We start from the raw sequence: 57,671 nt of genomic DNA, 5'->3' as shown, positions 1-57,671 counted from the left end.
CATACCTTTCACTACCTCTGGCTTTTTGCTTGAGCCATTCTTTAGCCTTTTTTAAATTTCTTGTAAGGACAATAGGATATTTATCTTTTAGTTTTAAATAGGCTTCTATAGCTTTTTCTTGATTCATATCTAGCACATGTTTAACAAATAGGGATAAATTTTCTGCTCTAAATGAACGCATTGAAACCCCAAGATGCAATTCAGAATCTAAACTTACATTAGTCCTCAGTTGTAATTCTGATATTATGTCAGAAGCAGAATATTCAGAATCAGTAAGGTTAGGTGAAATAAAAACATCCCAATATGAAAAGCGATTCTTGATTGCAGCTAACCATTCAGAAATACCAGCCTCACCTGTATTTATTTCTTGGCCTCCTCCAACTAAGCAGACTACAACTGCCCAATCTTTATGGCGATCAAGACACGATATAAGAAACTCAGGTTCTGAATACTCAAAGTTATGTTGACCCTTTTTTTGCCTCATAAATTTTACTGTTTGGTCTCTATTCCAAGCTCTTTGAGCCTCATCAAATATCGCTACATGATCATAAGGTGGATTAGGATCAACTAGATATGCATCTCGATAATGGTGAATATTTTGAACAAAAGTTTTAACGCTTGCTTTGGCCTTTCCTTTTGTCAGCTTAATCCCATTAGCCTTTTCATTTTTTATTTTATCCCTTGCTAAAGCCTCCTGAAGTATCGCCACCAAAGGCCCATTACCTGATAAGTATACACTTGCGTTTCCATTTATTTCATCAAGATGTGAAGTAGCCACTTTTAGACCAACCAATGTTTTACCAGCCCCGGGAACTCCAGTAACAAAACAAATTATTTTTCTTTTTTCCAACTTTGCTGTTGCTATTATTTTTGATATTACAGATGTAGTTTTAGTTAAATTTTTTGCTTCTGCATCGCTTCTGGTTATTTCATCCACGGTATGGCTTTGGTAAAGAGTTAATGCGGCTTCGACAATTGTTGGAGTTGGATAGTAGCGGCCCTTGGCAAAACGATCTGGATGTAAAATTTGAGCATAACCAAAAAATTCTATCGTACGACAAATAACGGCTCGAAACTCTCCTTTATTAACTTTTATTGGTAATGATAAATTATCTTTATGAGATGTTGTTAATACTTCCCCTGATGAATATTTGGCTTCAGTCGCAACCAAAACTGGCACTAAAAAAGCTTTATGACTTGGTTCGTGAAAATTTTTGAGGTCTAATGCATAATCCCATACTTGCTCCAAGTTTGAGCGGTAGTAATTTTGCTCTCCTACTTTAAATTCAATAACAAATACGACACCTTGAATTATTGCTAGAACATCAACCCTCTTTCCCATGCGTGGTATTGAGAATTCAAAAAATAAAGTTCCTTCAAAATTCCAAAAAGCTTCTCTCAAGATTGATATTTGAATCTCCCATGACTTATTCTGGGCCAATGTGGAATCAAATTGATTAGCTAAAATTATTTCTCCAATAACCTCTTCAGTAGTTTTTTCAAGGAAAGATTGAATACTGTCTTTGTAGTAATAATTTAGCATGAAAGATTACTTAATTCTTATCGTATAACCTGTATCTATAGCCATGCGCATGAAGGAACTTACGCACCAGAATTTCAGGTTTTGTATTTTTCCCTTTAATTCTGGACATGTTGTAGCTTCTGGTTTTTTTATCATGCACGTCCGCCATTTTATTTATGCCTGATATAAAATATATTGATAAAAGTAATCATTCGATCAGGAATAACAAAGAATAGTAATATGTTTTTATAATTTCTGGTTTACCAGTCTGCATGCCCTTTACACACTACCTACACATAAAAAAAGCGACCGATGCCCCGCATCAGCCGCTTTTCATTATTTTTATTTTGCCAGCACTTTTGGCGCAGTGGCTTTAGGGTGCTGTAATGTGTAGTTTTTTCAGGGTATGGTGTTCGGTTGTGTTGATTTTCAACAGGTACATGCCCGGCTTCAGGTGGCCGGTGGCAATTTGGCCCGTAGGCTGGTTCACCTTTTTAGTGGCTACTACCCGCCCCGACAGGTCGTAAATTGTAACCGATTCTATGGTTGCAGTAGCTGTGTACCGTATGTTTTGGCCCTGTGGCAGTGGATTGGGATAAACCGTCACGGTGCTGTTTTGTAATTCGTCTATACCTATTGGGTCGTAAGTTACACTAACCTCATTGGATGGCCCGGATTCGCCCGCTGCATAGGTGGCTGAAATGTAATAGGTGTAGGTTTGGCCATCTGTTAAACTTCCGGAATCGTCATAAGCCGTATCGGCAACACTTGTAATGGTGTGAATTTGTGCGTCGTCGCGATAAATGTTGTAAGCCACAAAACCGGAATCGCTTACCGGGTTCCACTCCAGGTGGATGTGATCTTCAATGGCTTCTCCGGCAAGGTTTTGAGGTATTTCGAGCACGCTGGTCTGCTCTGCTGCAATGATTTTTACATTGTCTACAGCCGAATACCATGCCCAGTTATCGTTATCGTCGTAATAAAAAGCCAGTTGTGCAGTTGCTGTAAGTGCTTCTTCCGGCAATTCTATGTTGTGGGTGGTAAATCCACTTGTGGAACTGAGTGCTTCCAGGGTTACCCATGTAGCATCGGGTGAGGTGCGGTACACCACGCTGTATTCCTCGTTGGTGTATTCGCGAAAGCCATAATCGAATTCCAGAAACGCAACAGAATAAACCGACAAATCAACTTCGGGTGAAATGGCATAATCCACCACATGTGTACCCGTGCCCACATCGTCGGAATCGGTACTCAGGTAATTGGTATTGTTGCCACTCAAATTTACCTGAACACCCCAGCGCCAGCCAGTATTGTCATCTTTAATGGTCCAGCCCTGTGTACCATCTTCAAAATCCCAGAAATGGGTTTGCATAAGTCCCATCGTAACGGAAACCGTATTGGTAGAATTGGATTCTCCGCCATTTTCGCCGGTGTATGAAGCTGTGATGTAGTAGTTGTAAGTCACACCATCTTGTACGGTATTATCTGTAAAAACAGTATCGGCAATATTGCTGATGGTGGCAATTTCCAGATCGTTACGGTACACATGGTATGCTTCAAAATCGGTTGTACCATCAATGGGTGCACCCCAGGTCAGATCAACATTACTCTCGTTCTGCACCAGGGACAGTTCCATTGGTGGGTAAAGGCCGTTGAACAGTTCTGCTGCGGTAGCCATAAATGCCACGCCGGCCTGGGTAAATTTTTGTGCCAGTGTGGGATTGTTCACAGATGGCCCGATCAAATCATTGTCGGTATGGATATGCGGGCTGTAATTATCTGAATCCTCAAACGGGAAAATACCCATATACCCATTATTGTTGAAAGAGGTATGATCGGAGTCTCCACCAGTCATAGTACCTTCGTTTACAGCAAAATCGTCTACGTACAGGCCCACCACTGTTTCATAAAGGTCAATTAGTGGCTGTGCAGATGAGGGAGCCATCATGTCGGTATGGTAGGCGCTACCTTCCTGTAGGTAACCAATCATATCGAGGTTGAGGTAACCGACAATATCCATTCCGGCATCGGCGGCATTTCCGGCCCACTCTCCACTGCCTATAAGTCCAATCTCCTCTGCCGACCAGGCACAATAGATGATGGTGTAATTGAAAAGTTCCTGACTCAGGATTCTGGCTATTTCAATCACGCCGGCTGTACCCGAAGCATTGTCGTCGGCACCAGGTGCATCGGCGTCATAACTGGTAGAATCGAAATGACCGCCCACAACGATATATTTATTTGGGTAGACAGCGCCAACCTGCGTGGCGATCACATTTTTTGCGCCATCAACACCGGCATATTGCACTTCTGTCGACAGGCCATATCTTTCAAACTGTGCCTGAATCCAATCCTGAGCATCTGCTGCTTCAGGTGAATCATACTCCCGCGTACCGTAATTTTCCATGTGCTGAATATCGGCAATAATGCTATCTGCGATTACTTGTGCTACCAAATTTGCAATAGTCGTATCTACATTTTTCGAATCATAAGTCAACTGTTGCGATTCGGGCAAGCGCACGGGGTGCTGCTGAATTTTCACCAGGCCACCATGCACGGCTACATCCAGATTTTTGATCTCTTTGGTGGTTGCCTGCACCACAGCTACATCAGCATCGTGGTAAAGCATGCTAAACTGTGTGCCAATGTCTTTCAGATAGTTTTCTGCATCTTTTTCCGGAAGCCAAACCAGGTAATAATTCCCTTCTCTATCCCACGCATCTTCTTGTATGAGGCTGCTTGAATATTTATCACTGACTTGTCCGCTCACAATGCAAAACGCATCATTGTAGTAATGAACGGCAAGATTTTTTGATTCAATGAGCGATTTGGAATCTTTTGCCTTGTTTAAATCAACCTTGTAAAGGTCTTGCGAAATTGCATTTATAAAAAATGCAATAAAAAATGAAATGAATAGTAATTTTCTCATAGTTTTGCTGTTTGGATTTTTCAAAAAAATAGTTATTGAAACCGCTTCGAACCAGCGCTCTGTAGGCGCACAACTGATTTGCATCCAGCAATTTCAGGGATTCAAGATATAAAAATCCCTTTATACCACAAAGTTTCAAGCGGTGAAAAGTCATCAGCTGCTTACGGTTTGCTTGTGAGGGAAAGGCAAAAGCCACAATTGTGTCAGGGAGGTGAGATCGATTTAAACGACAAAATAAAATTACTGAAAACCGTTCAATGAATTGTGTTTAATTTATTTAAACGCAAGTTACAATAATGATTAATATCAGGTAGTAAAAAGCGCTTGCCATCAAAGATTCATGATTATTTCGCAAGCGCTTTTTCTATTGGGTTATTTGCTTGCATCGAGGTCCAATGCATTATACTTAATTTCGAAATTCTCCTGTGCCTGCTTAATGATATCAATGGTTTCAGAAGCCGTATCCATTACTTTTTCGAGTTCTTTATCCAGATCGGGCGACTGAATATCAAACAGTTCTACCTGTACCAGCCCAAGTTTTTCTATTAAACTCTGCTGTGTGTTGTGCACATCGCTGAGTTTATTCAGCACTGATTTCATGATCTCAAGTTTTTCTTCTTTACTTTTTGCCATAATAATTGTTTTTTATCCTCATTAGTGAAAACAAGGCTTTTTATGTAATTATTTAACGTTTATGTAGAAATGATTGTTTTATTAATGTCAACTCCTTGTTAAGATTCATAATAACTCAATTAGCGCCGATTTTCCTGATTCCGGAGGAATCACATGTTTATAGCTTGACAGCAAGCTATAAAAATCACCGCGACGGGCATTTGATTAACAGATGACCTTATCAATCGGTGATTTGCAGGGGGTTCATAATTATTGGACTCCTCCAAGACTATAGATATGTAAACCCTCCGATTAAAAGCGCCGCATACATTTTCGATTGACTCAAAAAAGTGCAAGGACTAAATGGAAGAGATATATAATAATTATGGTATACGGCAATAAAAACGGAAAATATTTTCGAGACTATAATTTTTTCCAAACGGATATCGTTGCAAAGCAACCTCAAAATATCCGAAATGACGACAGCGGTATTAAACGGTTATAAAATGTGAATTTTAAAACAGAAATGATTCCAGAGTTGTCCCTCCTGTAATGATTTTAGGATTTAACTACATGCAGGTATGTTATTTTGATTAATGCCGATCAAACATTATCCTTTTGACTCTCTTTTCCCTCTAACTTTTTTCGATTTCTTATAGAATTTCTAATCAAAAAATACCACGCTAGTGTCATAATGACCGACTGACCCGTAGATGAAATAGCATGTTTTTTCAGATCACCTATAGTATATGGATCATGGGTCAGCGCAAAGTGAAAAATCAGCCAAAAATAGCCATGTGCAAAGAACATACAGATAAAAATCAACACATACCCCCAAAAACTAATTTTTTTTTTCATTCTTTTATTTATAATGCAATTACTAAAAGGCTACTCTTCTTTACTATTTCTATAAAAATCCAATCATAAGCTTTGATTTTCACTTGTAATTTAGGAAAAATTGCCTAATAAAAAAGTGAAAATTCTAAAAGCACCCCAAATCGGGGTTAACCTAACTTCCACAAAGGTTTTAGTTAAAAATGTAAAACCTTTGCGGAAATTAGAAAGATATCGTTACAATGATGCAGTTGCTCCGCCAAATGCAGAGGATAAAGCTGCTGAACCCACTAAAATGCCTAGTGCGGTCCAACCAACTGGTCCCGTAGAAATTGCAATACCGACAAAGCCAAGACCAAGATCAAAACAATCAGAAGCGCAACATAGGGCAGCAATTTGGCCTGCTGAATGCTCTTCTTTACCGTGGATTTTCGTTAAATGCCGGTACCCAATTCCTGAACCTCCATATTCTTGTGGAAACCAAAAATAGGCGGAAGCTTTAAATGTTTCAAAGTACATTTTCAAAATATTTGTCTCGGTTTTGGTGAATTGACCTATAATATCATCCAACTTACCATCAACAAAAAACTCTAATTCAGAATAACTGAAGTCACTATTGACTATTTTTTGATTTGACTGTTTAACGAATTCAATCATTTCTTCCTTATTGGGCAAATCTGTACTTCTTAATGCATTATAAAACTGCTCACTTGTGGTTGGAACAATTTCTCCATTCTCATTCTTAAAGCCTTCTACTATCGAAAGCTTATCTTCTCTTGTTAAATTAGGCAATTCTGTATTTAAAAAATTATTCGTGCAATTAATGGCTTTATCTTCATCTTGAGAATATCTATAGTTTTCTATGATTTCTGCAAGATATTCATTATGCTTATTTGCAAGCATTTTAATTGTTGAATCATTTAATGACAATACTTGTGAACTCTTTAGTGAATTGTTTAATTCTACTCTATTTTCATCTTGATTATCGAATTCCTTTTCACAAGAGGTTAATGAAACAACCCCATTAATTAATACAAATAACAATACAAATAATTTAATTTGATCTTTCATAATAATTCTTTTTTTGTGGTTAATATAAAACTGTAATCATGATTACGAAGCAAATCAAAAAAAAAAACAATTAACAAAATTTTTAATAAGTTTTTTTCAAATTTACTCAAGCTGGCGAAGATTTGCCTTCGATAAGTTTGGCTGGCCGGAATCTGGTTAAAATAGCGCAGGGATTAAGCGGTTAAATTAAGCAAACAAGCGGGATAAAATAATCGCGACTTATTTAGCTCTTTACGCTGGTGGCAGAAATATCTTAGATAAACTGATTAAAACGGATACCGCTAATGCTCTTATTCGCGAAAATCCATTTATCAACGATATCGTTTTTTCAATTTCAGATCAAAGGGCACCCTAAAACCTGAGCTCCAGGGCCAGTTCGAGCACATAATCATCATCTGTGGCACTATTGCGATATCTTATACGCTCATAATCGACCACAATTTTGCTGCCTTTATAAAAATGATACGCTACCCCTGTGATGAATCTTTGTGTGCGCTGTGTGCCTGAATTATATGCAAGTGAAAAATCATCGTAGCGGCCTATCAGGCTTATGGCAGAATTAAACAGTTTAGCTTCTCCGAAAACGGAATAACCTTTTTGGGGCACCGCACTATACGACAGCGTATCCTGAATGGCTGTACCTTTGTAATTGCCCTTACCATTGTAACCTTCGAGGGTGACCACACTATAGCGGGTTTCGAGCGACAAATAGGCCGATTGATAATGCCAATGTGGTTCGGCTTCGATGTTACCTCGCCCCAAAGCAGCATGGTAGGTAAACTGCAGCCCAGGGAACACCTGGTACAAAGGCCGTAAGGTAAGACGTGATTCCAGGGTTTTGTTATTGTTATTTTCGAGGGCATGGTAGCCACCGCCATTAAACACACCCAGCGAAAAACTCCCGTATTTGCCGGGAAAATCATCATTAATGTTTTTTTGATATTCCTCATCCAGTTCATCTCCGAGCAAAGCCATAAAAACAACGCCAAAATCGGCTGAATTAATCATATCGTTACGCTCGAGAAACATCTGACCCTCTACCCTGTAGTCGTTCACACTTTGCTCAAAATCTATCCAGGGCCGGTGCACCAGGCCAAACTCGAAATGAGGTTGATGGAAAAACAAAAACTTTTCGAGTTGATATTTCAGGTAAAGGTACTTTAGCCGAATTTCGATATCTCCTTTCCCATCTCCTTCTTCATCCACAGTAAGGTCAGTAGTGATGCGTCCGGAAAGCTTTTCACTTATACCTTTTTTGATATTCACATACCCGCGTTTGAGGGTAAACTCATTAAATTTTTCTCCATCATTTTCACCTATTTGATGGGCAAGAAACCACTGCATATCAATCGTCAAATCGGTCAGCAAAAGCGAATCCAGTGATTTCTTATCCGTTTGCCCGTGCAATAAACCAAAAAGAAAAACCATTGCGATGAGTAAAGCAAGGCGGTAGCTATTCATAACTATACAGTTTGATTATGAAAGTGTTTTTTTATCAAACCACAAGTATAATAAAAATAATGCTGATAACGTAAAGCCAATCAACGGTCTATTAAATATTTATGACTCACGTGAAAAGTTTTATGAGAAAGTGCACCCGCGTAAAGTGCCTTTAAAAAAATTAAGTTTCTCAGGAGCGTGGCAAAGAAAAGTAAACCGTTGTTCCATACCCCTCTTCTGATTCAATCCAAATTTGGCCACCCAGCATTGTTACTATTTTTTGGCTCAAAGCAAGACCTATTCCTGCACCCCGGTAGAGTTTTTTACGATCGTTTTCTAATTTTGTAAAACGCTTAAAGACCATTGCCACGCCTTCTTTACTCATTCCTTTACCGGTATCGGACACATAAAAAAGAATTCGGTCAGGGTTCTTTGAGTTTTCTTTTTTAATACCCAAAACAACTTTACCTTGCTCTGTATATTTAAGGGCATTATCGATAAGATGCATAAAAACCTGTTTCACGCGCTTCAAATCAGTGTTGATTATAATCTTTTCGGAGGTATCTTTTTCAATATCCAGCTCAATGCTTTTTCCTTTAAACTGCTCTAAATAAGTATTATAAATTGTTCTTAGTAAATGGTCGGGATCGACCTCGCTGCTATCAGGTTCAATTTGTGCCGTTTCCAGCCTGGAAAGATCAATAATATCATCAATGAGAGATAACAGGTTGTTGACATTGACCATAATCATTTCCATATAGTGCGATCTTGACTCCTGATAGTGGTCATCAGTAAGCAAGTCGGCATAACCAACAATAGCGTTTAAAGGTGTACGGATTTCATGCGACATATTGGCCAGGAAAGAACTTTTCAGGTTATCTGACTCCTCAGCTTTCTCCTTGGCTTTTTTCAAAGCAGCAGTTCGTTCCTCTACCAACTGCTCCAGGTGGTTTTTATGAACCTCTAACTCATCTTTCTGGACCCTGATTTCTTCCTTTTGCTGCTCAATTTCATCGCGTTGATTCACGACCATATCTGTTCGCTCTTTCAAAGCAGCTGTGCGCGCTGTAACCATAGCCTCCAAACGTCTATTTTGTTTTTTCAGTGCATAAGTATATAGCCTCACAAACATTATTAATACAAAAACGGCAACAAATCCGTATACCAAATAAGCCCATAGGGTTCGATACCAGGGAGGTAAAACTTTTAAGCGGTATGTGGCTTCGGAGCTTATCACACCATAAATGTTCTTTGCTCTTAACTTAAACACATAATCACCTTCGGGCATATTGGTATATATGGCTTCTGTTTTCTTTACCCATGGGCCAAAGTTTTCATCAAATCCTTCCATTTTATATTGATATTCAATCTGTGCTGTTTCTATATAAAATGCAGGTGCATAATTTATACTCAGACTATTATATTGATATTCAATTTCAGGAATAAAATCATCTGTTTGCTCTTTAAAAATACGCTTTTCAGCCATACCGCTTGTGTAATTTCCCTTGAATATAACCGAATCCTGCCCAATTGTTACATTTCTTATTTGAGGCTGATAGGAATGTTTGAAGGTTTGTTTCATGTTTAATGGAAAAATGTAAATGGCATCAGGGGTACATACATTAATAATTTCATTTTCCGCATTGTACAAAATATTAGAGATCTCTTTTCGTATGTGAATAAATGGTGCTGTATTAAACTCCTGTACTTTTTGTCCTAAATATAAAAAACCGACTTTATCGCTATCTACTATAAAGGTTGTATCATTCACCGGTATAATAATACCGACATCCTTAGGTTTGTCGCCCAAAACCGGGTTAAAAACAGTATCATAAACGAATGTAATCGAACTATCATTTTTGCTGCTCAAATCGGCGAGCCTGTATAGCCCACGCTTAGAGACCACAATAACCTGGTCTCCAAAGGTGTATGGAAAAATATTATTTTTATCCTCCGGTAAGCCATTTTTGGAATCAAATTTTGTCAATTGATAATCGTTATGGTCCTGTCCTGAAAACTCCAGCATCTGCAACCCTTCTGTGTGGGTTCCCAGCCAAACTCTATTGGGTGGAGTTTCAGCTATTTGCATTATCCTGCTATTTACAGCCTCAATATCATATAAATCAGTAAAACTTATTTCTCCTGAAGGCGAATATTGAATACGAGCAATCGCCATTCCCTGCCTCAAGCCTATCAAAACTTTGTTTTCCAAAAGGTCGCTTTTCTTTATTGTAAACACAAAGTGCCCTTTAACTACTTGCCGGACACTACCTCCTTTAACCTGATAAACTCCTTTGGAGGTGCTGACATACAAATCACCATCGATCCTCGAAAAACTCCAGCAGCTCTCCTGCACTTCTTTAATTGGTATAAGCGTGTGATCGTCCTTAACATTGTCAAGTTGATAGGGTTTCAAATAATACAAACCTTTCAGTGTACTTATGTAGGTATAACCCTTATACTGAGCAACACTGGTCACAAAACCATCTAACCCCTGATTTTCATCATATAAATGAACCGGATAACCTGTAAAAACCTGAGCTATACCATTAGCTCCCATAACCCACAAATTATTAAATCTATCGGCATAGAGCCCATAAACGCTGCCTGTTTTAAGGCCCCGGGATTTATTGATAATACGTAACAGATTTCCCTTGTTATTAATAATCGCAACACCTCCTCTTATGGTCCCCAGTGCTATTCTTTTTTTATCGATGCGTACGGCTGTGTAGACTTCATTTTTCTCAAGATAGGCTTTCAGGTCACTGGAAATTTTTAATGTTGCTATTTCTCTATTTTTCGTATTGAAAAGTAAGATACCATCTTTTTGGGTAATGAGTAATAATTGATCTTCCCCGCCCTTCAGTATATTAATAACGCCCGACTTCCTGTTAGCCAACCGCTCTGTACCCGGAATTACTGTGACTTTGCCATTTTCAAGTTTACCCAATCCATTATCAACATCAATAAACCACAAAACATCATCGATATTGAAACCAAACAAGGGCCCCACATTATTGGGTACAATACTTATTCTACCTCTGTGGTATCGGAAAATTTTCGTTGTAGTAAAAAAATACACACCATGTGAAGTGCAATGTGTTTTCCACACATCGCGCATTTTCTGCAGAGAGTCAGGGAGTTTCTTGCTTAACGATTTATAATGGTAACCACCAATAGAATCAGGAAAAAATACGCCAAACTCATTATAGGAGCCCGCATAAATCAAATTACTGGAATCAACCGCAAGGGATCTGAATATACTTTTATTCCGGGCCTGGTACTTATTCCACGTAGCACCATCAAAAACCATTAAATGTTTATTGGACCCAAAAAACATAATATCGCGATGATCGGCAGTGGCACTCCACACCTGTGCGCTCGACCCATAATCTTCATTGGTGTAATGTCTAATGAGATAGCCTCCACTATAATTATATGCGTAATTCTTTTGGGCCCATAGCATATCTTCTGGGAACGTAAAGAAAGCAACCAGCAAAAGCATGAAAACCTTTACCCGTATTTTATCAAAAAATTTTCGAAGCAAGAGTTTGCACAACATTACTATTCTTTATTTAATGAGCACATATCTCTTACCCTCAAACAGAAACAGACTAATATTCTATCAATCAATGCCGGTAAAATATGTACATCTTTTTGGTTTTTAGCTGTTTTATAAATATAGTCTTTTTTCGAATATATAGCCAAAAAAAACATTAAACCACATGTTTAAAAGCACAATACAGCGATTACTCCAACTCACGCGAAAAAACTTAATCATTTGAGAGCATATATTGTATATTTGTAAAAATGGCATAAAATTCGTGTTTCAAAAATATAAATAAGACCATGCTAAGAGTAAAATTCTTTCATACACCCAAGAATAAAAAGTTCAACTATACTCCTCTTTATTACGATCCTGAAGAGGAAGAACGACAAAGACGAACTGAGAGGTTAGGTGGTAAGAGCAGTCCGGGAGACTCGATAAAACACGAGTTTTCGCGCAGACGCCAACAACAGAAAAAAACAGGGAGAATCTCTAATGCGAGAGCCTTCATTATCATCGTTATTCTTCTTTTAATTGCTTATTACCTGATATTCGGTAATATTCCATTTATCAGCTAAAGCATCCTGATATTTTCTTGCAGGTCTTTTTACCAGTAGTATTTTCGTGAGGTATTTTTTGAATAATATTTACATTTGCCCAAAAGCCAGATAAGTTCGATTGAAATATGGGAAATCAGATACACCAATTACCTGATCATATAGCCAACCAAATAGCGGCCGGAGAAGTTATTCAGCGCCCTGCATCAGTAGTAAAAGAGCTCGTGGAGAACGCTGTGGATGCCAGTGCGGATAAAATTACAGTAAAAATAAAGGATGCCGGAAAAACGCTAATACAGGTGATTGACAACGGTAAAGGCATGTCGGAGACCGATGCACGCATGGCTTTTGAACGACATGCAACCAGCAAAATTGCTGAGGCAAATGACCTTTTTCACCTCACCACCATGGGTTTTCGAGGTGAAGCGCTTGCATCAATTGCAGCTATAACCAGACTAACCCTAAAAACCCGAACTGCTGATGAAGATTTGGGTACAGAGTTACAACTCAGTGGTTCACAGGTCACCACACAAGAGCCCGTGCAATGTCCGGCAGGTTCAAATTTCCAGGTTAAGAATCTGTTTTTTAACGTACCTGCGAGAAGGAAATTCTTAAAAGCCGATACTACTGAATTTAAGCACATTAGCGAGGAATTTATACGCCTGGCACTTACGCATCAGGAAATTGAATTTGAGCTCATACACAATGACCAGATAGTATATCACTTACCCAAAACCAACCGTATACAAAGAATCATAAACATTTTTGGCAAAACTTATAATGATAAACTCATCCCTGTAGAAACACAAACCACATTGGGGCACATCCATGGGTTTATTGGCAAAACCGAACTGGCCAAAAAAAGCCCCGGAGAGCAATATTTTTTTGCCAATAACCGCTTTATGCGGCACCCCTATTTTTACAAAGCCATGATGCTAGCTTTCGATCCGCTGTTACAAAAGGGACAATATCCTGTATTTTTCATATATCTTGATGTGGATCCGGACACCATAGATGTAAACATACACCCAACAAAAACAGAAATAAAGTTTGAAAACGAAAAAGCACTATGGCAAATATTGCAGGCTGCAGTAAAAGAAGCCATAGGCAAACACAACCTCACGCCTTCCATCGATTTTGATATGGAAAACAGCATTGATATTCCTGTGGCCAGCAATCAACCTGAACCCGCCAGTGCGCCCGAAATCAGAGTTAACCCGGAGTATAATCCCTTCGAAAAAGAAAAAACTTACCAGCGCCAGGATAGCTACCAACAATACGAAAAAAAGCAACCGCAAGAGAATTGGGAGTCGCTTTATCAGGATTTCGACCGGCCGGATGATTCGTCGACCGTAAAATTTAAACGCGACCTGAACCTGGATGAGGACACAAGAACTGACAACTTTTCACCTGTCCGTTTTTTTCAACTCAAACAAAAATATATATTATCGCACGTCAAGTCTGGCGTAATGCTGATGGACCAAAAGCGCGCCTTTGAACGCATTATTTTTGAACAATTGCAACAAAACCTGAACCTAAAGAAATCATCTACCCAATCATCGCTTTTTCCTGATGAATTTAGCCCCAACCCCTTGGCGGCCGGCACATTGAGAGAAATTATCCCGGAATTGGCAAAATTAGGGTTTCAAATAGAGGAGCAAAATCAGATATTCTTTATTAAAGGCGTACCAGGGGAGCTCACAGACCTTCAGCCGGCCCAATTGCTCGAACATTTACTCGCAAGTCTCGACGAAGCCGACCCTGACCTGCATGAGAGTCTTACAGCTCTCATCGCTTCAAAACTGGCACAGATTTCGTCTATCAACATAAAAAAAGCATTAAACCAGGAAGAAATGGAACATTTGACAGAAAGTTTGTTTACCTGTCAGATGCCAAATTACACACCAGAGGGAAAACCCGTGTTGCGGATATTGACCCTTGAAGAAATTGATAAACTATTGACAAACTAAAACATAAATTATGCAAGGATACGGACAACCGGGTATTGGGGGCACGCCGCCGGTAATAAAAAACCTGCTGATAATTAACGTTATACTTTTCTTTGGTACTGAATTGCTTACCAGCATTGACCTGGTAAAATACCTGGCACTGTATTACCCGGAATCACCTCATTTCAGACCCTACCAGTTTATCACCCACATGTTTATGCATGGAGGCCTCACACACCTCTTTTTCAACATGTTTGCATTATGGATGTTTGGCCGGGTGTTGGAAAGTGTTTGGGGCTCAAAACGTTTTCTCATATACTATTTTGTCACAGGACTCGGAGCTGCTGCATTGCATTTGTTTGTCAACTACCTCACAATAGATGACATGAAAGCTGCTGCTATAGCATTCCAGAATACACCTTCACCGGAAGCTTTTCAGGCTTTTGTGAAGGATTATTTGTCGAGGCCATCAGATTATGTACTTAACCTTGTCAACCATTACTACGACAACCCATCAAGTTCCAGTGTGGCTGGTAAGGCCGGGGGTGTAGTAAGTGAAATTGTTAAGCACCACATCAATGTACCCACCATCGGGGCTTCAGGCGCAGTATTCGGAGTGCTGCTGGCTTTTGGTATGCTATTTCCCAATACTCAACTCATGCTGCTGTTTCCACCCATACCCATCAAAGCCAAATGGTTAGTAATTGGCTACGGTATATTGGAATTGTTCCTTGGCATTTCAAATCAAGGTGGTAATATTGCCCACTTTGCCCACCTCGGCGGTATGATTTTTGGATTTATTCTAATAAAATACTGGAATAGCAAAGGCAAAACCTTTTATTAAATGAAAACACCACTATGAACAGATTTTGGGAAGAAATTAAACAACAGTTCACACAAGGCTCCATACTCACCAGGCTTATCATTATTAATCTTGCAGTATTTGTGGCCATTAACCTGGTACATGTAGCCCTGTTTTTATTTACCAGCAGTGCTGAAAATGCTGCAGGAAGCATGCAGAACATCATAAGCTGGCTCGCTGTACCAAGCTCAGTAGGTGAGTTGACTTCTCGTCCGTGGACCGTGGTAACATATATGTTCCTACACAAAGACCTCTTCCACATTTTGTTTAACATGCTTTGGATTTACTGGTTTGGACGTATATTTTTAATGTACCTCGATCAAAAAAAGCTACTCGGTGTATATTTAGTGGGCGGATTAAGCGGAGCCTTGCTATACATTTTGGCCTACAATGCCTTCCCCGCTTTTAGTGATTACGTACCTTATAGCATTATGCTGGGGGCATCAGCATCTGTGATGGCTGTGGTTTTTGCCATATCATTTTATGTACCAGATTACACCCTGAATCTTTTATTTATCGGTCCGGTTAAACTGAAATACATTGCCGTTTTCACCATTGTTTTAGACTTTTTAATGATTGCTTCTTCCAATGCCGGTGGTCATATTTCTCACTTGGGTGGTGCACTTTTCGGGTATCTATTTATAACACAATACAAAAAGCAAAAAGACATCACACGCTGGGCCTGGGGCCTGTTTTACCCTGAAAAATCAGGGACAAAAAAGAAGAGACGCAACCCGCATATGCATGTGAGTTACAAAAAGGCCAGTCCCAAAACTGACATGGAATACAACGCTCAAAAAGCAAAGGAACGGAAAGAACTCGATCATATTCTGGACAAAGTATCCAAATCCGGTTATGAAAGCTTGTCGAAAAAAGAAAAGGAAATTTTATTTAAAATGTCGAACAAACGTTAATACAACGTTAGTAACCTATCGTAAAGTAAAACAATAAGCCAATTCTACTATTTTTGTAAGGAAAGCACAGACCGTGAAAAAAACCTTATTAATCATATTACTCATTATTAATGGCTTATTGGCAATTGGACTGCTTTTTTCCTATTTGTCTACTTATATTTCGCCAGAAAAAGTTTTCTGGCTGCCATTTTTCGGTATTGCCTATCCGGGTTTTCTCATTTTAAATGTCCTATTCATTATTTTTTGGATTTGGCGAAAAAAATGGATTTTCATTTTATCCCTTATTGTTATTGCAGCAGGCTACCAGCAATTATCGAGCATATTTGCATTCAACCTGAGTCAAAGCGACCAGTTAAGTGCCCGGCAACCTGTTAAAGTACTTTCCTACAACGTGAGATTGTTTGATTTATACAATTGGTCGCACAACGAAGAAACACGAGATAAGATTTTCAATTACATTATTCATCAAAACGCAGACATTATATGCTTCCAGGAATTTTTCAACGATAAAACGAACCAATTTACCACGCTCGACAGTCTTATTAAATTCCAAAAAGCCCGGGAAGTGCACACGGAATACACTTCAGTAAACAAAGGTATACATCAATTCGGCATAGCTACCTTTTCCCGCTATCCGATAATTAACAAAGGCAGCATCAGATTTTCGGATACCAAAAACATAACCATTTACAGCGACCTTAAAATACTGGATGACACCATTCGGGTATACAATAATCACCTACAATCGAATCGCTTCTCAACTGATGACTACCAGACAATCAACAACATGGGCGAGAAAGAAACAGCTTCACTTTTATTCTCATTAGATCCTATATTGAGAAAAATGGCACTGGCATTTGTGAAAAGGGCATATCAGGTAGAAAAAATTGCTGCCCACATAAAAAAATCACCTTACCCGGTGATAGTTTGCGGTGATTTCAACGACACACCAGTCTCATACTCATACCGTCAAATGCGCGGTCAACTGGCCGATGCATTTCTCAAAAGCGGATTTGGATTTGGCCTCACAATAGCCCGAAGTTTTCCGAGTTTCAGAATCGACTATATTTTCCACGATAAAGATATTAAATCAAGCAATTTTCAGATTGATAAAGTTGGCTTTTCAGACCACTATCCAATACATTGTTTATTATATTTGTCGGAATAAATTCGCAATAATTGAAGTAACTTAAAATCAAAACTGGTGAAAGTACTACGATACCTCTTAATATTCCTTGCTGTGGCGCTATTCCTTGTGGCAGCCTGGTATTTAAGTGCTATTGTGATATACATCATTATCGCCGCCGTGCTGGCCCTGATAGGACGTCCGCTGACAGATCAGCTCCTGAAAATAAATATCAAAGACAAACCGTTTCCATCGGCTCTGGCGGCTGCCATTACCCTGCTGACCATCTGGGCAGTTATGATTACTTTTTTCGTGTTTTTTATTCCACTGGTTATTCAGGAAGGGCAGGCATTATCTTCAATCAACGTAAATGATGTGGTAGAAAACCTGCAAGAACCCATTCAAAAAGTACAGGATGTGTACAATGAATACACCCCCAGCGAAGAACGAAGGTCTCTTAAAGAAGTGGCCAGCGATCGATTAAAATCATTGCTGAGCATTTCTAACATTACCAATGTATTCTCTGCAATAACCGGAGCCTTGGGCAACATTTTCATTGCATTGTTCTCCATCTCTTTCATTACATTTTTCTTTTTGAAAGAGAAAAACATGCTCACCCGTTTTATACTACTTATTGTTCCTACAAAATGGGATTCAGAGGCACTTCACGCAATGCTCTCTATCAAAAAACTTTTATCCAGGTACTTCATTGGTCTTGTGATACAAATAAGCTTAATTTTTACTGGTGTTACCATAGGATTGACAATTGTTGGTATTGATTTTAACCACGTGATGTTAATAGCCCTCTTTGCCGCACTAATAAACGTTATCCCTTACATCGGGCCGATTTTGGGGATAATTTTCGGACTTACAGTTGGAGTTGCCACACACCTCCACCTTGGGTTTTATAATGAACTACTGCCTTTATTGGGCTATATGACTTTGGCTTTTCTTATTGTTCAATTGCTGGACAATTTTCTATTTCAACCCTTAATCTTTTCCAACAGTGTAAAAGCCCATCCATTGGAAATATTTCTCGTTATTCTTGCTGCAGGAACATTAGCCGGTATTGGAGGTATGGTGCTGGCTATCCCCTCCTACACCATCATGCGGGTGATTGCAAAAGAATTTTTCTCCAAATACAGATTTGTAAAAAAGATGACAGAGAAAATCTGACTGTTGTAAATCGCTGGTTTGAAGTATAAAATATTTAGTCAAAAATCATTATGTTTGTAGGAGAAAGAAAAATACATGTCAACCATGATCAGAAATCTCATACTCATTTTAGCATTCTCCTTGCCTCAAATTATTTTCGGTCAGGATTTCACCATTACAGCTACTAACAGTCAACCATGTGTAGGAGATACCATTACCCTCAGTCATACGGAAAACTGCGACTGGACTGTACCTGGAACAGATGGGGAATTTTTTGATCATCAGCCCGACAACTTAAGCGGAGTTTCTTCAATTTTACTAACCGGCATCGCACCTGGGGAGTATACCATTAATGCCACCACAGGAGCCGGAAACGGAGCTATCGATATAACCGTTTCTGCGGTAAACGCCAACTTTGAAATCATGCAGGAAGGGCTTAATGGATACAAAATTCAAGTAAGCAGTGAAGTACAGGAATCTCCTTATCTGTTCCCCATAACCTTCAGATGGAATTTTGGCGATGGCACAACCATTGAAGATATCATTGACAATAATGATGAGGAAGTACGCTCTTTTCAATCCTACACCTACGACAGTCAAACACAGGACAGCATATTTGACATCAGCTTAACAGTTACCAATGCAGCAGGCTGCACAGAGGACACAACAAAAACCGACACCATACACAAAATATTTAAGGCGCCCAATGTATTTACACCCAATGGAGACGGGGTAAATGATTTTTTCACGGCGCAAACTGACGGACAAACCGAATTTGACATGTACATTTACAGCCGCTGGGGCAATGTGGTATTCGAATCTGAAAAACCCACAACACGAGTGGTTTGGGATGGTCGATTAAAAGATGGCAAGCGCGTAAGCAGTGGCATTTATTACTATGTGATTATCCCGAGAAATGCACCGGATACAGAAAAAATAACAGGCTTTGTGCATGTATTTGCCGAAAAGGAATAGAATTGCTCAAAATGAAATACCCCCAGGTTAAAACGCGTTAAAAAAGTTGTATCTGCTTCTAACTATGCCAATATTGTAAAGTTAAACTTACTTATTCCACTTACCCTTTGCGGCACAATTCAATGCACTTCGCTTTTGAATTAGGTATTAAAACTATGACAGACGTTACATTCTATCAAATTCCTGAAAGCTTGATTGAATCCCGATACGCTGCGCTATCGAGGATTAGTTCAATCCAAATTCAGCAATCAAAATTGCTGAATCGATTATGTAAATGTAAACCAATTGCTTCCAGCAATTGCTAACATTTTCTATATCGGCATCGCTTTCGCGTAGCTATAGCGGAGCAAAGGATTAACCCTTTCCGACGAATCGGAACAGGCTATAAAATCAATAGTTCTGATTTGAAAATCATCCTATTGATTAATTCGGCTTCAACCGGCAAAGTTCAGTTCACTGCGTTCCTGAAATTATTACGATTTTTACTTTGATAGGTTTAATCAAAGTCACGGAAGCTTGATTGAATCCCGATACGCTGCGCTATCGAGGATTAGTTCAACCGGCAAAGTTCAGTTCACTGCGTTCCTGAACTTTGGGTTTCACTAAAAAGGGGCAAGCGACTCACATCGCACCGCTCAACCGCTTACCCTTGCTTCCTTCCGGACCTGGGGGAGTTCCGCGGGAGCTGGTCGTATGAGACTTGCCCCGGATTGCAAAAGTAGAAATTTACTTTTATATTACAAACCTGCAAGGCTTAATTTCCATCAAAAACTTTTATCTTTGTGCATATTTAACTGTAAATTAAAAGCATTCAACGACATGGATAAAAATAATCTGACCAATTTTACAGCCAAAAACGGAGCAATAATCGGTGCAGGGTTCATCCTTGCTTATTTGGTAACCCATCTTATCAATGGGAAGCTTCATACAATGAACGATATTTCAGGTAATATAAATGCCATTTTGCTCATTGCCGGAATTATTATATTTACTCGAAAATACAGAGCAGATTTCAAACAAAATTACTTTTCCTACGGAGAGGCCTTTAAAGTTGGTTTCTACATTTCTGTTTTTGCATCCATAGTAGGTGCATTCTTCTTGTATATTTATTATTCATTTATGTCTCCGGAATCATTGGAGCAATATCTCATATTGCAACAAAATGCTTTTTTGGAATCAGGCATGGCCGAGGAACAGGCATCTCAAATGACAGGACTGATGGAAAATATGATGTCGCCCGGATTAATGGCATTCTCCAGCCTGCTGGGCAATGTGGTTTTTGGCCTTATCATTTCACTTATCACTGCAGCATTCTTAAAGAGGGGCAGCCAGGATCCCGATGCATTTAGCAAATCAATGTCTGAATTAGATAAAAAAGAATAATGCGCTCAATTCCTGCGTAAAAATCTTATTTTTGTCAGCTAAAGCAACACTATGAATATATCAGTAGTAATACCATTATATAACGAAGAAGAAAGCCTCCCGGAACTGGTCGACTGGATCAACAAAGTAATGTACGACCACAATTTGACGTATGAAATAATTTTGGTCGATGACGGCAGTAAAGACAAGTCGTGGGAAGAAATTGAAAAGCTGGCGGAGATGTACGGTTCCGTAAGGGCCATCAAATTTAAACGTAACTACGGAAAATCAGCAGCGCTGCACAATGGGTTTGATGCAGCACAGGGCGATGTGGTTATCACGATGGATGCTGACCTCCAAGACAGCCCCGACGAAATACCGGGGCTTTACAATATGATCAAGGAAGATGGTTACGACATGGTGTCGGGCTGGAAAAAAAAACGTTACGATCCTATCTCCAAAACCATACCGAGCAAGTTTTTCAACTGGACAGCCAGGGTTACCACAAAAATAAAGCTTCATGATTTCAATTGTGGCTTAAAAGCCTATAAAAAGGACCTGGTTAAAAGCATAGAAGTTTATGGCGAAATGCACCGCTACATACCGGTACTGGCCAAACAAGCCGGATTTGAAAAAATAGGTGAAAAAGTAGTACAACACAGAGCGCGTAAATATGGTGTTACCAAATTTGGATTGGAACGCTTCATCAACGGTTTCCTGGACCTGATGTCCATCATCTTCATCACACGTTTTGGAAAAAAACCAATGCACCTGTTTGGGACACTTGGAATACTAATGTTTTTCATTGGTTTTGTAGCTGTTGTGTGGTTGGGTGCACATAAACTCTATTGTGTATTTAACGATATGTCGGCCCGACTGGTAACAGACACGCCATACTTTTATATTGCTTTGGTAGCGATGGTTATTGGCACACAACTGTTTTTAACCGGATTTCTTGGAGAATTGGTTTCAAGAAGTGCCTCAGACCGCAATGTATATTTGATAGACAAAAAAATTTAGCTCCGATTTGGTATCGGTACATCACCAAATCAACACAATTTAAAATAAAACTAAGGCCAATAAGTCTGTTTTTTTAGATTTATTGGCCTTAGCTGATTATACCGTCATCTTATTCAAATTCAGCGCAATCCTCTGTTGGCTGGTATACACCTGCTCCTTGCTGAAAAACCAATTGTGCACCGAGGTGTCCGGTGTATCCTAACAAACCCGAGCCTGCAAGCATCAGCACCACAATTAAAATTTCGATATATCTTTTAAATTTCTCTAAAACATTAAGTTTTATCGCCACAGTCAATAAAAAAGCAGCAGAATAAGTCCATGCCACGCCAAAAGCAAATAATTCGTGGCTTTTCAACATAGTGGGATCACATATTTCTCGTGAAACAATTCCATCGGCAAGACTACCCGTGTAAACAGCAATCCACGCGCCAATAGTGCCAAGCAGAAGCAATAAATCACGATTAAAGCGCCACTGCTTATTTCTCACAAAAAAGGCAACAATGCCAAATAATGTGGCCAAAAGCAGTAATGCAATGGGAAAATGAACTGACAACGGATGCCATATTTCTGTCCGCAAAAAATCAGGGATCTGGTTCATGCTCTACTCTTTAATTTGCACAGTTAACGGATCCAAACGTTTACCTACTTTCTTAACTTTCACAGTAACCGACTGACCTTCTTCAAGGGCTTTAAACGCTACTACTTCTCCACTTTGGGTAAGTTTCGTTTCTTCAATAAAATAAAGCTCCAGCGTTTTACCATCTTTCGTCTTAACATAAATCTCGCTTTCCTCAGGTTTTACCTTTTGGATAGTACCATCATAAGTTCCTGAATCAACAACATCTGTTTGATGGCCGCACGAAGTAAATGCAAAAAACAAGGCTGTGATAACTGAAATCAACAATGTAGTTCTCATAATGTCTAATATTTAGGCGTTTTAAGAACAACAAACAACAACTATATTTTGTTGTAACCCGGACCAATAGTAGTTAAAATACAAATAATTGACCGTTAATTGTTAGGGAGAAATGTACAAACAGATGGTTTTTTGTTAATTGGCTCGCCTTTTCCAATAAGCTGCTTTTTGTTTCTTATCCATGCGGATGTAAATGCCGGCAAGGTATTTAGCATACTTTGGTTTTGGATCGAGTTTGTAGAGTTTTAAATAATATGCGCGCGCTTTTCTGAAATCGGGCCATATTTTATCCCAGGCTTTGAGTAGCTTTTTATATTGCCTGTTGGTTCGGTTATTTTTATAGGCTTTCATCTGAGAAACGTACAATTTCTCAGCTTTCCAATAGTACTTTTTAGCCAACCATTCAAGTGCTATAACATTGTCGGCATCAAGTTCAATAATACGTTGAGCCAGTTCATCGCTTTTGGAATCGTTTTCCAGATTCTCATGCACAATTAAGTATTCTGTGATCAAATCTACATCTGAGGCTGCAGCATCCTCAATCTGAGGCCATAAATCCACAGCCTTTTGCCAGTTTTCGCTTTCCACGTAAGTTTCAAATAACCGCACATTGATGGTATCGACCACATCACCATTGGGAAATTTTTTATGATAATTTTCCAACGCTTCGATTTCGAGCGATAAATTGTCAATACCTTTGTAAATATGAGCCAATGAGGCATACATATCCGGTGATTCATATTGCATGTCTTTCGCTTTCACAAGATATGTTCTGGCTTTGGGGGTATTACCAAGCTCCATAGCGGCCATGCCCGCCTTGTAATAAATGCTGGTATCGGCTTGTTGCCCCCTGCTCTCTTTATCACTGATAATTTCCTCCCAGGCATTGAGTGCTGCGACATAGTCGCCAGATTGGTATGCTGCATTGCCCTCTTCTGCAAGCTTGCTGGTTGCGCACGAGGTTATAATTAAAGTGATTACAATTCCAAATAAAAGTTGTTTAAGTCTCATCTGCTTAGCATTAATTTAGGCTCGCAAAACTAAAACAATTTTCGTACTAAAAATGGGCTTAAAAGGAGTTTTTTCTTTTACCTGGGGACCAGCGTTCGTTGAAAAGAAATTTGTCATCATTGCATATGGGAAATTCAATCCCAATACCTAAACCCAAAACATATGGTTGACTGGAATCAAAAGACATTAAATATATTACTCTTTTTTGAGCAAAAAGCGCTCTTTTCCAAGAAATCCGCTATTTACAGAATTGCTCAAAATTCTTAAAAAAATCTCATATTCACCCTCATTATCAGAAGACTCAAAGGATTTTTGCAGCTTTTCAAAATCGGCAACCTGCCAAAAAAGCAAATTCGAAAAATATGGACGATGTCCCACATTTGGCACACTTTTGACAAACGTTGCCGAAGGGGAATAGGTGGTATATTTTAGAAAAATGGAGTTCCCATTGAACTCCGCACCACCAAAATCATCTGTTTTAGTGACAATAGAAACAACACCATTAAACTTATGATTCCCTATGTAGTATGGTTCCGGAATAACAAATATTTTTTCAACTTTAGCCGGAGCAACAGAAAAGATAGTCTGATCATCCAAACCCGGTATATTGTCTAATAAAATTAAAGGATCCTCATAAAGAAAATCTCGCTTTTCATCGAAGACAAGTATTTTATTTTTGCCTTTCCGTTTTCTCACGAAAACATTGGGAGCAATTTCCTTAAGAACCTCTGTCATAGTAGGCAACTCCACATAATCTTTCATGTAAATTACTTCTGCATTCCGTTCTATGGATGGAATGGATGTAAAACTACTAACCAGGGCAGAATCAGAACTTTTAAATTTATTTTGTATCTGCTGTGTCAAATACATTTGCCTAATCAGTTCACGATAACTGGTATCGATGAGCATTGGCATTTTATCAGCATAAAATGCTTTTGAAAAGTCACTTTTTACCATAATATCCAACACTTCCTTTTCTTCGGTGCCGGTTGTGAGATAAGCATCCTGGATGCCTGACAAATTTTCGATATTGAAAATAAAAAAGCCATCTTCCCGCGTATTATACACATGAAATTGAGGATTTTCGCCAAATAATGACAGGTATACGGCTCGATTGGTTAGCTGAACACTATCTTTTTTGCTGCTCAAATGACCCGCTAAGCTCAAATCGTAAATATCAGGAACATATTCCAAAGTGTTGTGGGTAATTTTTCCTAAAAAACGCTGATTTTTTTTCAATGCTGCCACATGATTCTGCAAAGCAATGCTCAAATAACGATTTGGTAAGGGCTGAAATCCGGGAAAAATTTCCTGATAATCGTTTAGCAAATAAGGATTTAAAGCCACAAGCCTGTAAATAAAGGATGTATCTTTTTCTCGGAAATGTGTCCCTTTGCGTGCGACCGACACGATAGCCCTGTAATCCTGGGGATTGTCGATGTAGCCTGCATGGGAAAATCTTACGTTCTCACGAGGAGCATAAGTGGCTTTTTCCGTATTAAGTTTAAGTTGTTTTAATGGAGCCGCCTGTTCATAAATGCAACCGGTAACAATTGGAACCGAATCATTCATCAATACAAAATAATTGAGGCCCGGAGATAGTTTGTCGGCCGGAATCAGTTTTTCATTCCCAACAACGCGCTCATACATAACCCGCTCGAAACTTGAATTGCGAACCAAAAAATACAAACCATTAGTGGCTGCATCAGAAGCACCGGTCAGGAAGTTAACCCGATAATTGTCCCTTAACCTATCAATTGTTACACTTTGCACTGGATTATTACTCATCTGATGCACAGCAGAATATGTATTGGGCAAAAAGGGTGAAGCTGGTCCGGTGGAATCGGCATTTTCTTTTGTGGGCAAAGTAAATTTCCCATTTTTCCGGATACCTTTCCGTGGATTGATAATAAACATTACCTGGTGGGCGAAGTGCTCCGGTAAAAAGTTCTTTTGATAATTGGTATAAGCCCTCATCAGATAACCACCAGAATTAAAATCGGCAGGAATAATGAAATAACCCTCACAAGCACCATCTTCAATAGAAAACTTTTTTCGTACTGCGTTATCCTTATTATAAAGTTCAACATACAGTGTTTTGCTAAGCAATTCCTTATTATGGCTAATCAAATTAGCGTAAAACCAAATATCCTCGCCAGTCAGATAAATATTCCGGTCTATAACCAGGTTCAACTCTTCTGAATATTCAGAAGCCGGCATATTTTGGGTGACATTGGTTTGTGCAACAGCCGTGGTCATTATAAAAAACAGACCCCACAGTGTTCCGGCTATATATTTAATCCATTTGCTCATTAAACCCATAATTTTAAATATTAATGCTTCTACCAAAAATCAGGTGGTTGCAGGTTCCCGCCATGCTCTCGACAATCTACACAACCCAATCCAACAATGCCCCGCTCACCATCATCATTTAGGGTAAGATAAATAGGCCACTCACTTGGATGATAGTTACCGATAAACGGCACGCCTTGCGTATTTATAGAACACTCTTCATAATAGAAAAACACTTCGGGCGGCCGGGTTACAAAAATTCTTTTTTGGGTTTTACCGGCAACCCAGAACATGCCCAATACATTTTCGTCCGGATCGTCAATACACTCGATATTGCCTGCTATCTGGTACGGTTGGGTTGAGTAGAAAAGGTCGTTGTCTGAGTTCATTTCCTGTACTGAGTTAAAAAACTCCCAGGTATCTTCTGATATTACATATTGATTGACCAGCAAACTGTACCTGACCGATAGTTTCTTGGTTTCCGTATTGACAAAATGCAAAGGCATACCCTGAATGTCTACATTACTTAAACCACTGGCGTCAAACAGAAAGAACTCCTGTAATCTGTTTGTTTTCCAACATGTAGAAAACTCCGTTGGATTGGGGTATTGTATATAACCACCGTTATATATATATTCCAGGGGATAGTCTGCATTGTATTCAAAGGTTTCTGCCAGCCTCCACAAAAAATACATTTGTTGATTTGCCGGGTCATGAGCCGACAGATAAAACTGATATCCAACTTCATCATATTCAGGGTCTTCTGTAGAGCGTGACTCAATCTCTGCATAAACCGTATCGATCGGCAATGCAGGTGGCATTTCCTGAAAACCGGATTCATATTTTTTTCCATCGGGCGTGGTTACGTGTAACTTGTAGGCAAGACCCACTGTTCCGGTAATATCGTCATTTTGATAGGTCCCCGGACTGGTCTCCTCAAAAGTATACATATTTGCTTCACTATCTTCCACTGCAACCGAGGCACCTTCATATGGTCTGTAGGCCTCCTCCTCCACCGGACTGGTTTTCGATAGTTTTATCTGATATGGACCTTCGTCGGTTGTGAGCAAACCATCTACAACCATTTGGTCATTATAATCGTCTATATCGGGCGAAAATTCTTCGATACAGGAAACAGCTGCTAATGAAAATACAGCAACCATAAATATTGTAAAAAGCCTGTTAATCCGCATAATTTCCCAGTTTAAAATTGTATGATAGGGTCACAATCGGAGCACCAAAAACCGACAGTTTATAAGCCTGAATGCCGTCTTCCTCATTTTTAAAATACACAGAGTAAGCATTTTTTCTACCTAATACATTATAAACTGAAAAGGACCATGATCCGTGTGCAAACTTATCAGACAATAAGTTACCTTCAATATTTACAGAAAAGTCAACCCGGAAGTAATCGGGCAGCCGGTATTCATTACGACCTGAAAAATTCACAATTCGCTGTCCATCCTGATAATAAATACCAACCGGATAAGTTACAGGGCGGCCGGTATTGTACACCAGATTGCCGGAGATACTGAGCCGTCGAGACAACCGATAATTTGCAACCAGATTAAAAGCATGCGGCTTATCGTAGTTTGACGGATAAGGCTCTCCAAAATTCACCTCCGAGGCTGTAAATGGACTTTGCACGAGCACCTCTGATTTGGAATAGGTATAACTCATCCATCCGTTGAGCCTTCCGGCCTTTTTCTTTACCATAAATTCAATACCGTAGGCATCCAACTCACCCTGTACAACTTCGGTTTCCGGAATTTCTGCCACCAGTAGATTGGCTCCGTTTTTAAACTCTACCAAATTTGCCACATGTTTGTAGTAGGCTTCTGCCGACAATTCGAAATTGGTGTTGTCCGGATTGGCATATACTCCAAAAGAAAACTGGTGCCCTTTCAGGGGTTCAATATGGTAATCGGCCAGTTTCCATTTAGCAGTGGGCGAAATGGAAATGGTATTGGAAAGCATAAAAATATTCTGATGCAAATTATTGAAACTCGCCTTAAAAGACAGGGAAGTAGTTAGCATATAATTTACTACGGCCCTAAAATCTAAAGAATTGTAAGACTTTATGAACTCTCCTTCAGAGAAATTCATTGTATCACGTATCGAGGACTCCTCATAGGGTTGGTTTTCGAAATACTGATATACTTGTTGAGGACCCAAATAGTTATAGTTATTGAACCGCAAGCCCGCGTATACCGTTAAATAAGGCAGCACTCGCCATTCATCACTCAAGAAAACTGCATTTTCGAGACTATACTCCCTGCCCAGCTGCATTTCCTGTATAAGTGACTCGGCAGATAACGGCTGATGCTCTCCGCGATTGACGGAATAAAAGGTGGAGCTAAAACCTGTAGTAATTTTGTGGTCATTGTTGGGCAATATTTCAACCACTCCTTTTAACTTATAATTTTCGAGTGCAAATTTATGACGAAAAGCATTAAAAGCTATCTCATGGTTTCCTTCCTCAAACCAATACTTACTGTAAATTGTGCTTAAAGTAAATTTACTGTTATTGCTCAGCAAATGTTGCCAGTTTAAGGAACCGCCTATATTCTCATACTTGTAATCAGCAAGGTTGGAAAAAGAAATATTATCGTGACTGTAATAGCCAAATAATTCCAGCTTATCTTTTGGCCCCAGGTTAAATGAAACAGATCCGATACCGTCGCGAAAATTGGCCTTGCTGTTTCGAATATCGGGAGACTTCACTTTTTTCAACAACCAATCGGAATAAGTGGAACGCAAACCAATAAAAGCGCTGCTTTTTCCTTTTTGGATAGGTGTTTCAAGGAACAACCTGCCGGTTACCGGACTAATACCACCGCTGGCAGAGAACTTTTGTTTGTTTCCTTTTTTGGTTGATATATCAAAAACAGAAGCCAGCCGGCCGCCAAATTCTGCCGGAATATTGCTTTTATAAAGTTTAAATTCTTTTACCGCATCAGGGTTGAAAGCTGAGAAAAAACCAAATAGGTGCGAGGTGTTGTACACAGGCACATTATTAATGAAAAACTGTGTTTGGTCCGATGGACTTCCTCTCACATTGAAACCCGAAGATGCCTCACCCGTATTTTGAACCCCGGGCAGCAAAAGCGCTACTTTCAGAAGGTCGCTTTCGCCCAGCACCTGTGGTATATTCTTCACATCTCTGATTGTAAGCCGTTCAAGACCCATATTTGTACTCCGCACATTGTGATACTTATCTGATGTTACAACAACTTCATTCAACGCCACCAATCTCCTTTGGAGCGAAATGTCGAATTGCCCCTCTGAACGGACATCTATATTATACTTTTTCTTTTTTCGTTCGATACTGGAAACCGTTAAAACATGTTGTCCTTTGGGTACGGATAATACATAGTATCCGCTTTCGGTGGTTCCGGTGCCAATGCCTTCTTCATCGATATATACATAGCTTCCCACAACAGGCTCACCATCCTCGGCACTTTTTACAAACCCATAAATATTACAGTTTTTGCCATTCTTGGCTTCGCCATGGCTCCCAATTACAATGGTTTTGCTGGCATAATCCGCATTGGTTTGGAGGTAATCATTCGCCTCCTCATTTTTGCTCCGCTCAAGGCTATCATTAACAATTTCTGCTTCAAAAAATCCGGGAGGCAGTTGCGTGTGAACACCTTGCTCTTTGGTAAAGAAATAGTTGCCGCTTCCGTCATTAGACACATATATATCATGACTTCTGAATAGCTCCCGTAGGAAAAAGCCCAGGCTTGCAGTATCTGACAGGTTTACCTGTTTGATTTCAGGCAGCGAATCCGCATAGAAAAAGCGCACATTATATTTATCGGTTAATTTCTCAGAAAAGGCACTCCACGATAACCCATCATATTCCTCCGGCGTAATGATAATTTTTTGCTGCCCCATAGCTGACAAACAACTAGAAAACACAAAAAATAGTATGAGCAAACCTGACAAGAGACTTTTTCTAATCCAATCCATTACAAAACTGCATTAATGTTTTAATTTGTGAGGCCGTAGCGTTTTTGTATTTAATATTATTATTGCGCAGGAAACGGCGTATCTTTTTTTTATGCTCCGGGAAAATATTTAAAAAATGTCTTCTTTTATCAGCCTTATGTAGGTGGGCATCTTTTAAGACATACTTCTTATTTTTTGTATCGGAGTATTTCCCGTATGGATTCATTGTCGAATACATGCGGATATAATCTTTAAAATATGCGATACAATATTTTAATTGTTCGGCTTCAATCACTTCCACAAAACTCCTGTCTATATCAGCGTGCCCAAGGTGCATGGCAGAAATAAGCAAATGACCATTAATATCGACAGAATCAACCATCTCGTTATCAAGAAGCACTACACCAGATACACCTTCGGGCTTTATAAATTGCAAAATAATCTGGTCGGTATAAAGGTTATACCGCACATTTTGGTTATTAAAAACTTCACCTTTGATATAAACATCAGCTCCAATCCAGTTTTCTGCAAATAAATAGGGATGCTTATTAATCCTGGGATCACCCGGCAGAAGTTCTTTTCCATTAACCAACAAATCGCTGGTGGTATATAATTCTTTTACAAATGCTAAAAAACTGTTGTTTCTTTCCGTTTCTGTTTGGGAAACAGCCGGCTTTATAAACATACAGACAAGCAAAATTGGTAAAACCCCGTTTTTAAAAATTTGGAACATCTAAATAGCTCAATCGTTTTCTTTGGACAAAAAAATAACACAAACACCTACAAGACAATAACATAAAACTAATTGATCAATGCAGAGTCCATAAATTTAACTAAAATAATAACATTAAAAAATCACCACAAAAAATTACAAAAAACTGTATCACTTCGATACACAAATATATTTGAGAACCCCCAATTATGGTTTCTTAAAGAATTAATTGTGTTATAAATCTTAGTATTTGCTTTTTATTTTTGTTTTAATTTCAAGCATAATTCCCACGCCTCGAACAGACTGAATTACAATACATTTATCGGCTTCCAGGTACTTCCTCAGTCTGGTAATAAACACATCCATACTGCGACCTAAAAAGAAATCGTCCGCTCCCCAAATTGCCTGTAAAATATCAGATCGTTTAACAACAGTATTCTTGTGCTCCACTAATAACTTTAATAAATCAGCCTCGCGCTCTGTAAGGTTCCGTTCCTGGTTTTTATAAATGAGCTTATAACGGCTATAATCAAACTCATAATCACCAATAGTATACGCGTCAGGGGCTTGATTTCCTGTTCTATTAAGAATATTTCGGATGCGTAAGAGCAGCTCTTCCGGTTCAAATGGTTTGGTTATATAATCGTCTGCCCCCATTTTAAGTCCTTTAAGCACATCCGTTTTCATATTCCGTGCGGTTAAAAACAGAAAAGGCTTCGCATCCTGTTTGCTTCTGATGTGTTCGGCTAAAGTAAAACCATCCATACCAGGCAACATCACATCCAGAATGTATAAGTTGTAACTTTGCGAAAAGATGCGCTCTAAAGCCTCATCTCCGGTTCGACACAAATCGACATCGAATTGATTCATCTTTAAATAATGGGTAAGAACATTACCCAGATCTGCATCATCTTCCACAAGCAATATTCGTATTGTTGTTGTCATCTCACAGGAATTAAAAGTGTTACTTCTGTGCCCTTGTCCGTTTCAGAATAAAGCTTTACCTTACCCTTATGTGCCTTCACTATTTCTCTGACATGATAGAGTCCTAATCCGGAGCCTGATACTTCATGCCTATCACCCTCAGGCACGCGGTAAAATTTATCAAACACATACTTCTGGTATTGCGCCGGAATTCCACAGCCTCCATCTGCTACTTTTATGCTTAAAAAGTTGCCCGAATATGACACTGGTATAAATATTTTACTTTCACCACCATATTTCCCGGCATTATCGAGCAAATTAAGTACCGCTGTTTCGAGCAAAAAACGATCAGTCCAAACATGATCCTCATCCTGCACCTTACAAAAACTAAGTTCAACCTCCTCGGGCTGGCGGGCAAACGTCTCAACCAACTTCATAAAAAATTCCTGCACAGGTATACGTTCCCGGGCTATGCCTTTTTCATAGAGGGTAGAAAGCTCCATCACCTGATTTACCACGGACTCAAGACGCCTCACCTGGCTCGTAATTAAGGAGCTGGTGGCATTTAAATTTTCAGGATCAATGGTTTTCGCTGCCACAGAAAGCGTGGTTAAAGGTGTCTTTAACTCATGTGTCATATTGTTAATGAAATCTGTTTTCATCTGATCTACCAATTGCTGTTTGCGAATAGTTTTTATGGTATAAGCCACAATTCCTGCAAATAAAAACAACATGATTAATGATATGAGCAACTGCGGCCAAATTTGTTTAAGTAGAAAAAATGTAATATTTGGAAAATTTACATATACCGACACCTGCAGATTGATATCGAATTTCTTGAGCTTGTAGAAAAAGGAGTTGTCAGGCTTGAGGATATTCAGCTTTTTCATATCACCCGAAAGCGTTAAAAAGCTACCATTTTCCTCTATATCGTAAAGCGTAATTACAGTATCTGCTTGCCTGATAAAGAACTTACTTACAATAACAGACATATTAAAACCGGCATGAATATCATCTTTTTGCAACAACCGGGCAAAGTTTTCTTCCACCTTTTGATACTCTTTCGTAGCCTCTATGGTAAGGTTGTCAATAACCTGCCGATTACGACCCACAATCGGTTCTCCGGCATCCAGCATTCGGCTTATGGAATCGGCCAGCGGGGCGAGTTCGTTTCCATCCATGCCACTTTGAAAAAATGCGGTACTGAGGTAATACTGCTTTGTAAATTTAAACTGCCTTTCTGCCGATTGGTAGGCATTCCATACCATAAAAACAGATAATACCAAAAACAATATCGCACCTGTAAAAAGCAGGTATAAACTGGTTGTACTTTTTCTGTCCATGACACAAAAATACACTTACTTTACTAAAAACGAAATCATTAACCCAGCATTAACCCAGCATTAACCGAAGGTTTCACAAACCCTGCATAATTTAGCACTGAATTTTAAAGCCAAAAATCATGAAACTTTTACTTTTAACTATTTCAATCTTGCTGATGGCATCAATTAAAATGCTACCTGCACAACAAAAAACAATCGATACCGATCGTGCCGCAAAATATTTTAAACAGTTTGAACAATTGCGAGAAAGTGACAACGGAGCACTTTGGGGCCACAAATTGCCGCACAAAATGCTGTACGTGAATCCTGAAAACTATGAATTTGTTGCCAATGAACCATTGCAAGCCTATGAAGCTAAAAAGGACGGAAAACTATTTCGGGGTCAATATCCGCAAAACAAGGCAATTGCCAACACATCGGTTTTGATAGACAGCACGCCCTGGACAATGGTGATGTGGCCACTGAGTAAGAAAAGCGATGAAGCCCTGGAACTCATGGCACATGAATCGTTTCATAACCTGCAGCAATTAATGGGTATAAAAATAAGTGTAATGGCAGTTCCGCATATGGACAAAAAAGATGCACGAACGCTTTTCCGCCTTGAAATGAATGCCTTATACGAAGGGCTTTACAGCAATAACCAGGAAGCAGTGAAACACGCTTTATATTTCCGGAAAATGCGCTTTGATCAATATCCTGAGACGAAAAACGAAGAAATACTACTGGAGACACAGGAAGGACTGGCCCAATACACCGGATTTAAACTGGGATACAATGCACAAAGGCTAAAAATGCGACTACAAGAAAACATTAAAAATATGTCTACAAAGTCATCCCTCTCGCGGGCCACAGCTTACACCTCCGGCCCATTATACGGATTACTACTTGATGCTTCAGGTAAAGCCTGGAAAAACGGCACAATGCGCAACTTCAATGCATTTGAACTAACCATGCAACATTTCGATATTGCCCCGCAAAGTCTGAGTAAATTACAATACGATGATATAAAGCAGCACTACAACTTCGATAAAATCGAATCTGAAGAAATTGCCCGATGGGAGAAACGCCAGGAAAAAATCGAACAATACACTCATAAATTGCTGGAAGACCAACCCCTGATAATTGAATTAATCGACAAACAGATTGGGTTCAATCCCAACAGCATTATCCCATTGGAACCACATGGTAATGTATATGAATATTTCGTACTAAGAGATTGGTTTGGTGTACTTACAGCTAAAAAAGGGACACTAATGACCAATGACTGGAACTGTGTACACATCTCAAAACCAACCAAAATAAACCAGGATACGATAGAAGGAGATGGTTGGATCATTCATTTAAAAAAACAATGTGAGGTGGTAAAGAAAAAAGACCACTATGGGCTGGTTCAAAACCAAAAGAATGAAAAAAATTAGACTTGAATATTCGAACTAATTGCATAAAAAAGTATTTTGCCTGATATTTTCACACAACTAATCACATCATAAATGAATCGTATAATATTTTTAACCTTCGTAGTATTATTTATTGCCGGATGCAAACAAAACCCTGAAGGCGAACTACGTTACATGCAGCCCGCACCGGAGGCGGGCTTTAACTTTCCATACCTGATATTTATTCCGGAAGACATGCCACAAAACCAGGAGCTCACAATAATTGTAGCCCCCAACAATACGGGACAGGTAACCGATGACTTTAAAAAACATATTGAAAAAGCCAGGCACCAGGCTACAAAACCATTTTATCCGGGCAATTACATTGCCAGCAAACTGAATTTACCCCTACTCGTGCCGATATTTCCCAGATCCAGAGAAGAGAGCCGGGTTTACACCCACTCGCTCGACCGTGATGTAATACTTAAGAAAGCGCCTCCGCTGAAAAGAATTGACCTGCAACTTATAGCCATGCAACAAAACGCATTGGACACCCTTAAAAAAAGGGGATTCAACGTAAAAGAAAAATTTCTAATGGTGGGATTTAGTGCTTCGGGCAGTTTTGCAAATCGCTTCTCACTTATACATCCCAAGAAACTCCTGGCTGTTGCCGCAGGTGGACTAAACGGCATACTGATGCTGCCCGAAGACACCCTTAAAAAGCAGGGTCTGGTCTATCCAGTGGGTACGGCAGATTTTGATTCACTTTTCAACAAAGCATTCAACAAGCAGGCCTTTAAGTCACTACCACAATTCCTTTACATGGGCGGGCTGGACGATAACGATGCAGCGCCCTATTCAGATGCCTACAGCGAAAAAGAGCGTCAGCTTATTTACAAACATTTAGGTAAAACGATGCTGCCCGATCGTTGGAACCGATGCAGGGAAGTTTATAAGTCAAATGGAATAAATGCAGAGATAAAAACTTACAAAAACACAGGCCATGCAAACCCGAAAGAGGTGAAAAATGATATCGTGAAGTTTTTCAAAAATATTATGGAACCGTAGACCCAATAATTTTAAATCCACAGGTGTTCAAGTACGCGTTTTTCAGTACGGGCTTTTTTATCCAGATAGCGACCGAACAATAGCCCAAGCGTTAGCCCGAACCCACCGCCAATTAAAATCCCAAACACTATGCCCATGATCCGATAAAAAGTGATACCGAAAGTAACACCTAAAGCACTACCCATTAGGTTACCTAAACCTGTGCCAAGGGTCACGTAATAATTGGCAGGTACGTATCGTAATGATTTCATCAAAAATTTTTTGAAGCTTTGCATGGCCTTCTTTCGGTCTGCCGCAGACAAAAGCTGTGGTTGAATTTCGTCGAGCTTCCGGTCAATTATCATTGTATGCTTACCCGAAGTATCTTTTTCTTTCAGTTCATTGAGCATTCTGGCAAATTGCCTGTAACGGCGCCGTTCCGAAGAATTTTGTGTTTCTTCAGTCAGCTGATTGAAAAACTCAATGGATTGATCTATTTTCACAAGCTTAGGTTTAAAGTATTGAAATAACTATGATTTGCTCTTTTGCTAAAGTATATATCTTATCCGTTCTACAGAATAATCAGTTCATGCTATGCTTTCATTTTTATAATAGTTCTTCCTTTCACTTTTCCCTTAAGCATAAGATCGATTTTTTCAGGTAAATCGTTGAGCGTTATTTCAACTGCTGTCTCAAACAAATGTTTGGGTTTCCAGTCTTGAGCTAACAAGCTCCATACCTTCACCCGGTAATCCATTGGGTAGTTTTGCGAATCAATACCAATTAAGGTTACACCCCGAAGGATAAAGGGAAATACGGTTAATTCTATCTTTGGTGAAGCCACATTCCCGCAGCATGTAACCACTCCCATGGGAGCAGTAGATTTTATAATATTTTCTAAAATGGCACCTCCCGCTGTATCAATAGCTCCGGCAAATTGTGCTTTTACCATAGGTCGTTTTTCTTTTTGCTCAAAATCATTGCGGTCAATAATTTCAGTGGCTCCAAGACGTGTCAGATATGCATGCTCCGATGCTTTACCGGTAATGGCCACTACAGAATAACCCAATTTGCTTAAAATAGAGACACTCAATGATCCTACACCTCCGGTTGCGCCAGATACAACGATTTTACCATCTTCAGGCTTAACCAATTCCGTCAGCCGGTATACAGACATGCCGGCTGTCAGCCCTGCTGTTCCGTACATCATAGCCTCTTTCATAGACATGTTTTCAGGCAGGTGAACGGCCCATTCTGCAGGCACACGAATGTACTGGCCAAATCCACCATCGGTATTCATTCCCAGGTCATAACTGGTTACAATAACCTCATCATCTGTTTTAAAGGCAGGATTATTGGTTTGCACCACTTTTCCTACGGCATCAATGCCGGGGGTGTGTGGATAATTTTTAGTTACCCCTCTATTCCCTGAGGCCGATAGTGCATCTTTGTAATTCAACGAAGAGTAAAAAACTTCTATTAACAAGTCGCCCCCAGGCAACTCTTCCGTTGTTTTTGTCTTAATGGAGCCTGTAAAAGCTCCGTCTTTTTCGTCTACGACGTATGCCTTAAATGCTTGCTTTGCCATATTACCTCCAAATTTTATAGTCTAATGTTTACGGACACGTATTGTAAAAACGAACAATGATCAGGCCATGGATGATGAAACTGTTTCAGGTTTCTCAGGTCAAAAACTATCATTACAGGCTACAAACCAATAACTTAGCCTGAAAAACATATAAAAAACCAATTATTCCGAGAACACCATTTGCCTGGAAGCAATTTGCTTACCATCGACAACATACTTATAAAAATAAATCCCTTGCGGCACTTTTGTGTTCGCATCATTGGTGCCGTCCCAGGTTACTGTATGATTGCCGGTATGTCTGAATGCATTGACCAACGTTTTTACCTGCTGACCGACTGCGTTATAAACCAACAATTGCACATGAGCGTTGTTTTCTATAGCAAAGTTAATTTGGGTTGTTGCGCGGAAGGGATTCGGATAGTTTTGCTCCAGCGAACCATTCACTTCCAACGGAACTATTGCATTGGGATTATTTCGTTTGACGCTCACATCAACCTCCCTATTGGCGGCCATGGGCACTTCAACATAACAAATATTGGTTCCGTTCTCTGGTATTACCTGCTTCAGCGTACCATTGGTAACGTTATATTCACCTTCAGGCATAACAAACTTAACCTGTGCATGGGCAAAAGCCTGATTATGATTATTAGTTACGGTGGCAGCTAAGCTATCGACTGACCCATTATTTTCGTGGCTAAAAGCAACATCCAGGTTCTCGCCAAAACCTCTTGTGTAAACTGTACTTTCCGGTGTCAGCGCGCCATTGTTTACCCGGACAACACGGTATGCGCTGGTTTCGTCGCAGATATTATCAGTACCGATGTTGTACGGATGGGTAAAATCATCGGTGTCGGAGTGCGTATGCCCCCAAAGTGCCATATCAGCGCCCAAACTGTTAAGATCTATGTCGGCATTAAAATCGTAATGATAAAAAAGCACCTTGGTTTTATTACCTGCTTCAGCCAAATCGTTCGACAACCAGCTCAACTGCGATGGAATAAATCCCTTTTCACCGTAGACGTTGTACATGTAGCCGTCGTAATTGTCTGATGACTCTAAGCCTGTGAAATGTACATTTCCATAGTCGAAACTATAATCGTGCACATAATATGCTTCCTGAACGGGCGGGATGATGCGTTGCCGCCATCCGAAAAACTGCCACCAGGCTCTCCTGGAAGTACCCTGCGAAGGTGGAGTAGCTTCCCAACCGCCCAAATCGTGATTGCCCGGGACAATATACACCGGCACTTCGAATTGCTGGAGCAATTCCACAACCTTAGTGTGATGTCGTAAGCACTCAAAATCTTCCATCTCCCCTTCGTTGAGCACATCGCCTGTAAGAAGCACAAACTCCGGGTTTATAAGGTTTATATCTTCAATTACGGCAGCGAGATCTGCCAGTTCCGAATCGTCGTTTTCATACCCCGGATCGCCCCAGAAAGTATGGCCGGGCAAATGGGCATCGGTGATGTGCACGAAATAATAATCGGTTTTGTACTGATCAATAACCTTAACGGCATTTGCAACCGTGTCGGCAAGCAGGCCAGTGGCCGTCACCTCAAGATCGTACAATTCGTAATAATCAACCGCGGGCATGGTAGCCTGCAAGGTCCATTTGTTTAATTGCGCATCATACGCTGTTTGATCAATAGCCAGATCCACATCCAAACCGTTGTAAAGTATACGTGCAGACCAATCAGTGGTTGTTTCAGGCGCAAAGCACTCAATTTCAAAGGTCTCACCCGGGGCAGCAATAGTGGGTATATTCAAAAGCGGCCGTTGTACAATGGTCAGCGTGTCGGCCGAAGGTATGTCGCATGCCGTGGAGCCTATCTGTATCACTCCGGTAGACAAATAAGTGATCTCATTGCCATTGATGAAGGTTGATGCAAACTGTAAATTGGCATCTCCATCTGTAGCAGCGGTAAAGTTCAGTTTAACAAGTGATGCCACATCTTCGCTGGTAACATTGCCTGTAAAACTCAAGCTCACTGCGCCCGGCGTGGAATTATCGGTTACAGTACCGGTTTCAGAAAGTGTTCCCGCTATTTCGTAACCGTTATAGGTAAAAACAGATGCATTGTAAGTCATATTTAACTGATAGCTGGTAATGGCACCCGTTTGGTTCAGCAAAGCTATTTTTACCGGCAGGTTAAAGGCACTGGACGCCTCAGTAAAAAGATCTTCGGTATACGCAACAAAAGCACCGGGAGCCGATTGTATATCTTCGCGATAGCGTGGAAGCAAACAAGTGCCATAATAATCAGTTACGATACCTTTTACGGTTGAAAAGGGATAACCGCCAAACAACGGGAATCCGTCACTGGCCAAATTGTAGATACCACTTCTGATTGTGCAATCACCGCTGCCATCATTCACATACCAGTTACCATAATCATCGAAAGCACCGGTAACCGTTACATCAGATATTTGCACCAGCACACCTTCATAAGCCTCATCGGTAACGGCTGCAGTGGCAATATTTGCCGCCGCGGGTAGTGGGTTGCCACTACTCACCACATCAAATGATGTAATATCTTTAAGCTCGGTCATGCCATTGTATTCATAAACCAGGCCTGTAATCACAATACTGTCGCCCACTGCAGGAGCATTTGTATTGTCATAAATAAAAAGACCGTCCCAGGCGCCACCATGCGATGATGAAATAAAGTACCGGCCACCATTGTAGTTGGCCACGGTAACAATTCCGCCTGTAGTGACGGTTTGCCCGGCATAAGTAGAAGGCCAGGTGCCATTGCCGGCATTGGTGGTGTATTGAATATCGTAAATACTGGTTTGGCCCAATACTAAAAAAGGCAGGCATAGAAAAACAAGTGTGAGTAACTTCATATTAACGGGTATTTAAAAAAACGGGTTGCATTAATTTTTACAAAGATAATGTTTGTTGCGGATTTATATAATATGGTGGCTTGCCGACAAATTGATTTGTAAAGCCAACCCGTAAAAAATTCACTCCATGATTAAAGGAAAGATGCACCAATGAAACATTTAAACTATACATTTTCCAACTTGTTGTACCAATTAAACAGAAAGAAAAAAAAGATATGAGCAAATCTAAAATTTTGGTGACGGCATCAACAGGAAATATTGGTTTACCCCTGTCAAAAGCTTTGCATGAGAAAGGGATACCATTTACGGCAGCAACACGAGATGCTGATAAGGCATTTAAGCAATTCGGATTTGAAACCGATACCGTAAAACTTGATTTTAAGGACCCGTCAGGATTCCCAAAAGCCCTCGCAGGGATCGAAACGCTGTTTTTATGTGGTCCCTCAGCCACACCAGGCGCTGAAAAGTTGCTGGTTCCGCTAGTGGAAACGGCCATTGAAGCCGGGGTAACAAATTTTGTTTTTATTGCATCTTACCCCAACATTATGAGCATCATTGAAAATAGCGGTAAAGCATACACCTTTTTGCGCGCTAACTTTTTCATGCAGAATTTTGAGTTGTATCAAAAGGAAGATATTCGAAAACAACACCAAATCTTTCTGCCAACAGGGAAAAGCAAGGCTCCATTTATAGACACCCATGATATTGGCGCGGTTGCAGCTGAAGTAATTGAAAACCCTTCGAAATTCAGTAAAGAAACCATATACCTTACAGGCCCCGAAGCTATGGACCTGCATCAGGCTGCCGGAATTTTTTCGGAGGTCTTGAACAAAGACATTACATACAAAGAGCCGGATGATGAAACTTACAGCAAGGAAATGAAGCAGCGTGGATTCTCAAAAGATTATATTGATGCCATGATCGCCGTATTCGGAAAGATCAAAACCGGACAGGTTGCCCAAACATCAGATGACATTGAACAGATACTCGGCAGAAAACCGACACCGCTTAAACAATATATTAAGCGAAATAAGTCGATTTTTGTTTAATAGCAGATTCTGGGGATTAGATAGTAGATATTTGATCACGGATCGTAGATTTTAGATGTTGGATAGTGGATTATAGAATTTGGATAGTGCATATTGATAATTGCGCTTTCCCGGGCCATTGAACGGCTCACGAGCCGGGTTGTGGGAATAGCAGCAACGTTCGTTTCGATTCGCTTATGTCCAGCCCCCCCGAGCCACTCAACGAACTACCGTTGCACCATAAAATTTTTAAATAATGATTATCGGGGGGAACCTAAAAAGCATTTGCACGAATAATACACAGGACAGTGGAAATCGACTTTGCCGGCCATTGAGTGGCTCATACCTATGGTTGTGGGAATAGCAGCAACGTTCGTTTCGATTCGCTTATGTGCAGCCCCCCGAGCCACTCAACGAACTACCGTTGCACCATAAAATTTTTAAATAATGATTATCGGGGGCAACCTAAAAAGCATTTGCACGAATAATACACGGGACAGTGGGAATCGACTTTACCGGCCATTGAGTGGCTCATACCTATGGTTGTGGGAATAGCAGCAACGTTCGTTTCGATTCGCTTATGTCCAGCCCCCCGAGCCACTCAACGAACTACCGTTGCACCATAAAATTTTTAAATAATGATTATCGGTGGCAACCTAAAAAGCATTTGCACGAATAATACACAGGACAGTGGAAATCGACTTTGCCGGCCATTGAACGGCTCACGCGCCGGGTTGTGGAAATCAAAATGGCTGATTTCCAAAATTTAAATCCCCTACTTCCAAAAAATATTCTCTGGTTTCCACTTGTCTTTGGGTACATCTTCGCCTGTAGGATAACCAATGGGAATAACATTTAAGGGCACATGCTTTTCAGGCAGGTCAAGTTCTTTTATAACCACTTTTGTTCTGTCATCGTATGGATACGAAGCGGTCCACACAGCTCCAAGGCCAATGCTTTCTGCAGCAAGGAGAATATTCTCTGATGCTGCCGAACAATCTTGCACCCAATAGCCTTTATCCTTTAAGTTGCCGGCCTTGTCCATATCGCCACAAACGACAATAGCGGATTGTGCCTGGTGCAACATCTTAGCATAAGGCAACTGCTGGCCGAGTGCATCGAGGGTTTCACGTTGCGTTACAACATAAAACACCCAGGGCTGCCTGTTTGCTGCTGTTGGTGCGGCCATACCTGCCCGCAGCAGGGTTTCTATCTGCTTTTTTGAAACCGGTTGGTCGGTAAAATGGCGTACACTCTTTCGGTTATGTATCACTTCCAATGCTTTATTCTCGTATTTCTGACTATAATCAGGAACAAATGGTTTACCATCTATTTCATTCAATGACTCGCCCACCCTGGCTAAAAAGGGGCCTGTTTCATAATAATTTCCTCCTCCATAGATTAGGGGATTCAATAAATTTACATCTACCCGATCATCGGCATTTAAGATAGCCTCATCAACTTTTACATCGATAACTTTGCCAATAAATTGCCTGTGCGAGCCAAGATCATGAAACGCTGTAACTTCGCACTCAATAGCAATAGGAAATTCTTTTACGTAAGGGGCATTTACTAACTCACTTTTTACAGGTGTGAGCCCGGTCTCTGCAAACTTATTTACATCTTTCCCCGAAAAACGACCTGCATAATCGACATACTTAGCCAATTCGGCAGAGGGTATATTCACTGTAAACGACCTTGTTTCTGTTACATTACCGTAAGAGTAGGTAGCAGGGCGCATAGAAACCGCAATACTAAGCGGATCGGAATTACAAATCCCTGCCCATGCAGCAGTCATAATATTTGGCTTTCCCGCTTTATCATATGAGCCTATCACCAAAGCAGGCTTCGGGTACACCTCACTTCTAACTCCCAGCGATTTCTTTTTAAAGGGCACCGCTGTACTATCTGATGTTGCCCGCTGAGCATTCATAGTTGTATCTGATGATGTCGATACTGGCTTATTGGAACTGTCGCTTTTATTGGTCAATTGAATTACCAAAACCAATACGGCGGCGGCAAGAATAATATTTAAAACTTTACTTTTTTTCATGATTTCATATGTTTGTTTTAATTTTATTCGCAAGCTTCCCGGCTTTTGGGCGGGACAGGCTATGAGCTCACTTCGTTCGGTTCAATGGTCATATGGAGCTCGCCATGATAAGCCTAATGTATGCTGCATACTATTTGTAGGTTCGTTACAATCAGGCGGGTGTACTTCGACACGCTCAGTAGAACTGTGTCAAAATTTTTAGGCATGGCTCGGTTCATCTGTTTATAATTTTGATTTTAGTGGTCAGATGGAGCTCGCCATGATGATTCATATTTACGTCACACATGTTTTTTTCCATTATAATCAATACGTTTGTGTGTTCCGCCAGCTGGCGGATCATGGCTCGGTTCATCTGTTTATAATTCAGTATTTCTGGCTTTTTTATAAGATATGGTATCCAGTGCACATCCTGTAGGACATACTGAACACCAGGGTTTAGTAAAGAAAAGCGACAATAAAATAACAATTAAACCAAAGGTGATTAGTCCGTAACCAATCACTCGAAAAGAAAAGAACATGAAAGGTTCGGCATAAGATAACTCAGGCGCAAAGCCCAGCAACAAAGCACCTGCAATGAGTACCAGGTAAAGCTCCCTTACAGTTATTCCTTTGAATTGTGTTGGTAACAATCTTTTTTTGAATGGCGTAAAGCGGTTTGTAAGCTCTTGCAGTGCGCCCATCGGGCAGAGATAGTTACAGTAAAATTTCCTTTTGCCGAGAAAAGAAATGGCCAGTGCTAAGATGAACATTACGGTAGTTTGCCAATTGACCCGCCAGCCAAAGCCATCTTTGAGCCAGCCCTGTAGCAACTGAACAGAGAGTGCATTATTGAGGATCAACCCCATTATAATTAAAACCAGAAACAGATAAATAGTACGGTATTTGGCTGTTCCTTTTTTGTTAGCCACCACCACCGACAGAAGCATCAGGCTCAAAAACAGAATATCCTTAATGGTTGTCCAAAGCTTTGAGTCTTTAATAACCGCTGCATCAGATTTCATAACCGAAGATGCGGTATGCCTGATGCCTGCAAGTACGGCTTTACTCGTATGGGTAGCACCGGAGACAATATCAACCTTGTACTCCACAGCATCTGCGAGCTGCACGCCCTGCCATTTACCTATAAATTCATTGGCATAAATGGCTTCGATGTAGTCACTGGTCTCATTATTAGGCAGCAACACAACCTTAGTGATGATTAAACTATCATCAAGCCCTATTAGTAACGGAACCCTGCCGCCATAACCAAATTGTTGGGTGTAATCAGACGAAAGCAGTGCGGTTCCTTTTTTATTTCCATTTTTTCCATACACATCAAAAGCAGCATGTCTGCTGCGATTAAATTCCGTTGCTGTGGGGTAAATATCCTGTATATCTTCTAACTCCACAGTGATTTCTGCCTCATTCTTATGAAATAAAAAATCTCTGCCTCCCCTGTATGCAATGGCTACCAGAATAATTATTATTAGCGTGTACTGGTAGGCCGTTGACTCAATTTGTCGCTTGTTCATTAATATTATGGTTGATAATTCTTAAAACCCAGGTTGCAAAGGCAACTTTTGGATAAAATAATAAATTCTGATTGGCGAAAATAAGGATTTTAAATCATTAGGCGATATTCAGTTCTTTTACTACTGTAACTTTTTCGTCAAATTCCTTGCTTTTAAGGATTTACCGTACAAAGGCAGACTCATTGAACAAAGTTACTTTCGCATTAACACACCCAGAAACCCAAATTTAATGGGATGAATTGTTCTTTACCAATTTCACAAAGTTGTGCCGAAGAATTAAAAAGCACTCAACCATTGACATTCAATCTTTAACCTGCCATTCTTAAGAATTTTAAGTGGAGGGGGCCGGGAATTCTTACTAAAAAACGTGAGCTTTTATGTTCAATAAGTAAACAATCACTGTCATCTATCAATTTTCAAGCTATTAAACTCTTCTTTTAGTAAGAAAAAACCAAGCACCGAAACTATTATTGCGCCTACGGTAATTAAGATCATGTTGAATGTTCCGCCATACATATCTGTTAGCGATTCACTCATCATGGTTTCGGAACTCATAAAATAACCCATAGCAAAGGCAAATAAATTATTGGCCGCATGAATCAGAATTGACAGGGTCAACTTCCGGGTTTTGTAATAAACCCAACCGGAAAACACCCCAACTATCAACGCGCTGATGAATTGCCAGGGATTTAAATGCACAATTCCGAAAAGTACGCTTGATAAAATAATGGATTTTGCAGGACTATATTTTTTTAAAAGGCCATCCAGAATGATACCTCTAAAAATGAGCTCTTCGATTACCGGTGCTGCAATAACAATTGCAATAAAAGAAAACAATCCATCTTGTTTGGCAAACTCAAGGAAGATTTCCTGCATGAACTCAGGCATAGGTACTAAATTAACCATCGGCATAACAATACCCGTTTGAATTGCAATAATGGTGATGATTAAAAACACCATTAACTTTGCGCTGGCAGTGCCAAAACTATATTCAGTAACCCCGGTCTCCTTTTTTCTTAAAAAGTGCGCTAATACAAAAGGCACACCCATTGCGACAAGATAATAAATCAAAAAAGAGAGCTCTCTTCCTACTACCTTGTTTAAAGTATGATTTAACGGGCTAAACAATAGCATTGAAACAATGGCTATTCCTAAAATACCCCAACTTTGGCCTACATTGGGATAGTATTTTTTTATTTTTTCTATCATATGTTTGCTTTATTACAGTAATATTTTTTTCATAGGTTGCAACTTCAGATAAGTAAGGCTGCGCCAGAGCCATTCAAAAGGGCCAAATTGAAATTGACTTAACCACCATCGACTAAACATAACCTGTAAAGCAAATACAATCAGGGTTAGGACGATACTTTGCCAAACCTCAACTTTACCAAAGAGGCCAAAACCGTAAGAGTGAAATAAAACTGCAGCAATTATTGATTGCAGCAGATAATTGGTCAGTGCCATTCGCCCGATGGGCACAAAATATTTGATCATTAAACCTGCTTTACCTCGAATAAATAAAATGGTTAAGCCCGAAATGTAGCACAGCCCAAGTGAGATACCACCTATAGAATGCATGGAAGAGGTTAACAAGCCCCAGCCATCGGGCACGCTCAGTATCGTATTCCTGTAAGCTACTGTGTAAAATACATTGGTGATCACCCCTATAACCAAACCCCACCAAAATATTTTTTTGAATAGCCGGAGTTTATTAGCATAATTAACCATAATTCCTTTACGGCCTGCCAGGTAACCGACTAAAAACATGGCCAATACCACCGGACAAAAAAAGAACAAACTGCTACCCAATAAGGATAGGTACTCACCAAATCTGATTGATACTATCTCGGAAAAGCTTCCGCTAGAATAAATCAGGGTTGCTTCTTCAATAAACTGATTCATATCGAGCACGCTTTGCTGCATTTGCTCATCAATAACAGCCTTAATCTCTGGACTCTTTGAAAAAAATGAAATCATTAAGACCATAATGGCATACAAAACTGTAGGCACCAAAGCTAAAACAGTGGCCCAAATAATAATTTTTTTATCGGATAGCTTTCTGAAAAGGATTAGAAGAAAACCGAAAAGTGCATAATAAACCAGGATATCGCCGGCCCAAAGTAAGCCAATATGAGCCAGCCCGATGAGCAGCAGAATGAATAATCGTCTTCTGAAAACAGGCAATGTAGATTTTCCGATATCCTTACCCTTACTTAAAAAGATATAAAAGCCAAAACCAAACAGCATTGAGAAAATCACATAAAACTTGCCCTCAAAGAAAAACTTAATGAACGATTCGGCCATAATTTGCACCAACGAGGCATCCGGGTCGGGTCCCACTGTCATCGTCAGTACGGGCTGGTTCATTAAAAGCATATTGACCATTAAAATACCCAACAGGGCAAAACCTCTGAGTGCGTCGATTAAATCAATGCGTTGTGATTGTTTTAAAGGGCTGTATTCCATATTGATGATTTATAATATGTGCAAAGCACTTCCCAAATTTAACAAAGCATGTTACTATTTCCTATTTTTGCATAAAAAAACAACAATCAATGGCAGAAAAGTTTTTATAATGTTATTTTTGAATTATTGCCATTGTCAATTTAAAATCACATCGTTGTCATGAAATTAAAACACCTGATTATTTGTTTGCTCGCATGCCTGCCACTGATTGCCCCGGCGCAATTGGACACCGTCATTTACATGAAACTGAACAAACAACCAACATCAAAAGAAAAAGCATTTTATTGCATCACTTTGCTAAAAAAATCGAACAAAAAATTTGTGGTAACCAGATTTCAAAAACACTATAATGCCAACTGGTCTCAAACCGGATATTCAAAAATTAAAGTGCTCAGCGATTCGGTTTTAAAGGTGAAGAAATACCAACAGAATAAACTGCAGTTAAAGTTCAAACGAAATTTCTCCATAGTAAACGACAGCATTTATTATTTTAAAGAAATCGACAAACAAGATCGTCTCTGGCGTGAAGGCTATACAAAAAGCAAATTCCCATTGCACCTTGTGCGTGAAATGAAAACTTATTATGAAAGCGGCCAGCTAGAAAGCATTCAGAAATATAAAAACAACCGCTGTATTGCAAGTGAGAGCTGGCACGAGGATGGCACCCGAAGATTTAAGAACCAGTACGCTGATCTGGACTCTTTACCAGAGTTTCCGGGTGGACAAGAAGCACTATTCAAGTTCATTGGTGAAAACATCCGATATCCGCATGAAGCAAAAACCAAAAGGATCAGGGGTAAGGTTTTTCTTCAATTTATCATTACAGATAAAGGTAAAGTAAGCAACGTAAAAGTAATAAAAAGCGCGCATCCCCTGCTCGACAAGGAGGCCCAGAGGGTAGTTAGCCTAATGCCCGATTGGAAACCGGGAAAATTCATGGGCGAATATGTTAACATGAGGTACCAGGTACCCATCAATTTTAGGTTGTCAGCTTTTTGGTAGCAAGCAGCAAGAAACAAAGGAAGGTGTCTAAAAAGCTTTGAAACCGACGAAGTACAGGAATCGCAGCACGAAGTGTAAACTCAGCAAAGCTAACCGACTGAAATGAGCTCTACGAAGTCACCCTTTCCGCATTGGTTATCGACAGATTCCTGCGTTTCAGATTTCATAAAAACAGGCTGTACCCTTTCAGAACAAGTACGATTTTTGACTTTTTAGACAGCCTCCTATTGAGAGTGCATTGTTTTAGCTTCAATAAAATTGGCCTGAAAGCATATTAAATAATGCCCATCTTAACCAGGACTACGCTGGCAAGCAAACCCACAAAGAAAAGCATACTAAACGCACGATTGTAAATAAAAGCATGACTCACCAAATAGAGCGGCCAACCTGTTTTATTGCCCCCGGGCTCTGTGCTGGGCCGTGGTTGCCCGAATATTTTGAAAGTGGAAATCAATTTTGGAACGGCCAAAAACGTAATGAGCAGTGGCCACGCCTGATTTTCATACACATAATAAGCGATCATGGCATACTGTGCAATCCACAAAAACATGGTGAAATAACGTGCGTTTCGCTCTTTAAGGATCACAGGCAGGGTATAGACGCGTTTTTTCAGGTCTTCCTGCAGTTTATCTGTGTGTTTTCCCAACAAAACAGTTGTGGGTCCAATGGCATAAAGCAGGGCAATGTATACCACATCCCAGTTCCATATGCCCGAAGTGGTTACATAATACGTTCCGCCAATCATAAGCGGACCCCAAACCAATAAAACCACAAACTCACCCAGTCCAATGTACTTGAAAGGCCAGGTGTAGAAAAACAGAAATACCAACCCGGCCACAAAAAATGCAGTTGTAATATAATCGGTTCTAAAAATCAGAAACAACCCACTAATAGTTGCGATAACCAACGAAACTGCCAGGTATTTATAAAATGTTTTGAGGGAAGTGTATTTATGCTCCAGCACCTGCACGCCATAAAGCGACCGGAAATAGTTGTTTTTGTCTACGCCACGTTTGTAATCAACCAGGTCGTTAATGAGATTATTGGATGCATGGGCGAAAATCAAGCCTACAAATGCCACCGAAAAGTTGATTACATTGAAACTGTCGAACAAATAGGCCAAAATTCCGGCAATAATAGCAGAAAATGCGGTCATAATGAGTACCGAAGCCCTGGTGGCGACCAACCAGTGTGAAACAGCGTCTAACCCACTCCATTCTTCCTTTGATACGCGGGGAACCCTGGTTAAAGCTGTTCCCCAAAATGAGAAGTTTGCCATATCTATTAATTTAAATAAACACAATTTTTAATATACACTGACCAACACCTGATATTCATTTATGTTTAGCCGTATTTGGCTGCGAAGATTGGCACAAAAGCAGGCTTTAAGTAAGCCTACAACCAATAATTACGCTATAATGCAACTCAACGGAATTTTTCTTCAGGTAGCAGTATGGAATTAAAAAACAATTGGCCTGGTCACGAACAAAAAATATTTCCCGCGATCATAAGTGCACAAACCACTCCGGAAATGGTGGCACAAATCGAACCAGATTATCCAATCATCAAACCAATAAATCTAAAAGATTGAAAATACACACGAAATAACCTACTACCTTTAGGTTGGCCCAACAAAGGGATAATCAGAGTAGAGCTTTTTGGATCATACGTGTGATTGATCCCTAATTATTTTAGGACACGTTTTTTTCTATCCAACGAAAAGTCCAATTATAGTTAAAGTAATTAAAATCACACCAGTTAACGATTGTACTATATTAAACCATTTCTTTTCTTTCTTCTTTGAAATCAGTTTAGACATAAAGTAAACGATAAGTCCAATAGGTATTGTCAGACCAATCGCAAATATCAGTAATGGTGTCACTGTGGCAATTATTGTTGTTGCTTCAGAATTTGCAATCAGTATTGTACCAATTATTGGTCCTGTTCCTGAAAATGATATTGCAGTAAACACAATCGACATAATTACAATCACTAAACTTTTGAATAATCGGTTGGAATCAAGATTTGAGGAAATAACTTTTAAAAATCCGAGCAACCAAAGTCCTAGAGTAACATTAAAGATTATAATTAAGTATTTAAAAATAAGGCTTGAAGAAAAGCTTGCTAAATCATTTGGAGTAGTGTTATTAAGAAAGACTCCAAGTATCGCATAATATATAATAATCAATGCGCAAAATATTGAAATGGCGAATAACCTGGCATCTTTTGTTAAATTTAATCTACTTAATGCAATTATTAATATCAATGTCATTAAAAACACTCCGGGTGTGAGTACTGAAATTAACCCTCCAAGTAATGATTGTATGTACATAAAACTTGTTTTATTTATCTAATTTTATAATAACTATTGTTTTATTTTCAAACTTATTATTTGCATCATGCTGTAAGCCGTATTCCATAACGCACCTAAATATGGCACAACGTTGCAGCTGGCGAGTGTTTTCTTACTTACAATATCTTAAAAACCTTCACATAGCCAACCGAATCGCCGTTAGGCGATGAGCTCAGCAGCGCTAAAACTTTGTTGTGCAATGTTAATCATTTTCCGTCAAAACGATGTTTTGTGGGATAAAAAAAGAACTTCGAACCGCCCGAAACTATGCAAATCCACATGTTCTAACGCCGCTATTGGCTATAGTTTCCATTTTTAAATATGAAATCTAATACCCAATAAAAGTTCATATCCACTACCATCGATATTATCACTAAAGTCTATCATTTCTTGACTTATACTTCCTAAATTAAATTCATTCCCATCTGAAGTGATTTCTTTTAATCTATAATTATGGTAAAATAATGATGTAGAAATGGTGAACGAGAACCATTCTATAAAATAAATCTCATACCCTAAGAATGCGGATGGACCAACCGAGTTTTTATAAATAAATATATTATGTGCAGCTCCTTCAATCTGAGATGCATCAAGATCCAATACATTTTTCAGAGAGAACCTTAACCCTCCTCCAAGATTAAGATGACTCTTTTTATTAAAACTTAATTTATAGGTTATTATCGGGTTTAAAACGGCTTTAGAAAATTCACCAGAAGCATTACTCAATTCTGGAACTAATTTAGATTTTATGCTAGAAAGGCCTAAGAAAACTTCAATATTATTATCAAAACGGTACCCCAATCTACCCCCACTAATACTCCCGCCTCCAATATCTAGATTAACATCAGACCCATTTTCGGTAACAATTCCTGTTTCAATATCTTTTCCAAATCCTCCTCCAAATATTAATTCTATAGAAATTGGCTTTGTAATTACTTGAGATTTTAATTCAATATCTACACAAAAAAGTGTTATTAATATAACTAGTGATAAAGTTTTCATTTTAATGCTTAATCGTTTCTTTTCATTATTAAAGCTACGTATACGGCTTTCTTATAACGTCCTCCAAATTTGCTGGATATTTCGGTGATACTGACCCCCCATTTCGGTCATATTGACCCCCCTTTGCAGCATTAGGTCAAAGAACAGATTGTGTGACAAATTTACAGTTTTTTTCTCAGACTTTCTCCTTTTAATTCTAAACGATGTGATGTATGTACCAACCGATCTAAAATAGCATCGGCAATGGTTTCTTCTCCAATAATGTCGTACCAGCCGGCAACAGGGAGCTGGCTAGCTATGACAGTGGCTTGCCTGGCATGACGGTCTTCAATGATTTCCATAAAATCCATTTGTTGTTGAGCTTCCAGGTGAGTTAATCCAAAATCGTCAAGAATAAGCAAACGCGTTTTAGAAAGCTGATCGAAAAACTTATAAATGGTGCCTTCGGCCCTGGCCATTTTTGTTTTGATCAACAGCTTTTGAAGATTGAAGTAAGCCACCTTGTAACCTTGACTACAAGCATGATGCCCAAGTGCAGATGCCAAAAAACTTTTACCACATCCAGTGGCCCCGGTTATTAAAACAGACTCCCCTTTTTCGATATACTCCCCTGTTGCAAGTTGGGTAATTTGGTTTTTATCAAGGCCACGGGCATTGTCATAAGTAAGTTCTTCAATTGAAGCCTTATAACGGAACTTTGCATTTTTCCGCAACCTTTCAAAACGGTTGTTTGTACGGTACTGTTCTTCCCCTTGCAAAAGCACTTCCAGACCTTCGCTCAACGAGAGTTCATGGTGTTTACGCGTTTCGGTCATTGCCTGCCAGGTCTGCTGCATGCCGTGTAACCTTAATTGTGTGAATTTTGATTTGATTTCTTCCATAATTTTGATTTTTCAGTTTATTGATAATAGTTTGCCCCCCGTGTGTTATTATGCTTGGGGAGTGGTTTAGATATTTTCTTTTTTATAGAGTATTGATGGGGGTTCTTTTCAATGATGTTCTTGATAAACATATAGGAGTATTTTTCGAACGAAATGGCTGTTTCACAAGCTTGGTGGAACAACTCCGGATCGGTTTTACGATAAAGGCTCAACAGCCCGTCACAGGTTTTGTAAAGGTGTTCGGGATACCTGTCTTGTTTAAAGGTAAGGTCGATTAAACGATAAAGTGTCGAACTCAGCCGCCGTGCTTTTGCAAGATAATATTCGGGGCTCCGGCTAATATAATGTTGGTGCTGCGAGCATAAATGATTGCTGTCGGTTGTATATCTGCCTGCCCTCAGGTCTCTTGTGTGTACGGCTATTTGTTCCCCTTTCTGGTTATATATTTTCACCAATGACCGTGTGTAAATGATCTTGACCTTTTGCCCAATATAGGCATAGGGCACACTATAATAATGCTTATCTGAAGCCATGTAAACATGGTTATTGGGGTTGACTTTTAGTGTTTTGTAGTATTTGATCTGAAAGTTTTCTTCCGGCAATGCAGCGAGTTTTGTTTTTTCATCAGCCAGGAACTTTTCTTCACGGCAATAATTTTTTTGTTGCATCCGGGTTTGATTGTGCAATTTAACCTGCGTCATTATAGCCTTGTTCAGCGAAGCAAGGTCGAAAAATGTTTCATTCCGCAGCGGGGCGTACACACGGCTGTATATTAATTTCACCTGGTTCTCGACCAATGCTTTATCTTTCGGTTTTGCCGGCCGTGTAGGTGTTACCGTCGTTTCATAATGAACAGCAAGGTCGTCCATTGCCTGGTTTACGGTAGGTTCATAGTTATTGGCTTTGGTAATGGCCGACTTTAAGTTGTCGGTGACGATCGTCTTGGGGGCACCGCCAAAGAATTTCAAACAACAAACCATGGCGTAAATAAAATCTTCCATCTTTTGACTGGGAACGGCCATGGCAAATGCATAATCAGAATAAGGCAAACAGGCCACAAAAACCTGGCATTCAACAATCTCCCCGGTTTCCATGTCAACATAAGATAGGGTCTTTCCAGCAAAATCGACAAAAAGTTTTTCCCCGGCATTATGGTAAAGTTTTAGGCTTGGTCTACGGCTTTTGTTGTGTTGGTTTAGGTGGTGACAGAACTGAGTGTAGCTATATGCATTATCAATGGACTGTCGGTATTCACGCCATAGCAAACCACGCGTAACACCAGTCTTGTTTAGCTCTGAGGTGTAATAATCCAACTTGCTCTTTAGGTGTTCATAACGTTCATCTTTGTAAGAAGGGTTGCCGGAAAACAATGTAGCTTCAAGCTTTGGATCGTCCATTTTTAACAGCTCGTCAATATTGAATTTTCCACCTTCTATTTTGTACAAATAGCTTTTAACTGTGTTTTTGCTCATGCCCAAGATCCTGGCAATGGCTTTTTTGCTTTTGCCCTGTTTATAAAGGCGTAGTAATTGTTTTATTTGGCTCATACGCTTAATTTTTCCTGCCATTCTTATCTGTTTTAATGGGTTTTGCCCACTAAATAACCTAAGCCGCAAGAAAAAGGGGGTCAGCTTGCTCCGAAATTTGAAATTGCCCTGCCCACAGGGGTCAGTTTGCTCCGAAATCGAAAATTCCGGCGCGCAAAAAAACACGATAACAATGTCAATTTAAAACATAAAGGGGTCAGTATCCGCCGGAATGTCATGTTTTTTTAGCTACAAAAAACACTTGATTTCGGCTTCCAGATGTGGGGTCAGCTTAGTCCGAAATATCCATTTGCTCCGTAACCAACCGAATCGCCGTTAGGCGATGAGCTCAGCACCGCTAAAACTTTGTTGTGCAATGTTAATCAAATTACCCATCAAAACGAAATTTTGTTCGCATCATAATTGATTTTAAATGTTTTCGAGAGCTAATGGTTGGCGGAGTTATTTTAACTCACCGAATCCCGAATTGCTAAAAATTTCAATTTTGTTAGTAATTCGAGGACTCTCGTAAAATTAATCAAATTATAGATTTGCTATTTTACGGAGCCCCAAATCCAGCAGCAGCTCAAAACTCTCACTCACCGCTGTTCTGGTGCATGCTTTATTCAAGATCAAGTACAATTTGGATATTTTCTTTGACTTTATCAATCAATTCAGTGGGCAAAATTCCTATTCGTCTTGTCAGTCGTTTATTGTCAATCGCTCGAATTTGATCAATCATGATGTCGCAAGCTTTATCCACATTTGCGGTTCCTTTTTTTATATGAACTCGTAAAATGTCAGAATCCTTTTTCACATTTGTCGTTATCGGACAAATAATGGTCGATGGATGGGGAATCTTATTGAGTAAATTTGTTTGAATCGTCAGAACTGACCTTGTTTTCCCTGATTCTGTCCCAATTTCTGGGTTTAAATCAGCAATCCAGATTTCAAATTGTTTAATCTGCATAGTCAATCTCCTCAAAATCGTTAAGTACAGACATTGAATCGGCTTTCACAAGGTCAGATTCCTTTTTTAGTTTTCTCTCAAGAATCTGTTTTCGTTGGTATTTATTGTAAAATTCTAATGCCTCGTTAATATATCTATTTCGAGGTTTTTTGATTCGTGCAAGGATTTTTTCAGTCTCGCCGAAAATCGAATCGTCTATTTTTAATGATACTGATTTCATATATCGATATTTAATATTACAAATGTATATACTTATAGCGCATAAATCAAGCAAAATGTTTTGTAATATTTGATGCAGTTACAATTCAGAAGAGCAGAAAGGACTTGCCCGCATGCACCAGAAATTTCCGGGAATAAGCGAACAACTTGTGTTCGGTTATTCATATTTGTTAAACGTTAGTAAAATGCTTATCGTAACCATCTAAATATAACAAAGGTTGTTGAATGAAACAAAAAATTATAATAAAAAGATCCGGGTTGGCTGGACTGCGATGTAATCGCGAACCAATGGGGGTTCATGCACGGCACACGACAAAAAAAAACCTGCTAAAGAAAGCCTTTAGCAGGTTTTGTATTTACTTTCGCGTGAGTTTACATAAATTATGAGTTACACACACTTAATAAGCATTATTCGATAATTAATTTTACTATTGAAGCATCAAGCTCGGAGCGTACTTCAACAAAATAAACACCTTTATCAAAAGTAGAAATATCAATTGACTGAAATTTAGATTTACATCTAACATCTTCATAAACCAATTGTCCTCCTACGTTGTATATTTTAATACTGCTTAATAATTCTTCACTTTGAATATTAAACACATTATTAGCTGGATTTGGGTAACATGTAAACGCAGGTGAGTTTTGTTCGGCAAACCCCACTCCACTTACATTGATGAATTCTTCTTTGGTCGTAGTATAGCTATCACCGGCATCATTTGTTACAGTAAGAGAAACAGTGTAATTCCCTTCATCAACAAAGGTATACGAAGGATTTTGCTCATTCGAATCTTCAATTCCATCATTATCAAAATCCCAGGACCATGAAGCAACGGAACCACCAGTAGTTTCATCAGTAAAGTTTACAGTTAAAGGAGCAGTACCATTAACTTCATCTGCAGAAAAATCTGCAGATAATATAGCTCCACCTTCTAATTCAACCTGAGTTGCATTTGCAATAATACCTGTGTTAGCATCAATCAGCAATACGACTAAATCTACATTTTCGGAATCAAAATCATTGGCCAATGTATGGGTAAACTCATAAGAATATGGTGTACCATAGACAACATCTGCAGGAATAACTCCGGAAATACCGTCCCAACCACCTACTAAAACTCTACCAACATGATCGTAAACCATTTGTGCAGCTGGTACAGGATTTGATAGGTCAGCCCAGTTCCTTCCGTCCCAGTTAATAAGATCACCATAACTTCCACCAGCGTAATAATTGGCTTGATTCCATCCAGAAGTAGTACCTGACATTCCGTTTTCGACGATAACCATAGCTACATTATAGGAAGTTCCTGTTAAGTCCATAGCAAAATTTGAGGTTGCTTCTACCGTAATATCGCGTGTTACGGTATCCCATGTTTTTGCTGTGACTTCAATTTTAGCCAAAGGAATATCTTCTTTTGCCGCCAAATAAGCTGGCTCTAAACTTGAGAGACCTGGATCAAAAACATTTTCTCTATTCATTACGCCACTTGGATATCCACTAATAAAACTTCCGATACCCTCATCGTATTCTGTTACGGCCATTGGGTCGCCATTATGAACACCAATACCTATCCAGGTGCCGTCTGTATAATTGTGAGCCATTGTGCTTAACCCTACCAAACCTCGTGGACACCATCCGCACCAGGTGCCTGTACCTTCTTCATAAACCACATTTTTGGTAAAAATTTCATTCACACATAAAACATTTGCCGATAATGAATCATTACCAGGAAAATCATCGTCACCCTCACCATTAATATTCTGAATAATCAACTCCAAGGTATGTTCACCAACTACAATATTAGCCAAATCAGGATGTGTAAAATCATAGCTTTCATTAAAACCAATATTTAACCCATCAAACGTAGCAACCTGACCTACTACACCATCAATCGAATAAACTACATCAAAAGATGTAATGGGTGTATCTCTATCACTTCGAACAGTACCCTTAATTTCGACATCCCCTGCAGCTACTTTTGGTGCAATATCAAATGTAGTTAGATTTAAATCAGTTCCTGCAGAAGAACAGACATTAGTAAAAACAAAGAATTCTCCTGGTTCTGGAGCTTCCGTAGGCTCACATTCATAAACTACAATACCAATTCCATTTGTAACTGAAAAAGAGCACTCTTCCGGATAACCTCCGGGGGTCCAAACTAAACTGATATCAGTCATATCGGGAGCAGAAATATTCTCTATTCCTGAAGATCCACTTGTAAAAGTAGCTGTGCCCAACAAGTTCGTGCCGTCGTAAACTTTAACAGAAGCACCATTCCAGCCATCACCATAGCTGTCTTCCATATCAATAACGATATCGCATTGTGCAATTGCTGAATTAATGTTACCCCAAAAAAGGAATGCAACTGCGATTAGCATAAGTAAAAAATTGTTTCTCATAGCGTAATATTTTATAAGTTAGTAAAGCTTTACCAAAAATACATTTTTTTTCAGATAAAGCTGTCCTTAATTCATTTTTGAGTATTCCTTATTTTTTTTTGGACCTGCCAAATCTATAACGCTATCTGATATTCTTTAGGTTAATATGAGCAAAAACCTTTACGTATAACTTAGAAAACCTCTTAGTGCACTGTCTAAAAAAATGGTAAGATTTCACTTAAATACTTTCGCGGTTGTTTTGCAGCTGTTCGTTAAGATACATCCTTTACAAAAGTTAAAGATTAGACTTTACACTAAATTGGTACCTAACCTTATTGTTTGTTCTTTTCTTCTTAAATGTGTCTCATCAAAGTAACCTAAAAATACATTTCT

General features: G+C 39.5%; 44 protein-coding genes and 1 other RNA gene (1 of these 45 running past the window's edge). 12 read left to right on the top strand and 33 right to left on the bottom strand.

What is annotated here, in order from left to right; genetic code table 11:
• The 8 genes from ACTB0Y_RS01635 to ACTB0Y_RS01600 form a co-directional block, all read right to left on the bottom strand.
• Positions 1-1,543, bottom strand: the 5' portion of a protein-coding gene (locus ACTB0Y_RS01635; RefSeq protein ID WP_463205042.1) for a DUF2075 domain-containing protein. It extends 434 nt beyond the left edge of the window; only the first 1,543 of its 1,977 coding nucleotides appear in the window; it begins with the start codon at positions 1,541-1,543; its stop codon lies off the left edge, out of view.
• Between the two features lie 10 nt (positions 1,544-1,553).
• Complete coding sequence (locus tag ACTB0Y_RS01630) at positions 1,554-1,652, bottom strand: hypothetical protein (protein WP_463205049.1); 99 nt, start codon at positions 1,650-1,652, stop codon at positions 1,554-1,556.
• 243 nt (positions 1,653-1,895) lie between these two features.
• The gene (locus ACTB0Y_RS01625; RefSeq protein WP_463205041.1) at positions 1,896-4,451 is read right to left on the bottom strand and encodes a M28 family peptidase; all 2,556 of its coding nucleotides are present in this window, start codon (positions 4,449-4,451) and stop codon (positions 1,896-1,898) included.
• A gap of 372 nt (positions 4,452-4,823) precedes the next feature.
• Positions 4,824-5,084 carry a hypothetical protein gene (locus ACTB0Y_RS01620; protein ID WP_463205040.1) on the bottom strand — a complete coding sequence of 87 codons (261 nt, stop codon included), beginning with the start codon at positions 5,082-5,084 and terminating at the stop codon, positions 4,824-4,826.
• A 582-nt stretch (positions 5,085-5,666) separates the two neighbouring features.
• The gene (locus tag ACTB0Y_RS01615; RefSeq protein ID WP_463205039.1) at positions 5,667-5,921 is read right to left on the bottom strand and encodes a hypothetical protein; all 255 of its coding nucleotides are present in this window, start codon (positions 5,919-5,921) and stop codon (positions 5,667-5,669) included.
• A 213-nt stretch (positions 5,922-6,134) separates the two neighbouring features.
• Positions 6,135-6,968, bottom strand: coding sequence for a hypothetical protein (locus ACTB0Y_RS01610; protein WP_463205038.1), 834 nt, complete (start codon positions 6,966-6,968; stop codon positions 6,135-6,137).
• Between the two features lie 351 nt (positions 6,969-7,319).
• Positions 7,320-8,429, bottom strand: a complete 1,110-nt coding sequence (locus tag ACTB0Y_RS01605) for a hypothetical protein (RefSeq protein ID WP_463205037.1) — start codon at positions 8,427-8,429, stop codon at positions 7,320-7,322.
• A gap of 169 nt (positions 8,430-8,598) precedes the next feature.
• A complete protein-coding gene (locus ACTB0Y_RS01600) occupies positions 8,599-11,970 on the bottom strand; it encodes a sensor histidine kinase (protein ID WP_463205036.1) in 3,372 nt (1,123 codons plus the stop codon).
• 670 nt (positions 11,971-12,640) lie between these two features.
• Here ACTB0Y_RS01600 and mutL point away from each other — a divergent pair.
• From mutL to ACTB0Y_RS01570, 6 genes are all read left to right on the top strand, one after another.
• Complete coding sequence (mutL, locus tag ACTB0Y_RS01595) at positions 12,641-14,482, top strand: DNA mismatch repair endonuclease MutL (RefSeq protein ID WP_463205035.1); 1,842 nt, start codon at positions 12,641-12,643, stop codon at positions 14,480-14,482.
• 10 nt (positions 14,483-14,492) lie between these two features.
• Complete coding sequence (locus tag ACTB0Y_RS01590; protein WP_463205034.1) at positions 14,493-15,305, top strand: rhomboid family intramembrane serine protease; 813 nt, start codon at positions 14,493-14,495, stop codon at positions 15,303-15,305.
• Between the two features lie 14 nt (positions 15,306-15,319).
• The gene (locus ACTB0Y_RS01585; RefSeq protein ID WP_463205033.1) at positions 15,320-16,237 is read left to right on the top strand and encodes a rhomboid family intramembrane serine protease; all 918 of its coding nucleotides are present in this window, start codon (positions 15,320-15,322) and stop codon (positions 16,235-16,237) included.
• Between the two features lie 73 nt (positions 16,238-16,310).
• A complete protein-coding gene (locus tag ACTB0Y_RS01580; RefSeq protein ID WP_463205032.1) occupies positions 16,311-17,405 on the top strand; it encodes an endonuclease/exonuclease/phosphatase family protein in 1,095 nt (364 codons plus the stop codon).
• A 36-nt stretch (positions 17,406-17,441) separates the two neighbouring features.
• Positions 17,442-18,539, top strand: a complete 1,098-nt coding sequence (locus ACTB0Y_RS01575; protein WP_463205031.1) for an AI-2E family transporter — start codon at positions 17,442-17,444, stop codon at positions 18,537-18,539.
• A gap of 84 nt (positions 18,540-18,623) precedes the next feature.
• Positions 18,624-19,493 (top strand): T9SS type B sorting domain-containing protein, encoded by an 870-nt coding sequence (locus ACTB0Y_RS01570; RefSeq protein WP_463205030.1) that lies wholly within the window; start codon positions 18,624-18,626, stop codon positions 19,491-19,493.
• 607 nt (positions 19,494-20,100) lie between these two features.
• Here ACTB0Y_RS01570 and ffs read toward each other — a convergent pair.
• Positions 20,101-20,199, bottom strand: an RNA gene (gene ffs, locus ACTB0Y_RS01565) — signal recognition particle sRNA small type.
• A 113-nt stretch (positions 20,200-20,312) separates the two neighbouring features.
• Between ffs and ACTB0Y_RS01560 the strand changes: the two genes are divergently transcribed.
• Both ACTB0Y_RS01560 and ACTB0Y_RS01555 read left to right on the top strand, forming a co-directional pair.
• Positions 20,313-20,876 carry a DUF4199 domain-containing protein gene (locus ACTB0Y_RS01560; protein WP_463205029.1) on the top strand — a complete coding sequence of 188 codons (564 nt, stop codon included), beginning with the start codon at positions 20,313-20,315 and terminating at the stop codon, positions 20,874-20,876.
• 51 nt (positions 20,877-20,927) lie between these two features.
• Positions 20,928-21,875, top strand: a complete 948-nt coding sequence (locus tag ACTB0Y_RS01555; protein ID WP_463205028.1) for a glycosyltransferase family 2 protein — start codon at positions 20,928-20,930, stop codon at positions 21,873-21,875.
• Between the two features lie 109 nt (positions 21,876-21,984).
• Here the strand turns inward: ACTB0Y_RS01555 and ACTB0Y_RS01550 are convergent, their stop codons facing one another.
• From ACTB0Y_RS01550 to ACTB0Y_RS01510, 9 genes are all read right to left on the bottom strand, one after another.
• Positions 21,985-22,473: a DUF2231 domain-containing protein gene (locus tag ACTB0Y_RS01550; RefSeq protein WP_463205027.1), complete on the bottom strand. Its 489-nt coding sequence runs from the start codon at positions 22,471-22,473 to the stop codon at positions 21,985-21,987.
• A gap of 3 nt (positions 22,474-22,476) precedes the next feature.
• Entirely contained in the window at positions 22,477-22,791 is a 315-nt protein-coding gene (locus tag ACTB0Y_RS01545; protein WP_463205026.1) for a hypothetical protein, read from the bottom strand.
• Between the two features lie 135 nt (positions 22,792-22,926).
• A complete protein-coding gene (locus ACTB0Y_RS01540; protein WP_463205025.1) occupies positions 22,927-23,802 on the bottom strand; it encodes a tetratricopeptide repeat protein in 876 nt (291 codons plus the stop codon).
• 195 nt (positions 23,803-23,997) lie between these two features.
• Complete coding sequence (locus ACTB0Y_RS01535; protein WP_463205024.1) at positions 23,998-26,115, bottom strand: hypothetical protein; 2,118 nt, start codon at positions 26,113-26,115, stop codon at positions 23,998-24,000.
• A gap of 29 nt (positions 26,116-26,144) precedes the next feature.
• Positions 26,145-27,287, bottom strand: coding sequence for a DUF4249 domain-containing protein (locus ACTB0Y_RS01530; protein ID WP_463205023.1), 1,143 nt, complete (start codon positions 27,285-27,287; stop codon positions 26,145-26,147).
• Positions 27,277-30,069: a TonB-dependent receptor gene (locus tag ACTB0Y_RS01525; protein ID WP_463205022.1), complete on the bottom strand. Its 2,793-nt coding sequence runs from the start codon at positions 30,067-30,069 to the stop codon at positions 27,277-27,279. Before ACTB0Y_RS01525 ends, ACTB0Y_RS01530 begins: the two co-directional genes overlap by 11 nt.
• On the bottom strand, positions 30,056-30,733 hold the full coding sequence (locus ACTB0Y_RS01520) for a hypothetical protein (RefSeq protein WP_463205021.1): 678 nt from the start codon (positions 30,731-30,733) through the stop codon (positions 30,056-30,058). Before ACTB0Y_RS01520 ends, ACTB0Y_RS01525 begins: the two co-directional genes overlap by 14 nt.
• Before the next feature lie 270 nt (positions 30,734-31,003).
• On the bottom strand, positions 31,004-31,705 hold the full coding sequence (locus ACTB0Y_RS01515; RefSeq protein WP_463205020.1) for a response regulator transcription factor: 702 nt from the start codon (positions 31,703-31,705) through the stop codon (positions 31,004-31,006).
• Entirely contained in the window at positions 31,702-33,027 is a 1,326-nt protein-coding gene (locus tag ACTB0Y_RS01510; protein WP_463205019.1) for a sensor histidine kinase, read from the bottom strand. Before ACTB0Y_RS01510 ends, ACTB0Y_RS01515 begins: the two co-directional genes overlap by 4 nt.
• Before the next feature lie 119 nt (positions 33,028-33,146).
• Here ACTB0Y_RS01510 and ACTB0Y_RS01505 point away from each other — a divergent pair, with 119 nt between their 5' ends.
• Together ACTB0Y_RS01505 and ACTB0Y_RS01500 are read left to right on the top strand one after the other, a co-directional pair.
• The gene (locus tag ACTB0Y_RS01505; RefSeq protein ID WP_463205018.1) at positions 33,147-34,445 is read left to right on the top strand and encodes a hypothetical protein; all 1,299 of its coding nucleotides are present in this window, start codon (positions 33,147-33,149) and stop codon (positions 34,443-34,445) included.
• A gap of 72 nt (positions 34,446-34,517) precedes the next feature.
• A complete protein-coding gene (locus tag ACTB0Y_RS01500; RefSeq protein ID WP_463205017.1) occupies positions 34,518-35,471 on the top strand; it encodes a hypothetical protein in 954 nt (317 codons plus the stop codon).
• Between the two features lie 11 nt (positions 35,472-35,482).
• Here the strand turns inward: ACTB0Y_RS01500 and ACTB0Y_RS01495 are convergent, their stop codons facing one another.
• From ACTB0Y_RS01495 to ACTB0Y_RS01485, 3 genes are all read right to left on the bottom strand, one after another.
• Positions 35,483-35,953, bottom strand: a complete 471-nt coding sequence (locus ACTB0Y_RS01495) for a hypothetical protein (RefSeq protein ID WP_463205016.1) — start codon at positions 35,951-35,953, stop codon at positions 35,483-35,485.
• 89 nt (positions 35,954-36,042) lie between these two features.
• On the bottom strand, positions 36,043-37,038 hold the full coding sequence (locus ACTB0Y_RS01490) for a YhdH/YhfP family quinone oxidoreductase (protein WP_463205015.1): 996 nt from the start codon (positions 37,036-37,038) through the stop codon (positions 36,043-36,045).
• A gap of 162 nt (positions 37,039-37,200) precedes the next feature.
• A complete protein-coding gene (locus ACTB0Y_RS01485; RefSeq protein ID WP_463205014.1) occupies positions 37,201-39,888 on the bottom strand; it encodes a metallophosphoesterase in 2,688 nt (895 codons plus the stop codon).
• 215 nt (positions 39,889-40,103) lie between these two features.
• Between ACTB0Y_RS01485 and ACTB0Y_RS01480 the strand changes: the two genes are divergently transcribed.
• Positions 40,104-40,937: an NmrA family NAD(P)-binding protein gene (locus ACTB0Y_RS01480; protein WP_463205013.1), complete on the top strand. Its 834-nt coding sequence runs from the start codon at positions 40,104-40,106 to the stop codon at positions 40,935-40,937.
• Positions 40,938-41,691: 754 nt separating this feature from the next.
• Here the strand turns inward: ACTB0Y_RS01480 and ACTB0Y_RS01475 are convergent.
• The 4 genes from ACTB0Y_RS01475 to ACTB0Y_RS01460 all read right to left on the bottom strand — a co-directional run bounded on the left by ACTB0Y_RS01475 (position 41,692) and on the right by ACTB0Y_RS01460 (position 46,946).
• The gene (locus ACTB0Y_RS01475) at positions 41,692-42,969 is read right to left on the bottom strand and encodes a flavin reductase (RefSeq protein WP_463205012.1); all 1,278 of its coding nucleotides are present in this window, start codon (positions 42,967-42,969) and stop codon (positions 41,692-41,694) included.
• 356 nt (positions 42,970-43,325) lie between these two features.
• A complete protein-coding gene (locus ACTB0Y_RS01470) occupies positions 43,326-44,480 on the bottom strand; it encodes an FMN-binding protein (protein WP_463205011.1) in 1,155 nt (384 codons plus the stop codon).
• A gap of 402 nt (positions 44,481-44,882) precedes the next feature.
• Positions 44,883-45,689, bottom strand: a complete 807-nt coding sequence (locus ACTB0Y_RS01465; protein WP_463205010.1) for a lysostaphin resistance A-like protein — start codon at positions 45,687-45,689, stop codon at positions 44,883-44,885.
• Between the two features lie 12 nt (positions 45,690-45,701).
• The gene (locus tag ACTB0Y_RS01460) at positions 45,702-46,946 is read right to left on the bottom strand and encodes a DUF418 domain-containing protein (protein ID WP_463205009.1); all 1,245 of its coding nucleotides are present in this window, start codon (positions 46,944-46,946) and stop codon (positions 45,702-45,704) included.
• Positions 46,947-47,105: 159 nt separating this feature from the next.
• On the opposite strand from ACTB0Y_RS01460, the gene ACTB0Y_RS01455 reads away from it, so the two are divergent.
• Positions 47,106-47,948 carry an energy transducer TonB gene (locus tag ACTB0Y_RS01455; RefSeq protein ID WP_463205008.1) on the top strand — a complete coding sequence of 281 codons (843 nt, stop codon included), beginning with the start codon at positions 47,106-47,108 and terminating at the stop codon, positions 47,946-47,948.
• A gap of 274 nt (positions 47,949-48,222) precedes the next feature.
• On the opposite strand, the gene ACTB0Y_RS01450 is transcribed toward ACTB0Y_RS01455, so the two are convergent.
• From ACTB0Y_RS01450 to ACTB0Y_RS01415, 8 genes are all read right to left on the bottom strand, one after another.
• On the bottom strand, positions 48,223-49,227 hold the full coding sequence (locus tag ACTB0Y_RS01450) for a prenyltransferase (RefSeq protein WP_463205007.1): 1,005 nt from the start codon (positions 49,225-49,227) through the stop codon (positions 48,223-48,225).
• A gap of 429 nt (positions 49,228-49,656) precedes the next feature.
• Complete coding sequence (locus ACTB0Y_RS01445; protein ID WP_463205006.1) at positions 49,657-50,280, bottom strand: hypothetical protein; 624 nt, start codon at positions 50,278-50,280, stop codon at positions 49,657-49,659.
• A gap of 336 nt (positions 50,281-50,616) precedes the next feature.
• Positions 50,617-51,303: a hypothetical protein gene (locus ACTB0Y_RS01440; protein WP_463205005.1), complete on the bottom strand. Its 687-nt coding sequence runs from the start codon at positions 51,301-51,303 to the stop codon at positions 50,617-50,619.
• A 161-nt stretch (positions 51,304-51,464) separates the two neighbouring features.
• Positions 51,465-52,184, bottom strand: coding sequence for an IS21-like element helper ATPase IstB (istB, locus tag ACTB0Y_RS01435; protein ID WP_463205004.1), 720 nt, complete (start codon positions 52,182-52,184; stop codon positions 51,465-51,467).
• 17 nt (positions 52,185-52,201) lie between these two features.
• The gene (gene istA / locus ACTB0Y_RS01430; protein ID WP_463205003.1) at positions 52,202-53,752 is read right to left on the bottom strand and encodes an IS21 family transposase; all 1,551 of its coding nucleotides are present in this window, start codon (positions 53,750-53,752) and stop codon (positions 52,202-52,204) included.
• 580 nt (positions 53,753-54,332) lie between these two features.
• The gene (locus tag ACTB0Y_RS01425; protein ID WP_463205002.1) at positions 54,333-54,680 is read right to left on the bottom strand and encodes a type II toxin-antitoxin system PemK/MazF family toxin; all 348 of its coding nucleotides are present in this window, start codon (positions 54,678-54,680) and stop codon (positions 54,333-54,335) included.
• Positions 54,670-54,900 carry a hypothetical protein gene (locus ACTB0Y_RS01420; RefSeq protein ID WP_463205001.1) on the bottom strand — a complete coding sequence of 77 codons (231 nt, stop codon included), beginning with the start codon at positions 54,898-54,900 and terminating at the stop codon, positions 54,670-54,672. The genes ACTB0Y_RS01425 and ACTB0Y_RS01420 overlap by 11 nt, the downstream gene beginning before the upstream one ends.
• 407 nt (positions 54,901-55,307) lie before the next feature.
• A complete protein-coding gene (locus ACTB0Y_RS01415) occupies positions 55,308-57,299 on the bottom strand; it encodes a T9SS type A sorting domain-containing protein (protein WP_463205000.1) in 1,992 nt (663 codons plus the stop codon).
• Between the last annotated feature and the right edge of the window lie 372 nt (positions 57,300-57,671).

This window comes from Salinivirga sp. (assembly GCF_055145285.1).
This window is presented reverse-complemented; position numbering and strand designations above follow the sequence as displayed.

Coding starts and splice junctions, on each gene's coding strand:
- ACTB0Y_RS01460 (WP_463205009.1), bottom strand. CDS start 46,946: ATGGAATACAGCCCTTTAAAACAATCACAACGCATTGATTTAATCGAC.
- ACTB0Y_RS01570 (WP_463205030.1), top strand. CDS start 18,624: ATGATCAGAAATCTCATACTCATTTTAGCATTCTCCTTGCCTCAAATT.
- ACTB0Y_RS01485 (WP_463205014.1), bottom strand. CDS start 39,888: ATGAAGTTACTCACACTTGTTTTTCTATGCCTGCCTTTTTTAGTATTG.
- ACTB0Y_RS01630 (WP_463205049.1), bottom strand. CDS start 1,652: ATGTCCAGAATTAAAGGGAAAAATACAAAACCTGAAATTCTGGTGCGT.
- istA (WP_463205003.1), bottom strand. CDS start 53,752: ATGGCAGGAAAAATTAAGCGTATGAGCCAAATAAAACAATTACTACGC.
- ACTB0Y_RS01540 (WP_463205025.1), bottom strand. CDS start 23,802: ATGAGACTTAAACAACTTTTATTTGGAATTGTAATCACTTTAATTATA.
- ACTB0Y_RS01625 (WP_463205041.1), bottom strand. CDS start 4,451: ATGAGAAAATTACTATTCATTTCATTTTTTATTGCATTTTTTATAAAT.
- ACTB0Y_RS01545 (WP_463205026.1), bottom strand. CDS start 22,791: ATGAGAACTACATTGTTGATTTCAGTTATCACAGCCTTGTTTTTTGCA.
- istB (WP_463205004.1), bottom strand. CDS start 52,184: ATGGAAGAAATCAAATCAAAATTCACACAATTAAGGTTACACGGCATG.
- ACTB0Y_RS01445 (WP_463205006.1), bottom strand. CDS start 50,280: ATGTACATACAATCATTACTTGGAGGGTTAATTTCAGTACTCACACCC.
- ACTB0Y_RS01620 (WP_463205040.1), bottom strand. CDS start 5,084: ATGGCAAAAAGTAAAGAAGAAAAACTTGAGATCATGAAATCAGTGCTG.
- ACTB0Y_RS01520 (WP_463205021.1), bottom strand. CDS start 30,733: ATGTTTATAAAGCCGGCTGTTTCCCAAACAGAAACGGAAAGAAACAAC.
- ACTB0Y_RS01535 (WP_463205024.1), bottom strand. CDS start 26,115: ATGAGCAAATGGATTAAATATATAGCCGGAACACTGTGGGGTCTGTTT.
- ACTB0Y_RS01550 (WP_463205027.1), bottom strand. CDS start 22,473: ATGAACCAGATCCCTGATTTTTTGCGGACAGAAATATGGCATCCGTTG.
- ACTB0Y_RS01465 (WP_463205010.1), bottom strand. CDS start 45,689: ATGATAGAAAAAATAAAAAAATACTATCCCAATGTAGGCCAAAGTTGG.
- ACTB0Y_RS01510 (WP_463205019.1), bottom strand. CDS start 33,027: ATGGACAGAAAAAGTACAACCAGTTTATACCTGCTTTTTACAGGTGCG.
- ACTB0Y_RS01505 (WP_463205018.1), top strand. CDS start 33,147: ATGAAACTTTTACTTTTAACTATTTCAATCTTGCTGATGGCATCAATT.
- ACTB0Y_RS01590 (WP_463205034.1), top strand. CDS start 14,493: ATGCAAGGATACGGACAACCGGGTATTGGGGGCACGCCGCCGGTAATA.
- ACTB0Y_RS01440 (WP_463205005.1), bottom strand. CDS start 51,303: ATGAAAACTTTATCACTAGTTATATTAATAACACTTTTTTGTGTAGAT.
- ACTB0Y_RS01425 (WP_463205002.1), bottom strand. CDS start 54,680: ATGCAGATTAAACAATTTGAAATCTGGATTGCTGATTTAAACCCAGAA.
- ACTB0Y_RS01420 (WP_463205001.1), bottom strand. CDS start 54,900: ATGAAATCAGTATCATTAAAAATAGACGATTCGATTTTCGGCGAGACT.
- ACTB0Y_RS01515 (WP_463205020.1), bottom strand. CDS start 31,705: ATGACAACAACAATACGAATATTGCTTGTGGAAGATGATGCAGATCTG.
- ACTB0Y_RS01415 (WP_463205000.1), bottom strand. CDS start 57,299: ATGAGAAACAATTTTTTACTTATGCTAATCGCAGTTGCATTCCTTTTT.
- ACTB0Y_RS01615 (WP_463205039.1), bottom strand. CDS start 5,921: ATGAAAAAAAAAATTAGTTTTTGGGGGTATGTGTTGATTTTTATCTGT.
- ACTB0Y_RS01530 (WP_463205023.1), bottom strand. CDS start 27,287: ATGCGGATTAACAGGCTTTTTACAATATTTATGGTTGCTGTATTTTCA.
- ACTB0Y_RS01470 (WP_463205011.1), bottom strand. CDS start 44,480: ATGAACAAGCGACAAATTGAGTCAACGGCCTACCAGTACACGCTAATA.
- ACTB0Y_RS01605 (WP_463205037.1), bottom strand. CDS start 8,429: ATGAATAGCTACCGCCTTGCTTTACTCATCGCAATGGTTTTTCTTTTT.
- ACTB0Y_RS01475 (WP_463205012.1), bottom strand. CDS start 42,969: ATGAAAAAAAGTAAAGTTTTAAATATTATTCTTGCCGCCGCCGTATTG.
- ACTB0Y_RS01585 (WP_463205033.1), top strand. CDS start 15,320: ATGAACAGATTTTGGGAAGAAATTAAACAACAGTTCACACAAGGCTCC.
- ACTB0Y_RS01450 (WP_463205007.1), bottom strand. CDS start 49,227: ATGGCAAACTTCTCATTTTGGGGAACAGCTTTAACCAGGGTTCCCCGC.
- ACTB0Y_RS01455 (WP_463205008.1), top strand. CDS start 47,106: ATGAAATTAAAACACCTGATTATTTGTTTGCTCGCATGCCTGCCACTG.
- mutL (WP_463205035.1), top strand. CDS start 12,641: ATGGGAAATCAGATACACCAATTACCTGATCATATAGCCAACCAAATA.
- ACTB0Y_RS01480 (WP_463205013.1), top strand. CDS start 40,104: ATGAGCAAATCTAAAATTTTGGTGACGGCATCAACAGGAAATATTGGT.
- ACTB0Y_RS01500 (WP_463205017.1), top strand. CDS start 34,518: ATGAATCGTATAATATTTTTAACCTTCGTAGTATTATTTATTGCCGGA.
- ACTB0Y_RS01555 (WP_463205028.1), top strand. CDS start 20,928: ATGAATATATCAGTAGTAATACCATTATATAACGAAGAAGAAAGCCTC.
- ACTB0Y_RS01525 (WP_463205022.1), bottom strand. CDS start 30,069: ATGGATTGGATTAGAAAAAGTCTCTTGTCAGGTTTGCTCATACTATTT.
- ACTB0Y_RS01560 (WP_463205029.1), top strand. CDS start 20,313: ATGGATAAAAATAATCTGACCAATTTTACAGCCAAAAACGGAGCAATA.
- ACTB0Y_RS01600 (WP_463205036.1), bottom strand. CDS start 11,970: ATGTTGTGCAAACTCTTGCTTCGAAAATTTTTTGATAAAATACGGGTA.
- ACTB0Y_RS01490 (WP_463205015.1), bottom strand. CDS start 37,038: ATGGCAAAGCAAGCATTTAAGGCATACGTCGTAGACGAAAAAGACGGA.
- ACTB0Y_RS01610 (WP_463205038.1), bottom strand. CDS start 6,968: ATGAAAGATCAAATTAAATTATTTGTATTGTTATTTGTATTAATTAAT.